This window comes from Synechococcus sp. A15-127 (genome assembly GCF_014280215.1).
Classification (GTDB): Bacteria; Cyanobacteriota; Cyanobacteriia; order PCC-6307; family Cyanobiaceae; genus Parasynechococcus.
In genome coordinates, this window is the sequence record NZ_CP047948.1 from 2,273,149 (window position 1) to 2,327,613 (window position 54,465).

Annotated in this window: 60 protein-coding genes (2 of these 60 cut by a window edge); 26 read left to right on the forward strand and 34 right to left on the reverse strand. The window is 64.2% G+C overall.

Annotation, left to right across the window (positions count from 1 at the left end):
• Positions 1 to 612, reverse strand: the 5' portion of a protein-coding gene (locus SynA15127_RS12130) for a LysR family transcriptional regulator (protein ID WP_043693236.1). 363 nt of this gene lie to the left of the window's left edge; only the first 612 of its 975 coding nucleotides appear in the window; its start codon is at positions 610 to 612; the stop codon falls past the left edge of the window.
• 81 nt (positions 613 to 693) lie between these two features.
• On the opposite strand from SynA15127_RS12130, the gene SynA15127_RS12135 reads away from it, so the two are divergent.
• From SynA15127_RS12135 to SynA15127_RS12160, 6 genes are all read left to right on the forward strand, one after another.
• A complete protein-coding gene (locus SynA15127_RS12135) occupies positions 694 to 1,422 on the forward strand; it encodes an NnrU family protein (protein WP_186484310.1) in 729 nt (242 codons plus the stop codon).
• Between the two features lie 35 nt (positions 1,423 to 1,457).
• Positions 1,458 to 3,470 (forward strand): NAD(P)H-quinone oxidoreductase subunit 5, encoded by a 2,013-nt coding sequence (locus SynA15127_RS12140; protein WP_186484311.1) that lies wholly within the window; start codon positions 1,458 to 1,460, stop codon positions 3,468 to 3,470.
• A 105-nt stretch (positions 3,471 to 3,575) separates the two neighbouring features.
• On the forward strand, positions 3,576 to 5,231 hold the full coding sequence (locus tag SynA15127_RS12145; protein WP_186484312.1) for an NAD(P)H-quinone oxidoreductase subunit 4: 1,656 nt from the start codon (positions 3,576 to 3,578) through the stop codon (positions 5,229 to 5,231).
• A 72-nt stretch (positions 5,232 to 5,303) separates the two neighbouring features.
• Positions 5,304 to 5,678, forward strand: coding sequence for a lipopolysaccharide assembly protein LapA domain-containing protein (locus SynA15127_RS12150; protein WP_186484313.1), 375 nt, complete (start codon positions 5,304 to 5,306; stop codon positions 5,676 to 5,678).
• Between the two features lie 70 nt (positions 5,679 to 5,748).
• Positions 5,749 to 6,651 (forward strand): segregation/condensation protein A, encoded by a 903-nt coding sequence (locus SynA15127_RS12155; RefSeq protein ID WP_186484314.1) that lies wholly within the window; start codon positions 5,749 to 5,751, stop codon positions 6,649 to 6,651.
• 43 nt (positions 6,652 to 6,694) lie between these two features.
• Positions 6,695 to 7,873: an NDP-sugar synthase gene (locus SynA15127_RS12160; RefSeq protein WP_043693253.1), complete on the forward strand. Its 1,179-nt coding sequence runs from the start codon at positions 6,695 to 6,697 to the stop codon at positions 7,871 to 7,873.
• Here SynA15127_RS12160 and SynA15127_RS12165 read toward each other — a convergent pair.
• Positions 7,854 to 8,753, reverse strand: coding sequence for a methylenetetrahydrofolate reductase (locus SynA15127_RS12165; protein WP_186484315.1), 900 nt, complete (start codon positions 8,751 to 8,753; stop codon positions 7,854 to 7,856). The two genes, SynA15127_RS12160 and SynA15127_RS12165, sit on opposite strands and share 20 nt — an antisense overlap.
• Before the next feature lie 81 nt (positions 8,754 to 8,834).
• On the opposite strand from SynA15127_RS12165, the gene SynA15127_RS12170 reads away from it, so the two are divergent.
• Positions 8,835 to 9,113, forward strand: coding sequence for a helix-turn-helix transcriptional regulator (locus SynA15127_RS12170; RefSeq protein ID WP_186485729.1), 279 nt, complete (start codon positions 8,835 to 8,837; stop codon positions 9,111 to 9,113).
• Here the strand turns inward: SynA15127_RS12170 and SynA15127_RS12175 are convergent.
• The 10 genes from SynA15127_RS12175 to SynA15127_RS12220 form a co-directional block, all read right to left on the reverse strand.
• Positions 9,070 to 9,255 carry a hypothetical protein gene (locus SynA15127_RS12175; protein WP_071839702.1) on the reverse strand — a complete coding sequence of 62 codons (186 nt, stop codon included), beginning with the start codon at positions 9,253 to 9,255 and terminating at the stop codon, positions 9,070 to 9,072. The two genes, SynA15127_RS12170 and SynA15127_RS12175, sit on opposite strands and share 44 nt — an antisense overlap.
• Before the next feature lie 57 nt (positions 9,256 to 9,312).
• Positions 9,313 to 9,819 carry a CYTH domain-containing protein gene (locus SynA15127_RS12180; protein WP_186484316.1) on the reverse strand — a complete coding sequence of 169 codons (507 nt, stop codon included), beginning with the start codon at positions 9,817 to 9,819 and terminating at the stop codon, positions 9,313 to 9,315.
• A 2-nt stretch (positions 9,820 to 9,821) separates the two neighbouring features.
• Positions 9,822 to 10,772 (reverse strand): NAD(+) kinase, encoded by a 951-nt coding sequence (locus tag SynA15127_RS12185; protein WP_186484317.1) that lies wholly within the window; start codon positions 10,770 to 10,772, stop codon positions 9,822 to 9,824.
• Between the two features lie 18 nt (positions 10,773 to 10,790).
• Positions 10,791 to 11,120, reverse strand: coding sequence for an NADH-quinone oxidoreductase subunit NuoK (gene nuoK, locus SynA15127_RS12190; RefSeq protein WP_043693263.1), 330 nt, complete (start codon positions 11,118 to 11,120; stop codon positions 10,791 to 10,793).
• Between the two features lie 13 nt (positions 11,121 to 11,133).
• Positions 11,134 to 11,739 carry an NADH-quinone oxidoreductase subunit J gene (locus SynA15127_RS12195; protein WP_043693268.1) on the reverse strand — a complete coding sequence of 202 codons (606 nt, stop codon included), beginning with the start codon at positions 11,737 to 11,739 and terminating at the stop codon, positions 11,134 to 11,136.
• Entirely contained in the window at positions 11,736 to 12,374 is a 639-nt protein-coding gene (gene ndhI / locus SynA15127_RS12200) for an NAD(P)H-quinone oxidoreductase subunit I (protein ID WP_186484318.1), read from the reverse strand. The genes SynA15127_RS12195 and ndhI overlap by 4 nt, the downstream gene beginning before the upstream one ends.
• Positions 12,375 to 12,454: 80 nt before the next feature.
• Complete coding sequence (nuoH, locus tag SynA15127_RS12205; RefSeq protein WP_186485730.1) at positions 12,455 to 13,573, reverse strand: NADH-quinone oxidoreductase subunit NuoH; 1,119 nt, start codon at positions 13,571 to 13,573, stop codon at positions 12,455 to 12,457.
• Positions 13,574 to 13,600: 27 nt separating this feature from the next.
• A complete protein-coding gene (locus SynA15127_RS12210) occupies positions 13,601 to 14,791 on the reverse strand; it encodes a citrate synthase (protein WP_186484319.1) in 1,191 nt (396 codons plus the stop codon).
• 24 nt (positions 14,792 to 14,815) lie between these two features.
• The gene (locus SynA15127_RS12215; protein ID WP_186484320.1) at positions 14,816 to 15,304 is read right to left on the reverse strand and encodes a histidine phosphatase family protein; all 489 of its coding nucleotides are present in this window, start codon (positions 15,302 to 15,304) and stop codon (positions 14,816 to 14,818) included.
• The gene (locus SynA15127_RS12220) at positions 15,282 to 16,871 is read right to left on the reverse strand and encodes a DUF3352 domain-containing protein (protein WP_255475503.1); all 1,590 of its coding nucleotides are present in this window, start codon (positions 16,869 to 16,871) and stop codon (positions 15,282 to 15,284) included. Before SynA15127_RS12220 ends, SynA15127_RS12215 begins: the two co-directional genes overlap by 23 nt.
• A 53-nt stretch (positions 16,872 to 16,924) precedes the next feature.
• Here SynA15127_RS12220 and SynA15127_RS12225 point away from each other — a divergent pair, with 53 nt between their 5' ends.
• Complete coding sequence (locus tag SynA15127_RS12225; protein ID WP_186484322.1) at positions 16,925 to 17,278, forward strand: rhodanese-like domain-containing protein; 354 nt, start codon at positions 16,925 to 16,927, stop codon at positions 17,276 to 17,278.
• Positions 17,278 to 18,252 (forward strand): heat-inducible transcriptional repressor HrcA, encoded by a 975-nt coding sequence (locus SynA15127_RS12230; RefSeq protein WP_186484323.1) that lies wholly within the window; start codon positions 17,278 to 17,280, stop codon positions 18,250 to 18,252. Before SynA15127_RS12225 ends, SynA15127_RS12230 begins: the two co-directional genes overlap by 1 nt.
• Before the next feature lie 12 nt (positions 18,253 to 18,264).
• On the opposite strand, the gene trpB is transcribed toward SynA15127_RS12230, so the two are convergent.
• Positions 18,265 to 19,521 carry a tryptophan synthase subunit beta gene (trpB, locus tag SynA15127_RS12235; protein WP_186484324.1) on the reverse strand — a complete coding sequence of 419 codons (1,257 nt, stop codon included), beginning with the start codon at positions 19,519 to 19,521 and terminating at the stop codon, positions 18,265 to 18,267.
• 22 nt (positions 19,522 to 19,543) lie between these two features.
• Entirely contained in the window at positions 19,544 to 20,503 is a 960-nt protein-coding gene (locus SynA15127_RS12240; RefSeq protein WP_186485731.1) for a class I SAM-dependent methyltransferase, read from the reverse strand.
• Between the two features lie 28 nt (positions 20,504 to 20,531).
• Here SynA15127_RS12240 and SynA15127_RS12245 point away from each other — a divergent pair, with 28 nt between their 5' ends.
• Positions 20,532 to 20,858, forward strand: a complete 327-nt coding sequence (locus SynA15127_RS12245) for a translation initiation factor (protein WP_186484325.1) — start codon at positions 20,532 to 20,534, stop codon at positions 20,856 to 20,858.
• A 31-nt stretch (positions 20,859 to 20,889) separates the two neighbouring features.
• Positions 20,890 to 21,528: an adenylyl-sulfate kinase gene (gene cysC / locus SynA15127_RS12250; protein ID WP_186484326.1), complete on the forward strand. Its 639-nt coding sequence runs from the start codon at positions 20,890 to 20,892 to the stop codon at positions 21,526 to 21,528.
• On the opposite strand, the gene SynA15127_RS12255 is transcribed toward cysC, so the two are convergent.
• Positions 21,470 to 22,531, reverse strand: coding sequence for an AI-2E family transporter (locus tag SynA15127_RS12255; RefSeq protein WP_186484327.1), 1,062 nt, complete (start codon positions 22,529 to 22,531; stop codon positions 21,470 to 21,472). The genes cysC and SynA15127_RS12255 overlap by 59 nt on opposite strands.
• Complete coding sequence (purE, locus tag SynA15127_RS12260) at positions 22,532 to 23,095, reverse strand: 5-(carboxyamino)imidazole ribonucleotide mutase (RefSeq protein ID WP_186484328.1); 564 nt, start codon at positions 23,093 to 23,095, stop codon at positions 22,532 to 22,534. It abuts the gene before it with no gap.
• A 31-nt stretch (positions 23,096 to 23,126) separates the two neighbouring features.
• Between purE and SynA15127_RS12265 the strand changes: the two genes are divergently transcribed.
• Positions 23,127 to 24,278 carry an N-acetylglucosamine-6-phosphate deacetylase gene (locus SynA15127_RS12265; RefSeq protein ID WP_186484329.1) on the forward strand — a complete coding sequence of 384 codons (1,152 nt, stop codon included), beginning with the start codon at positions 23,127 to 23,129 and terminating at the stop codon, positions 24,276 to 24,278.
• 27 nt (positions 24,279 to 24,305) lie between these two features.
• Entirely contained in the window at positions 24,306 to 25,019 is a 714-nt protein-coding gene (bchM, locus tag SynA15127_RS12270; RefSeq protein ID WP_186484330.1) for a magnesium protoporphyrin IX methyltransferase, read from the forward strand.
• Positions 25,020 to 25,057: 38 nt separating this feature from the next.
• On the opposite strand, the gene SynA15127_RS12275 is transcribed toward bchM, so the two are convergent.
• From SynA15127_RS12275 to SynA15127_RS12285, 3 genes are read right to left on the reverse strand one after another with little or no spacing between them, the layout of a single operon-like run.
• Positions 25,058 to 25,978 (reverse strand): RNA pseudouridine synthase, encoded by a 921-nt coding sequence (locus SynA15127_RS12275; RefSeq protein ID WP_186484331.1) that lies wholly within the window; start codon positions 25,976 to 25,978, stop codon positions 25,058 to 25,060.
• Positions 25,975 to 26,706 carry a response regulator transcription factor gene (locus tag SynA15127_RS12280; protein WP_043693326.1) on the reverse strand — a complete coding sequence of 244 codons (732 nt, stop codon included), beginning with the start codon at positions 26,704 to 26,706 and terminating at the stop codon, positions 25,975 to 25,977. Before SynA15127_RS12280 ends, SynA15127_RS12275 begins: the two co-directional genes overlap by 4 nt.
• A 38-nt stretch (positions 26,707 to 26,744) precedes the next feature.
• Positions 26,745 to 27,269, reverse strand: a complete 525-nt coding sequence (locus tag SynA15127_RS12285; protein WP_186484332.1) for a hypothetical protein — start codon at positions 27,267 to 27,269, stop codon at positions 26,745 to 26,747.
• Between the two features lie 27 nt (positions 27,270 to 27,296).
• On the opposite strand from SynA15127_RS12285, the gene SynA15127_RS12290 reads away from it, so the two are divergent.
• Positions 27,297 to 28,472, forward strand: a complete 1,176-nt coding sequence (locus SynA15127_RS12290; protein ID WP_186484333.1) for a cysteine desulfurase family protein — start codon at positions 27,297 to 27,299, stop codon at positions 28,470 to 28,472.
• Between the two features lie 35 nt (positions 28,473 to 28,507).
• Entirely contained in the window at positions 28,508 to 29,314 is an 807-nt protein-coding gene (locus SynA15127_RS12295) for a hypothetical protein (RefSeq protein ID WP_186484334.1), read from the forward strand.
• Here the strand turns inward: SynA15127_RS12295 and SynA15127_RS12300 are convergent.
• Together SynA15127_RS12300 and rsmH are read right to left on the reverse strand one after the other, a co-directional pair.
• A complete protein-coding gene (locus SynA15127_RS12300) occupies positions 29,301 to 29,810 on the reverse strand; it encodes a DUF456 domain-containing protein (protein ID WP_186484335.1) in 510 nt (169 codons plus the stop codon). The genes SynA15127_RS12295 and SynA15127_RS12300 overlap by 14 nt on opposite strands.
• Positions 29,800 to 30,693 carry a 16S rRNA (cytosine(1402)-N(4))-methyltransferase RsmH gene (gene rsmH, locus SynA15127_RS12305; RefSeq protein ID WP_186484336.1) on the reverse strand — a complete coding sequence of 298 codons (894 nt, stop codon included), beginning with the start codon at positions 30,691 to 30,693 and terminating at the stop codon, positions 29,800 to 29,802. Before rsmH ends, SynA15127_RS12300 begins: the two co-directional genes overlap by 11 nt.
• Positions 30,694 to 30,749: 56 nt before the next feature.
• Between rsmH and SynA15127_RS12310 the strand changes: the two genes are divergently transcribed.
• Together SynA15127_RS12310 and SynA15127_RS12315 are read left to right on the forward strand one after the other, a co-directional pair.
• On the forward strand, positions 30,750 to 31,934 hold the full coding sequence (locus SynA15127_RS12310; RefSeq protein ID WP_186484337.1) for an NAD(P)H-quinone oxidoreductase subunit H: 1,185 nt from the start codon (positions 30,750 to 30,752) through the stop codon (positions 31,932 to 31,934).
• 5 nt (positions 31,935 to 31,939) lie between these two features.
• On the forward strand, positions 31,940 to 32,395 hold the full coding sequence (locus SynA15127_RS12315; RefSeq protein WP_186485732.1) for a thioesterase family protein: 456 nt from the start codon (positions 31,940 to 31,942) through the stop codon (positions 32,393 to 32,395).
• Here the strand turns inward: SynA15127_RS12315 and SynA15127_RS12320 are convergent.
• From SynA15127_RS12320 to menA, 3 genes are read right to left on the reverse strand one after another with little or no spacing between them, the layout of a single operon-like run.
• On the reverse strand, positions 32,366 to 33,568 hold the full coding sequence (locus tag SynA15127_RS12320) for an AMP-binding protein (protein ID WP_255475504.1): 1,203 nt from the start codon (positions 33,566 to 33,568) through the stop codon (positions 32,366 to 32,368). The two genes, SynA15127_RS12315 and SynA15127_RS12320, sit on opposite strands and share 30 nt — an antisense overlap.
• Complete coding sequence (locus SynA15127_RS12325; protein WP_186484338.1) at positions 33,550 to 34,518, reverse strand: o-succinylbenzoate synthase; 969 nt, start codon at positions 34,516 to 34,518, stop codon at positions 33,550 to 33,552. Before SynA15127_RS12325 ends, SynA15127_RS12320 begins: the two co-directional genes overlap by 19 nt.
• 7 nt (positions 34,519 to 34,525) lie before the next feature.
• Positions 34,526 to 35,467, reverse strand: a complete 942-nt coding sequence (gene menA / locus SynA15127_RS12330) for a 2-carboxy-1,4-naphthoquinone phytyltransferase (RefSeq protein WP_043693349.1) — start codon at positions 35,465 to 35,467, stop codon at positions 34,526 to 34,528.
• Positions 35,468 to 35,538: 71 nt separating this feature from the next.
• On the opposite strand from menA, the gene SynA15127_RS12335 reads away from it, so the two are divergent.
• On the forward strand, positions 35,539 to 36,957 hold the full coding sequence (locus SynA15127_RS12335; protein ID WP_186484339.1) for an isochorismate synthase MenF: 1,419 nt from the start codon (positions 35,539 to 35,541) through the stop codon (positions 36,955 to 36,957).
• Here the strand turns inward: SynA15127_RS12335 and gshB are convergent.
• Entirely contained in the window at positions 36,924 to 37,847 is a 924-nt protein-coding gene (gene gshB, locus SynA15127_RS12340; RefSeq protein ID WP_186484340.1) for a glutathione synthase, read from the reverse strand. The genes SynA15127_RS12335 and gshB overlap by 34 nt on opposite strands.
• 3 nt (positions 37,848 to 37,850) lie before the next feature.
• Positions 37,851 to 38,108: a glutaredoxin 3 gene (gene grxC, locus SynA15127_RS12345; protein WP_186484341.1), complete on the reverse strand. Its 258-nt coding sequence runs from the start codon at positions 38,106 to 38,108 to the stop codon at positions 37,851 to 37,853.
• Positions 38,109 to 38,185: 77 nt separating this feature from the next.
• On the opposite strand from grxC, the gene prfB reads away from it, so the two are divergent.
• From prfB to SynA15127_RS12375, 6 genes are all read left to right on the forward strand, one after another.
• Positions 38,186 to 39,314, forward strand: a protein-coding gene (prfB, locus tag SynA15127_RS12350) for a peptide chain release factor 2 (protein ID WP_186484342.1) whose coding sequence is annotated in 2 segments (ribosomal slippage) — positions 38,186 to 38,260 and positions 38,262 to 39,314 — 1,128 coding nt in all. Because the reading frame shifts where the segments join, the coding sequence is not laid out codon by codon here.
• Positions 39,315 to 39,319: 5 nt separating this feature from the next.
• Positions 39,320 to 39,484: a DUF3285 domain-containing protein gene (locus SynA15127_RS12355; RefSeq protein WP_071839706.1), complete on the forward strand. Its 165-nt coding sequence runs from the start codon at positions 39,320 to 39,322 to the stop codon at positions 39,482 to 39,484.
• A gap of 16 nt (positions 39,485 to 39,500) precedes the next feature.
• Positions 39,501 to 40,037, forward strand: a complete 537-nt coding sequence (gene ybeY / locus SynA15127_RS12360) for an rRNA maturation RNase YbeY (RefSeq protein ID WP_370594050.1) — start codon at positions 39,501 to 39,503, stop codon at positions 40,035 to 40,037.
• 34 nt (positions 40,038 to 40,071) lie between these two features.
• Positions 40,072 to 40,485, forward strand: a complete 414-nt coding sequence (locus SynA15127_RS12365) for a diacylglycerol kinase family protein (protein WP_255475667.1) — start codon at positions 40,072 to 40,074, stop codon at positions 40,483 to 40,485.
• Between the two features lie 18 nt (positions 40,486 to 40,503).
• Positions 40,504 to 41,106 carry an aminodeoxychorismate/anthranilate synthase component II gene (locus tag SynA15127_RS12370; protein WP_186484344.1) on the forward strand — a complete coding sequence of 201 codons (603 nt, stop codon included), beginning with the start codon at positions 40,504 to 40,506 and terminating at the stop codon, positions 41,104 to 41,106.
• Between the two features lie 25 nt (positions 41,107 to 41,131).
• Positions 41,132 to 41,854: an MBL fold metallo-hydrolase gene (locus tag SynA15127_RS12375; protein ID WP_186484345.1), complete on the forward strand. Its 723-nt coding sequence runs from the start codon at positions 41,132 to 41,134 to the stop codon at positions 41,852 to 41,854.
• 10 nt (positions 41,855 to 41,864) lie between these two features.
• Here the strand turns inward: SynA15127_RS12375 and SynA15127_RS12380 are convergent, their stop codons facing one another.
• The 7 genes from SynA15127_RS12380 to mnmE all read right to left on the reverse strand — a co-directional run bounded on the left by SynA15127_RS12380 (position 41,865) and on the right by mnmE (position 49,904).
• A complete protein-coding gene (locus tag SynA15127_RS12380) occupies positions 41,865 to 43,205 on the reverse strand; it encodes a hypothetical protein (RefSeq protein WP_186484346.1) in 1,341 nt (446 codons plus the stop codon).
• Between the two features lie 29 nt (positions 43,206 to 43,234).
• Positions 43,235 to 43,642 carry a hypothetical protein gene (locus tag SynA15127_RS12385; RefSeq protein WP_186484347.1) on the reverse strand — a complete coding sequence of 136 codons (408 nt, stop codon included), beginning with the start codon at positions 43,640 to 43,642 and terminating at the stop codon, positions 43,235 to 43,237.
• Positions 43,643 to 43,772: 130 nt separating this feature from the next.
• Positions 43,773 to 44,765, reverse strand: a complete 993-nt coding sequence (locus SynA15127_RS12390; RefSeq protein WP_186484348.1) for an asparaginase — start codon at positions 44,763 to 44,765, stop codon at positions 43,773 to 43,775.
• Entirely contained in the window at positions 44,762 to 45,880 is a 1,119-nt protein-coding gene (locus SynA15127_RS12395) for a histidinol-phosphate transaminase (protein WP_186484349.1), read from the reverse strand. The genes SynA15127_RS12390 and SynA15127_RS12395 overlap by 4 nt, the downstream gene beginning before the upstream one ends.
• Positions 45,877 to 47,649, reverse strand: a complete 1,773-nt coding sequence (gene argS, locus SynA15127_RS12400) for an arginine--tRNA ligase (RefSeq protein ID WP_186484350.1) — start codon at positions 47,647 to 47,649, stop codon at positions 45,877 to 45,879. The genes SynA15127_RS12395 and argS overlap by 4 nt, the downstream gene beginning before the upstream one ends.
• 34 nt (positions 47,650 to 47,683) lie before the next feature.
• Positions 47,684 to 48,523, reverse strand: coding sequence for a carboxylating nicotinate-nucleotide diphosphorylase (gene nadC / locus SynA15127_RS12405; RefSeq protein WP_186484351.1), 840 nt, complete (start codon positions 48,521 to 48,523; stop codon positions 47,684 to 47,686).
• Positions 48,524 to 48,548: 25 nt separating this feature from the next.
• Entirely contained in the window at positions 48,549 to 49,904 is a 1,356-nt protein-coding gene (gene mnmE / locus SynA15127_RS12410; RefSeq protein ID WP_186485735.1) for a tRNA uridine-5-carboxymethylaminomethyl(34) synthesis GTPase MnmE, read from the reverse strand.
• Positions 49,905 to 49,972: 68 nt separating this feature from the next.
• Between mnmE and SynA15127_RS12415 the strand changes: the two genes are divergently transcribed.
• Positions 49,973 to 50,440 carry a DUF2062 domain-containing protein gene (locus SynA15127_RS12415; protein WP_186484352.1) on the forward strand — a complete coding sequence of 156 codons (468 nt, stop codon included), beginning with the start codon at positions 49,973 to 49,975 and terminating at the stop codon, positions 50,438 to 50,440.
• A gap of 26 nt (positions 50,441 to 50,466) precedes the next feature.
• Here SynA15127_RS12415 and SynA15127_RS12420 read toward each other — a convergent pair whose 3' ends face one another.
• On the reverse strand, positions 50,467 to 52,806 hold the full coding sequence (locus SynA15127_RS12420) for a bifunctional (p)ppGpp synthetase/guanosine-3',5'-bis(diphosphate) 3'-pyrophosphohydrolase (RefSeq protein ID WP_186484353.1): 2,340 nt from the start codon (positions 52,804 to 52,806) through the stop codon (positions 50,467 to 50,469).
• A gap of 20 nt (positions 52,807 to 52,826) precedes the next feature.
• On the opposite strand from SynA15127_RS12420, the gene SynA15127_RS12425 reads away from it, so the two are divergent.
• A protein-coding gene (locus SynA15127_RS12425; RefSeq protein ID WP_186484354.1) for an ABC transporter ATP-binding protein crosses the window boundary here: on the forward strand, positions 52,827 to 54,465 show its 5' portion. Its footprint extends 5 nt past the window's final position; only the first 1,639 of its 1,644 coding nucleotides appear in the window; the start codon lies at positions 52,827 to 52,829; its stop codon lies beyond the right edge, outside the window.

Here is a 54,465-nt window from a genome sequence, read left to right on the forward strand (position 1 = left end):
AGCATCCAGGCACACGAACCCGAGGCGGTACAGATCTTCCTTGGTGAGCTCCACGAGACGGGCCAGTGGGTGCTTCACCGGCAGCACCAGCGCCAGCTCGTCGCTGGCATAGGGCACAACCTGCAGCAGTTCGTTCAGTTCCGGCGGCAACTCTCCGCCGATGATCGCCAGGTCGATCTGACCGTTGGCCACGCTCCAGCCGGTGCGGCGGGTGCTGTGGACCTGCAGCTGCACCGCCACATCGGGATACTTCTGACGGAAAAGACCGATCATCCGCGGCATCAGATAGGTCCCCGTGGTCTGGCTGGCCCCGACGATCAGCGACCCCCCCCTGAGGTTGTGGAGGTCATCGAGGGCGCGGCAGGCCTCATGGCACTGGCTGAGGATGCGATCGCAGTAGCTCAGCAACAGGTGACCGGCCTCGGTGAGCTGGGCCTTGCGTCCGCCCCGATCGAACAGAGACACCTCCAGCTGCTTCTCGAGGTTCTGAATCTGCAGGCTGACAGCCGGTTGAGTGACGTAAAGACTGTCCGCGGCCTTCTTGAAGCTGCCCTCACTGACGATCGCCCGCAGGATGCGCAGCTGATCAAGCGTGAACGGCAGATCGGCCATGGTGGCCCGATAACGGCGCAGGAACTGTAAGGGCGGCCCTGCCACCCCACAGAATCAACGCTGACCGTTCGGCCTGATCCGATGACCGATCACCGCAGCAGTCTGATGATGCTCGTGCTGCTGCTGCTCTTCGCCCTGATCCACAGTGGCGGCGCGGCGCTCCGCAGCCGGGCGGAAGAGCGCATCGGAGCCCGGGCCTGGCGATTGATCTTCGCGGCCGTGAGCATTCCATCCGCCGTGGTGGTGATCGGCTGGTTCCTGGCACATCGCTATGACGGCATCCGCCTCTGGAATCTTCAGGGGGTCCCTGGAATGGTCCCGCTGGTGTGGATCGGCACGGCCGTCAGCTTCCTGTTTCTCTACCCCGCGACGTACAACCTGCTGGAGATTCCAGCGGTGCTGAAACCACAGGTTCGCCTCTACGCCACAGGGATCATCCGCATCTCCCGGCACCCCCAGGCGGTCGGACAGATCCTCTGGTGCGTGACCCATGCCCTGTGGATCGGCAGCAGTTTCATGCTTGTCACCTGCGTCGGGCTGATCGGACATCATCTGTTCGCCGTCTGGCACGGCGATCGCCGTCTGCGCGCCCGCTTCGGCGAAGCGTTCGAGGATCTAAAGGCCAGCACGTCGGTGGTGCCTTTTCTGGCTGTGCTGGAGGGACGCCAGCCTCTGGCCTGGAGCGAATTTCTCCGCCCCGCGCAGCTCGGCATCGTGATCGCGGTAGGCGTGTTCTGGTGGGCCCACCGCTTCATCTCCACGGCAGCGGCATCGGTGCGCAACTCAGCACTCGAGAGTCTGCTGAGCTGAGCTGCCTACACTCCGAACATTCCTGCCTGGAGCGGATGTCCACGGCCGCCGAACTCGCCTGGCTGATCCCTGTTTTGCCCCTGCTGGGGGCTGTGATCACCGGTCTCGGACTGATCAGTTTCAACCGCACCATCAACAGGCTGCGCAAGCCGGTGGCACTGTTGCTGATCAGCTGTGTCGGTGCGGCGGCAGTCCTCAGCTATGCCGTTCTCGCCGATCAGCTGGCCGGTGCCGCACCGGTGGAACATCTCTTTATCTGGGCCAGCGCCGGCAGCTTCAGCCTGCCGATGGGGTACGTGGTGGATTCGCTCGGCGCCGTGATGCTGGCCCTGGTGACCACCATCGCTCTGCTGGTGATGGTCTATTCCCATGGATACATGGCCCACGACAAGGGCTATGTCCGCTTCTTCACCTACCTGGCCCTGTTCAGCAGCTCGATGCTCGGGCTGATCATCAGCCCGAACCTGCTCGAGATTTATGTGTTCTGGGAGCTGGTGGGCATGTGTTCCTATCTGCTTGTCGGGTTCTGGTACGACCGCGACGGTGCAGCCCATGCCGCGCAGAAAGCCTTCGTGGTGAACCGGGTCGGTGACTTCGGTCTGTTGCTCGGGATCCTCGGCTTGTTCTGGGCCACCGGCAGTTTCGATTTCCAGGGCATCGCCGATGGTCTTCAGCAGGGACTGGTCAACGGCAGCGTCGCCCCATGGGCCGCGCTGCTGCTCTGCCTGCTGGTGTTCATGGGGCCGATGGCCAAATCGGCGCAGTTTCCACTGCACGTCTGGCTGCCGGATGCCATGGAGGGACCCACTCCCATCTCGGCCCTGATCCATGCAGCGACGATGGTGGCGGCGGGCGTCTTCCTTGTGGCCCGACTGGAACCCCTCTACATCCAGTTCCCGAGTGTCCAGCTGGTGGTGGCAGTGGTCGGGACGATCACCTGCTTCCTGGGGGCTTCGATCGCCCTCACCCAGATGGATCTCAAGAAAGGGCTGGCCTACAGCACCGTGTCCCAGCTGGGCTACATGATGCTGGCGATGGGATGCGGCGCCCCTGTGGCCGGCATGTTCCACCTGGTGACCCACGCCTTCTTCAAGGCGATGCTGTTCCTGGGTTCAGGCTCCGTGATCCACGCCATGGAGGACGTGGTCGGACACGAACCGATCTTGGCTCAGGACATGCGACTGATGGGCGGACTGCGCCGCAAGATGCCGATCACGGCGATCACCTTTCTGATCGGCTGCATCGCCATCAGCGGCATCCCGCCTCTGGCGGGCTTCTGGAGCAAGGACGAGATCCTCGGCCAGGCCTTCAACAGCTACCCAGTGCTGTGGCTCGTCGGATTCCTGACCGCTGGAATGACCGCCTTCTACATGTTCCGGCTGTACTTCCTCACCTTCGAGGGGGACTTCCGCGGGGAAGATCAGCAGTTGCAGGCTGAGCTGATGGCGGCCGCTGGTCAGTCCCTCGATACGGACCACGCTCACCATGCAGGCAGCCTGCATGAGTCCCCATGGTCGATGACCCTGCCTCTGGCCGTGCTCGCGGTGCCCTCCGTGCTGATCGGACTGTTGGGCACTCCCTGGAACAGCCGCTTCGCCGGACTGCTCAATCCCGAAGAAGCGGCAGAGATGGCCGAACAGTTCAGCTGGGAGGAGTTCCTGCCTCTGGCAGGAGCCTCCGTGGCGATCTCCGCGGCCGGCATCACGATCGCCGTGCTGGCTTACGCCCTGCACCGCATCGATCTCGGATCAGCTGTTGCAGCGCGTGTGCCTAGCCTCAATGCCTTCCTGGCCAACAAGTGGTATCTCGATGCGATCAACGAGAAGTTGTTCGTGCGGGGGAGCCGAAAACTGGCCCGTGAGGTGTTGGAAGTGGACGCCAAGGTGGTGGACGGCGTTGTGAACCTCACGGGCCTGCTCACCCTCGGCAGTGGTGAGGGACTGAAGTATCTCGAGAATGGCCGCGCTCAGTTCTACGCCCTGATCGTGTTCGCCGGAGTGATCGCCCTGGTGGTTCTTTTCGGTGTTCTCGGAGCTCCAACGGCCTGAGTCTGCGACCCGAATCGGAAGCCGCTGTGTGTGTCATCGCCTATCGAGGTGATGACAGCACCGATGTGATTTCTACAGTCCATCCAGTGGTGGTCCTGGACGCCCGTGATCGAGTTTGCTGTCGCCGGGGTGGCTGACCCCGTGAATGCGACTGTCCCTTGGCTCAGCCTGTCGATTCTCTTCCCGATCGTTGGAGCCCTGCTGGTCCCGTTCATCCCTGATGCCGGAGATGGCAAGCAGGTGCGCTGGTACGCACTGGGCATCACCCTGATCACCTTCCTGATCACGGTGGCTGCCTATCTCTACGGCTACGAGCCGAGCATCAGCGGTCTGCAGCTCTCCGAAAGGGTGAACTGGCTTCCGGATCTCGGACTCACCTGGGCGGTGGGCGCTGATGGCCTTTCCATGCCACTGATCCTGCTCACCAGCTTCATCACCTCGCTCGCCTGTCTGGCGGCCTGGCCGGTGACCTTCAAGCCGCGACTGTTCTATTTCCTGCTCCTGGCCATGGATGGCGGCCAGATCGCTGTCTTCGCCGTCCAGGACATGCTGCTGTTCTTCCTGGCCTGGGAGCTGGAGCTGATTCCCGTCTATCTGCTTCTGGCCATCTGGGGCGGCAAGAAACGTCAGTACGCCGCCACCAAGTTCATCCTCTACACCGCAGGCAGCTCGCTGTTCATCCTGCTCGCGGCTCTAGCCATGGGCTTTTTCGGCGGCGGCACTCCCAGCTTCGAATACACGGCCCTGGCAGCCAAGGAGTTCGGCACCGGTTTCCAGTTGCTCTGTTACGCCGGTCTGCTTATCGCCTTTGGCGTCAAGCTGCCGATCGTCCCCCTGCACACCTGGCTGCCGGATGCCCATGGCGAGGCCACAGCTCCGGTGCACATGCTGCTGGCCGGCATCCTGCTGAAGATGGGCGGCTACGCCCTGCTGCGCTTCAACTGCGAGCTGCTGCCGGCCGCTCACGCCCAGTTCGCACCACTGCTGATCGTGCTCGGGGTGGTCAACATCATTTATGCGGCGCTGACCTCCTTCGCCCAGCGGAACCTGAAGCGGAAGATCGCGTACAGCTCCATCAGTCACATGGGGTTCGTGCTGATCGGCATCGGCAGTTTCAGTGCCCTCGGCACCAGCGGCGCGATGCTGCAGATGATCAGCCATGGCCTGATCGGTGCCAGCCTGTTCTTCCTGGTCGGCGCCACCTACGACCGCACCCATACGCTTCAGCTGGATGAGATGGGCGGCATCGGCCAGAAGATGCGCATCATGTTCGCCCTCTGGACCGTCTGCGCCCTGGCCTCTCTGGCGCTACCCGGTATGAGCGGTTTCGTCAGCGAACTGATGGTCTTCGCGGGCTTCGCCACCGATGAGGCCTACACCCTGCCCTTCCGCGTCGTGATCTGCGGCCTGGCGGCCGTGGGCGTGATCCTGACGCCGATCTACCTGCTGTCGATGCTGCGGGAGATCTTCTTCGGCAAGGAGAAGCAGGAACTCACCTCGCACACCAACCTGGTGGATGCAGAGCCTCGCGAGGTGTACATCATCGGCTGCCTGCTGGTGCCGATCATCGGCATCGGCCTCTATCCACGGCTGATGACCGACAGCTACCGCACCTCGATCGAAGCGCTCGTGAGCCGGGATCTCGGTGCCATGGAACGGATCAGCCAGCCATCAGCTCCGCTGATCCGCAATCAGTCTCTGGCGGTCCCGGCCATGGCGGGTGGGGATCAGCTGCAGGCCCCTGCCCTGCCTGCTGCGTGAACAAGTGTCGAGGACTGCACCACTGACGCCGGAAGTCCGTAAGTTCTGACCGTTCACCGCCAGACGCTCGCCATGCGCCAGATCAATTTCGGCCTGATCTTCGCCTTTGGCCTGCTGATGGTGTTCTTCACCCTGGAGAACACCGCGCCGACCACCGTCCACATCCTTCCAGGTGTGAACCACACCCTGCCTCTGGCGGGGCTTCTGCTGCTCGTGGCCGGAATCGGAGCGATCTCCGCCTGGTTCTTCGCTGCCTGGACCGGAATGCTCAACAACGTGGAGCAGTTCAGCAAGACCAGCGAATTCGAAGCCCAGCAGGTGCGCATCCAGGAACTGGAAACCGATCTGAACCGCTACCGCTCAACGGTGGAAACACAGCTGGGCCTGCTGCCTGCCACCACCGTGAGCAGCAGCAGCCAGGACGATGAGCCCGGCGTTGCCGATTGAGGCGAATCCCCGCTGCCCACTGGCCTAAGCAGCAGCTGATCGATACGGTTCAGCCAGCGATCGTGATCTGTTGTCCCAGGTTGGACCGACCACTGGAGCCGATGCCGGTGCCCGTCTGGCGATCCGACTGCTTCAGGACGCTGCTGAGCGGGGGGACCTCGATCCCTGGGATGTTGATGTGATCGCCGTCGTGGACGGCTTTCTGGATCAACTGCGTCAACGCATCGAAGTGCCAGGACAGGTCGCCGCCGTGATCGCAGGGCGGGGCGGAAGTTACGAACGGGATCTGGCCGACAGCAGCGAAGCATTCCTGGCCGCTTCCGTGCTGGTGGGACTGAAAGCGGAGATGCTGGAAATCAGCATGCTGCCTCCACCACCCGAGGTGGAGGACCATTTCGAGGCGGAATTCGAGGACCAGGGCTGGCTGGATCCATCCTTCAATCTGCCGCGTCGGCCGGAGCGCCATCTGCAGCGCCGCCCCGTGGCACCGCCTCCGCTGCGCCGGCCCGTCACCCTCGGAGAGCTGATCGAACAGCTGGAGACGATCGCCGAGCAGCTGGAGTCGGATGACCTGCTGCAACGCCGCCGTCAACGTCAGAAGCGCTACAGCAACCGTGAAGCCATCGCCCAGGTGGCAAGCCTGGCCCACCGCGAAAAGCTGCCCGAGACCACGGCTGCTCTCGGCATGGCCTTGCAGAACTGGGAGAGTTGCCTGGCCTGGGTCGACTTCGATCGACTGGTGGAGCACTGGGGCGACGTGGCCGCTGCGGACCTCGACACGGATCGGGTCGGCGTGTTCTGGGCGCTGCTGTTTCTGTCCTCTCAGGGCAAGGTGGAACTGGAGCAGACGGGATGGCTGCACGGTCCGCTGCGGCTGCGGAGGATCCCGGAACCGGGCTCCATGACCCAGCTGCCCCTCAGTCGACTCGAGGTGCCAGCCACATCGCCGACCCGGAGTGTCGTGGCCGCCTGACACACGGTTTAATCTTCAGCATCCTGTGATGTCCGCGACGCCGATGAAGGCGATGATCCTGGCGGCTGGCAAGGGGACCAGGGTTCAACCGATCACCCATGTGATCCCGAAGCCGATGATCCCGATCCTGCAGAAGCCGGTGATGGAGTTTCTGCTTGAACTGCTCAAGGAGCACGGTTTCAAAGAGGTGATGGTCAATGTGTCGCACCTGGCCGAGGAGATCGAGAATTATTTCCGGGACGGTCAACGCTTCGGAGTGGAGATCGCTTACAGCTTCGAAGGCTGCATCGAGGACGGCGAACTGATCGGCAACGCCATGGGCTCCGCCGGAGGACTCAAGAAGATCCAGGACTTCCAGAACTTCTTTGATGACACCTTTGTGGTGCTCTGCGGGGATGCATTGATCGACCTGGACCTCACCGAAGCGGTCCGGCGGCATCGTGAAAAAGGAGCGCTGGCCAGCCTGGTGACCAAGCGTGTGCCGAAGGACCAGGTGAGCAGCTACGGCGTGGTCGTGACGGACGAGAAGGACCGCATCTCACACTTCCAGGAGAAGCCGAAGGTCGAGGAGGCCCTCAGCGACACCATCAACACCGGGATCTACATTTTCGAGCCCCAGATCTTCGAACACATCCCCTCCGGTGTGTCCTTCGACATCGGCTCGGATCTGTTCCCGAAACTGGCCGAAATCGGAGCCCCGTTCTACGCGATCCCGATGGACTTCGAATGGGTGGACATCGGCAAGGTCCCCGACTACTGGCAGGCGATCCGCAGCGTGCTGCTTGGTGAAGTGCGTCAGGTGGGCATCCCCGGGAAGGAAGTCAGCCCAGGGGTTTACACCGGTCTCAACGTGGCGGCCAACTGGGACAAGATTCATGTTCAGGGCCCCGTCTATGTGGGGGGCATGACCAAGATCGAGGACGGTGCGACGATCATCGGGCCGTCGATGATCGGGCCCAGCTGCCACATCTGCGAAGGCGCTGTGGTCGATAACTCGATCATCTTTGATTACTCCCGCATCGGAGCCGGGGTGCAGCTGTTGGAAAAGCTGGTGTTCGGCCGTTATTGCGTCGGCAAGGACGGCAACCACTTCGATCTGCAGGAAGCAGCCCTGGACTGGTTGATCACCGATGCCCGCCGACAGGACCTGGTGGAGCCCTCCCCGCAGCAGAAAGCGATGGCGGAACTGCTCGGAACCGACCTCACTCCGGCAGCGAGCTGATGCTGATGCCGGCCTGATCAAGGATCAGCGGGATCCGCTGCTCGGCTTTGATCGCCATCAGGTGGACCCCCTGAACGATGCCCAGATAACGCTTCACCTGTTCGGCGGCGATCGCCACCCCCTCCATCGCCGGATCAGCAGCCGCCTCGAGGCGAGCGATCAGATCGTCCGGGATGCAGGCACCTGGCACGACGCGATTGATGAAGCGGGCGTTCTTGGCTGACTTCAGCAGGAAAACCCCGGCCAGGACAGGCAACTGCAATGGGCCAGCCAGCTCCCGCTGGAACCGCTCCAGCGCAGCTGCGTCCATCACCATCTGGGTCTGAACGAAGCGGGCACCGGCATCGTGCTTGCGCTGAAGCCTCCGCTGCAGACCGCTCCAGCTGCGCGACTGGGGGTCGGCCGCACAGCCCGCGAACAGCTGGGTGGCTCCATCCGCCAGGGTTCCCTGGACCGGATCCTCTCCGCTGTTGAAGGCGGACACCTGACGCAGCAGCTTCACCGACTCGAACTCATTGACCGGACGTGCATCGGCCTGGTCGCCGGCCCGCACCGGATCACCGGTGAGACAGAGAAGGTTGTGGATGCCAAGGGCATGGGCTCCGAGCAGATCCCCCTGCAAAGCGATGCGGTTGCGATCCCGGCAAGCCAGCTGGAGCACAGGTTCCAGGCCTGTCTCCAGCAACAGCCTGCACACGGCAAGGCTGCTCATCCGCATCACCGCCCTGCTTCCATCGGTGACATTCACAGCATGCACCCGTCCTTTCAGGCAATCCGCCATGGCCAGCGTGTGAGAGGCATCGCCACCGCGGGGTGGCATCACCTCAGCGGTGATCGCCAGATTCCCTGCTTGGAGCGTGCGCTGCAGCGCCGTCGTCAAACCTTGATCCGCTTTCGCGCCCCACTATGCAGGATTAGGTTCTTTGACGGACCTAACATGGCGGAAACGGGGGACCGGACCATGTCATCCGCCGAAGCTACGGATCCCCTCAAGATCGCTCTGTCCGGTCGGGAGATCGAAATCATTGAACTGGTGGCGGAAGGGCTGACAAACCAGGAAATCGCCGATCGACTGACGATCAGCAAACGAACGGTCGACAACCACGTCAGCAATGTCTTCACGAAGACCGGATCGAAGAACCGCGTGGCGCTGCTGAACTGGGCGATGGACAACGGCAAGATCTGCCGCGATGGATTCAATTGCTGTGCCCTTCCAGATGCCGAGTCCCTCGGATCCTGACGGAAGGAATCATCGGCTCCGGTAAGGACTGCAGCGAGCAGGGGATCAGGGGGATCTCGAACAGGGCCGCGTAATCCAGGCAGGCATCGATGCTGCTGCCGACGAAGCGGAGCATTCCTTGCCTGTCGTAGAGGCCCACCATGGACACGGCCCGCAGTCCCCTGAATCTAAAGGAAATCCAAAGAAACTTCCAGGACCTTCAGCGGAATCCCCAGAGCTGCCTCTCCTCAGCCCCCCAACTCTGCAGCGGGTCGCTGGCGAGGACGGCATTGGACCAACGGGCCTGTCCCGTCACCTCCCTGCCGCACCAAGCCGGGATCTCCAGAGCATCATCCGCCCGCATCAGCTCCACTTCGGCCAGCACCAGGGGCGCATTGGCTTCTGCAAAACAATCGACCACCCACTCCCCACCTGGAAGATCGAGGGCATAACGGATTTTTTCGAGACGATGAGGCGCGAGCCGCCACAGATCCTCGGCATCAGAGACGGGGATGCCGTACTCAAATTCATGACGCGCGATTCCACTCGGATCCGCTGAAGCCTTGAGCGTCAGCCAGGCCTGATCCTCACCCCTCAGACGCATGCGCACCGTGATGCCCTCGGCACTGGAGGCCAGATATCCCTGCCGCAGAGGCTGAGGGGGCCCGGCTTGGGATGTCCAGCCGTCATTCGTGACCAGAAAGCGGCGCTCGATCTCCAGACCCATGATCAGTTCTGTGATGGCTGCGAGGCCGTGAGACTGCTGGCCCAGTGCAGCTTGCAGGCGAGGGTGCGGTAGTAGGAGGGACTCTGATCCAGCTGCACCATCTGCGCATGGTGCCGGGCCTGATGCACCACACAGCATTCACCCGGTTCGATCACGGTGCAGCCGACCCCGTCCTTCCAGAGTTTGACGCGGTGATCGGCGTGGCCCAGCGGCCAGATCACCAGCCTGGCTCTCGGAGGCACCACCAGCGTGCGGCTGGAGAGGCTCATCGGACAGATCGGTGCCACGACGATGGCGTCGATGCCTGGGTGCAGGATCGGTCCACCGGCCGCGAGCGCATAGCCGGTGGATCCTGTGGGAGTGGAGAGGATCAGCCCGTCGCCTCGCATCTGATCGACCACCTCACCATCGACCTCCAGCTCCAGGGTGCATGTGGGAGAGATCTCATCCCGGTAGGCCCGCAGGTAGAAATCGTTGAGAGCCCAGTGATGCTCTTCGTCATCCTCCAGATCCGGCTGAAGCAGAGGAGCCGGGGAATCAGCTCGCTCCTCCGCGCAGCGACGGTCCACCATCGCCTGGAGCATCATCCGGCGCTCGATGGCGAATTGATCGTTCAGCAGCCGCTGCCAAATCTCATCCCCGCGCAGAACCCGGCGGTCGTGGGTCAGGAAACCCAGATGGCCGCCCACATTGATGCACAGAATCGGGATCTCATGCACCGCAAGATGACGGGCAGCCCCGAGCACCGTGCCATCTCCTCCGAGCACCACGGCTAGGTCCGGCATCGGCTCCTCCATAGCCAGCAGGCCCGGGAAGGGATTCACCCGAGCTCCCGACATGGCGGTCACCACCTCGACACCCATCTCCTTGAGCTCTCGGGCGCACTGACGGGCTTCCCTCTGAGCAGGCTGACTCTCTGCCCGATAGATCACCCAGACCCGCTCGAGACGCATCGAACCGGTGGTCCGCCGTTACCAGCGGAGCAGATTGAACTGTTCCATATCAACCGTAACCCTGTTGCGGTAAAGCGACAGCAGAATCGCCAGACCGACGGCCGCCTCTGCCGCTGCCACGGTGATCACGAACACGGCGAACACCTGACCCCGGATGAGGTCACCGTCGACGTAGGAGGAAAAGGCCATCAGGTTGATGTTGACCGCATTGAGCATCAGCTCGATGCTCATCAGCACCCGAACAGCATTGCGGCTGTTGATCAGGCCCCAGACGCCGATGCAGAACAGCATCGCGGCCAGCAGCAGATAGGCCTGAAGAGACGGCAATCCGTTGAGCAGCTCGGACATCATTCGGTTCGGATCAGGGAGAGGAACGCCGCTCAAGCAGCAGAGGTGTACGGGCCTTCTCGATCAGGCCTTGATCGGCCACCTCACCGGTGGCGACATCGGTGGCGAGCACATCACGCCGAGCCAGAACGATGGCGCCGATCATGGCCATCAGCAGCAGCACCGAAGCCAGTTCGAAGGGCAGCAGGTAATCGGTGAACAGGTGTTCGCCGATGCGTGCTGTCGCCTCCTCACCGATCGCCGGCGGACCGGGCAGAGACCATGGAGTGGTGACCACAACCCGAACCAGCAGAGCCAGGAGAGCCGCACAGACACCGCCGGAAACAAGGCGACGGAGATTCAGTCGATCGATCGCCTTGAGATCCTCGCGCTTGTTGACGAGCATGATCGCGAACAGGATCAGCACATTGATGGCACCGACGTAGACCAGCACCTGAGCGGCGGCCACGAAGCTGGCATTGAGCAGCAGATACAGGCCTGCCACCGCCATGAACACACCCCCCAGCAGGAATGCTGAGTAAACGATGTTGCTGAGCAGCACGACGCCGACGGCACCGATCACAACGACGGCGGACAACGCCAGGAAACAGATCAGCTCAGTGGTTCCGGCGATGGTCATGCGTCCCCCTGCTTGGCAGCCACAGAGGATTCTCCCGCATCCTTGCCGGTGGGCGGCGCCATTGATTCGAGCACTTCGGCAGGCAGACGACCGGCTCTGGGGCGATCCGCCGCCACACCGTGAGGGGACATTTCACCGGCGGGCAGGTACGCCAGTTCGCGCAGCGGCTGGACCGATGGATCGGTGGTGACGCTGGTTGGCAGACGGCCGAGCGCGACGTTGTCGTAGTTGAGGCTGTGGCGATCGAATGCCGCCAGCTCGTACTCCTCGGTCATCGAGAGGCAATTGGTTGGGCAGTACTCAACGCAGTTGCCGCAGAAGATGCAGACCCCGAAATCGATGGAATAGTTCCGCAGCTCCTTCTTCTTAGTGGCTTTGTTCATCACCCAGTCGACCACCGGCAGGTTGATCGGACAGACCCGGACGCACACCTCACAGGCGATGCACTTGTCGAACTCGTAGTGGATCCGTCCGCGATAACGCTCGGACGGGATCAACTTCTCGTAGGGGTACTGCACCGTCACTGGACGGCGCTTCATGTGATCGAAGGTGACCGCGAATCCCTGGGCCAGATTGCGGGCCGCATCCACCGCATCCCGGGTGTAGTCGCCGACCTGTCTGAGGAATCCGAACATGGATCGAGGGCTGGTGAAGAGGAAGGATGTGAAAAGCCTGCGCCCATGATGACGGCACAGGACCTTTAAGGAGGTTCAGGTCAGCCGCCGAAAGCGACGGGAAAGGCCAACTTGAGGGCTGCCGTCACCAGAAGGTTCACGAGAGCGAGAGGCAGGAGGAACTTCCAGCCCAAATCCAGCAGCTGATCGATGCGGACCCGTGGGGTGGTCCAACGCAGGAGGATGGCCACGAAGACGAGCAGATAGGCCTTCAGCACGGTCATCACGATGCCGACGGAACCGGTGATCACCTGAACCACCGGGGCATCCACGGATTGCCCGAGCCAACCAGCCAACCATTCCACGGGGATCGGGAAACCCCAGCCACCCAGGTACAGCACTGAAACCAGAACTGCCGAAAGCACGAGGTTGATGTAACCGGCCAGATAGAAGAGGGCAAATTTCATGCCGGCGTACTCGGTCTGATAGCCCGCCACCAGTTCTTCCTCTGCTTCAGGAAGGTCGAAGGGAAGTCGCTCACATTCGGCCAGGGCACAAATCCAGAAGATCAGGAAGCCCACCGGCTGACGCCAGATGTTCCAGCTGAGAATGCCAGCCCCCGTCTGCTGACTGACGATGTCAACGGTGCTGAGCGAGTTGCTCATCATCACGATGGCCAGCACGGCCAGGGCAAGCGGGATCTCGTAACTGATCGATTGAGCGGCGGCGCGCAATCCACCCAACAGCGAGTACTTGTTATTGGAGGCATAGCCACTCATCAACAGGCCGATGGGTTGGATGCTGCTGAAGGAGATCCAGAGAAAAATGCCAACGCCGACGTTGCTGATCAGCAGGTTCTGGCCGAAGGGGATGATCAGCCAGGAGATGATCACCGGGATCACCACCAGCACTGGCCCAAGCGTGAACAGGAGACTGTCGGCCCGCGCCGGAATGATGTCCTCCTTCACCAGCAGCTTGAGGCCGTCAGCCAGCGGCTGAAGAACACCGAGGGCACCGGCGTACTCGGGTCCGATGCGCTGCTGGACGGCGGCGGAGATCTTGCGCTCCAGCCAGACGGACACCAGCACACCGACCACAGCTGCGATCAGCACCAGCAGCATCGGCAGAGGAAGCCAGAGCAGACGGGCCACGTCCGCTGAGAGTCCCAGGCCTTCGAGGGCCTGACTGAAACTCGATTCCAGGTCCAGTCCCGGGCTCACCATGGTGTCGTCGGAAGTGCCTGCAACTTAGGCGGCCGCAGCCGGTTCACGCTCGCTGATGGGCGTCCAGGAGCGTGGTTCGGAGCCTGAATAGATCTGCGAGGGCCGGAAAATACGGTTGGCACCGAGTTGCTCACGCCAGTGGGCGAGCCAGCCGGCCACCCGCGCGATGGCGAACACCGGTGTGAACAGATCTCGGGGAATTCCAAGCTTGCGGTACACAAGCCCGGAATAGAAATCGACGTTGGGATAGATGCCCTTGGCCCCCAGTCGGGACTCGGCCGCCACCTCCAGCCCCCGTGCCACGTCGTAGAGGCCGTCATGGCCGAAACGGGCGAACATCTCCTCAGCAAGAACCTGGAGGATCACGGCGCGGGGATCCTTCACCCGGTACTCACGATGGCCGAACCCCATGATCTTCCGCTTCGCGGCCATCGCCTCATCGAGGTAGTTGCCGGCGTTCTCCGCTGAGCCGATCTGCTCGAGCATGGCGAGCACATCCTCGTTGGCACCTCCATGCAATGGGCCGGCCAAGGTGCCCACGGCAGACGCCACCACGGCGTACGGGTCCGTGAGGGTGCTGGCGGTGACGCGGGCGCTGAAGGTGCTGGCGTTGAGGCTGTGCTCGGCGTGCAGGATCAGGCAGCGATCGAAGATCCTGGCGGCCAGGGAGTCCGGCTCCCGCTCCGTGAGCATGTAGAGGAAATTGGCGGAGTAGGCCAGATCGTCCCGGGGCTGGATCGGATCCTGGCCCTTCCGGATGAGCTGAAAAGCCGCCACCATCGTCGGGATCTTGGCGATCAGCCTGACCACGGCGTCATAGATGTACTGCGGGTCATCGATCGCCCGCCGGGAATAGAACAGTCCCAACGAGGCGGCGCTCGACTGCAGCGCGTCCATCGGATGGCCGGAGGCCGGGAAGCACTTCATCATGTCTCTCACCCGGAAGCTCACCCGCCGGTGCATCTGTACCTCGTGCTCGAAGGCCTCGAGCTGATCGTGCGTGGGCAGCTCACCCCAGATCAACAGGAACGCGGTCTCGAGAAAACTGCTGTTGGCCGCCAGGTCATCCACCGGGATCCCCCGGTAGGTGAGCAGGCCCTTCTGACCATCGATGTCGCAGATGGCGGACTGGGTGGCCGGAACACCGTCCAGGCCGGGTCGAAGTTCGATTCCGGTGCGCGCATGGCGCAGTTCGCCGGACTGCTGCTGTGCCAACGCCTCGATGCCGCTACTGGCAACCTAAGCCGGAGCGTCTGAGCCCAGCAGCAGTCCAGGCCGCAGCAGGGCCTGCAGCTGCCAGCTCCCGCCGGAACCTTGCAGTTGGATGACTCCGGCCTTGCGCAGCGCCAGGGAGCCCGGCACCAGACCCAGCAGGGAGCAGGCCAGATCGCTGAGATCAGGCTCATGGCCCACCAAACCAACCCGCCCGCTCAAGGCCTGCACCAGAGAGGCGGCCGCACCACCGGGCTGAAGCCAGGGGTGCGGCTCCAGCTGAGGGCTGAGGCCGGCCTCGCAGGCGATCTGCGCGGTCTCCAGTGCCCGCCGGTAAGGACTGGTGATCAAGCGCTCCACACAAACACCGCGGGACACGAGTGCGGCGATGACGGCCTGGGTCCGCTGGCGCCCCCGGGCGGTGAGAGCCCGATCCGGATGATCCAGCCCACCGGGACGCTCCTCGGCGATGCCATGCCGCAGCAGCAGCAGTTCAACCGAGTTCGAGGCGGGCATGCATCGGCAGCACGGAGCGGTTCCCATCGTTGTGATCACTCTCCAGCGCCAGGGCGAGACCTTTGACCCTCGCCTGAAGCGGATCACCCGAGAGTGCCTGCACCAGCCTCCACGGGTACCAGCGGCCCAGCAGGCTGCGGGCCGGTTGATCCGCCAGCAGCAAGGTCTGACTCGCCGCTTCGGCCCCATGAAGGGCACGCCACTGGTTCTGACGATCCGAGATGCCTCGCGATTCCCTGCGACGCTCAAGCGCAGCCAGGGAATCTCCCCACCAGTCGAGATCCGCCTCACCGGCACTGGCGACGGCGAGCTGGGCGTCCAGCCCCTCTCCGCGTCCTCGCTGACGCACCAGCCGCGTCCAGACCTGCAGCGTTTCGCCGTCTCCGGAGAGCTCGGAGCGGGCCAGCCCCTCCTCCTGCAATCGGTCGTTCAGCGATGACCGGGTCGGATGGCCAGGACGGGTGGCCAGCAGCCAGCTCTCCGCCTGCTGCAACCACAGCAGCGGTCCGTCATCAAGGCGAGCGATCTGACCCGCCGCAGGCTGATCGGAGAGGACATGCCGAAGCAGGGGACCCACCCACTGCACCAAGGGGTGGTCATCGTCGGCACGGATCAGACGACCAGGATCCTGCAGCTGCGCCAGCCAAACGGGGCGTCCGACCGCTGCGGGAATCAGCCCATCGGCCGGTGCCCAGGAGGCAATGTCCAGAGGGCCGCGGAAACGCAGCAGACCATCCACTGCCAGATCACGACCGTCCGGATGCAGCCGGGCCACGAGCCCCTCAAGATCAGGCCGGTCGGCAAGGGCCGCCGGCAGCTGGAACCAGTGCTCCAGAGCTGAGGGAGACACGGTCATCAGGGCGACCCCCTGACCCAGCTCCTCCAGCTGACGCTGTAACTGCGCATCCCCCAGCTGGTGCTGATCCTGGAGTTGAGACACATCCAGGGCCTGTTCCAGCACGCCGCGACCTGACGCGAGCAGCAGCAGATCGTCATCGATCAGCGTCGTGGCCAGAGGAACCGGAGCCCTGCCCTGCAAAGCCCCACGGCCACTGATCAGACCCATGCCGCGGTAGCTGGTCACCTGCAGGTCGGTCCCGGCCAGGCTGCGGGTTTGCCAGAAACGCTGCAGAAAGAGTCGGGCGCCATCGCTGCTGCGGCTGGAGAGAGCCAGGATCCAGCCGGGATCGGATCCGGATCCGTCGGCATCCAGCAGGGTGAGGCTGACATCCGAGCCGAGCCAGGAGGCCAGCTCGGAGTCGTAATCCAGGCCTGCCAGAGCGAAGACGCCCTCACGCCAGCGACGTGCGGCGTCTCGCGCCTGTCGTCGTTCCGATGCGGGAGCCACCGCCTGGACATAGGCCGGCAGACGGGACGGATCCGCCAACCAATGAAGGGAAAGAGCCGCCTGACGGGGCACAAAGCGGGCAGCACGAGGCAGCTCCGGCGACGCCTCCGCCAAGCGGAGCGGGCTGCGGCGGTCCATGGCCCACAGCACGCCGAGCGTGATCAGCAACAGGGAGAGCAGCACTGCGATCAGCGCACTCAGAAAGGGGCGGGCCTTCATGGGCCTGCAACATCGTGTGACTTCATCTTTGTCCATCGCCGCAGAATGGCGCCATGGCAGACCTTCATCCCCGACCGATCACCGCTGCGGAGCTGCAGCGATGGATCGAAAGTGGCGACAACCCTCCGCAGCTGGTGGACGTGCGGGAAGACGCCGAACTGGCCATCGCGCCTTTCCCTGCTGAGGTGGTTCATCTGCCGCTGAGCCGTTCCGGGGACTGGCTCGACACGGTTCCTTCGCGACTTCCGGCCGACCGCCCCGTGGTGGTGCTGTGCCATGCCGGTGTGCGCAGCCAGCATTTCGGCCTGTGGCTGTTGGAACAGAAGAGGCACGGAGAGGTGTGGAACCTTGAGGGTGGTATCGACGCCTGGAGCATGCAGGTGGATTCGCAGGTGCCCCGTTACTGATGAAGCCCCTGTCCGCACGACAACGACAGGTGCTGCAGGCGACGGTCCACCACTATGTGGACACGATCGAACCCGTAGGCAGCCGCACCCTGGTGCAACGCTTCGGCATTCCCGCAAGCTCCGCCACGGTGCGGTCCGCGATGGGCGTTCTTGAGCAGCGCGGACTGCTGACGCAGCCGCACACCTCCGCCGGACGGGTTCCCAGCCCGCTGGGCTACCGCCACTACGTCGACTGCCTGCTGCCGGAACCCGGGTCAGCGGTGCAGCTGCTGGAACGGGAGCTGGCGGGCCTCAGCCTGCGCTGGGCGGCCCTCGACGATCTGCTGCTGCAACTGGCGCGACGACTGACGGACTTCACAGGGCTGATGAGTCTGATCACCCGTCCGGCCCCTCCCCGCAACCAGCTGGAAGCTGTGCGCCTGGTGAAGAGCGGAGACAGGCTTCTAGTGCTGCTGGTCGAGGACAGCGGCCGGGCCAGCCACCTCAACCTGAGGCTTCCCCATGGAGCTGCCGAGGAACTAGCGGCGATGGAGCGCTGGACCGATCGACAGCTGGAACAGGGAGCTCTGAACTGGGATGCCTTGCCGCCACAGCTGCAACGAAGCGGAGGCGTGCTGCGCAGCGCCCTGGATCAACCCACACCGACCGGAGGCGAACCGACGGTGGTCCATGGATTTTCGCGACTTGCAGCAGAGCCCGAATTCCACAGCGCCAGTGATCTGAGACCGCTCCTGGAACTGATCGATGAGCGTCCCGAAGCGCTGGTCAATCAGGGAAGTCAGGCCCGGGTCTGGATCGGTGAGGAGCATCCCCATACCGCGCTCCAGACCTGCTCGGTCGTTCAGGCTCCCTACCGATGTGGATCCGAAGGCATCGGACAGGTGGCCCTGGTGGGACCGATGCGAATGGCCTATGCCACAGCGAAAGCCGCTGTCCAGCGGGTGGCACGCCACCTTGAGCTGTTGCTCAGCTGAACGGCCGCGGCCTCAGAGCTGGTCCCCCAGCTTCTCCGCCACGGTGTTGACGTCCTTGTCGCCGCGACCGGAGCAGTTGATCACGATCTCGCTGCCCTCAGAAAGCGTGGGACAGAGGGTCTCCAGCCAGGCGAAGGCATGGGCGGTCTCAAGGGCCGGAATGATGCCCTCCAGTTCGCTGACCAGACGCAGGGCATCGAGCGCCTGCTGATCGGTGACGGCGCCGTACTCAGCCCGACCGATCTCCCGCAGATAGCTGTGCTCGGGGCCGACACCGGGGTAATCCAGTCCAGCACTGATGGAGTGGGCTTCCTGAACCTGTCCGTCTCCGTCCTGGAGCAGCAGACTCATGGCGCCATGCAGCACACCCGCACGCCCCTCGGTGATGGTGGCGGCGTGACGACCGGTGTCGACGCCATCACCAGCGGCCTCCACGCCGATCAACCGAACTGAGGTGTCCTGCACAAAGGGGTGGAACAGTCCCATCGCATTGGAGCCACCACCGACGCAGGCCAGAAGCACGTCCGGAAGGCGACCGAAGGCCTCCTGACACTGCTGCTTGGCCTCCTGACCGATCACCGCATGAAAATCACGCACCAGCATCGGGTAGGGGTGCGGACCGGCGACGGATCCGAGGATGTAGTGGGTGGTTTCAACGTTCGTGACCCAGTCGCGGATCGCTTCGCTGGTGGCGTCCTTGAGCGTTGCGGTGCCAGCGGTCACCGGTTGCACCGTGGCCCCCAGAAGACGCATCCGGAAGACGTTCAGAGCCTGACGGCGCATGTCCTCAGCGCCCATGTAAATGATGCAGTCCAGGCCGAAGCGGGCGCAGACGGTGGCTGTGGCCACACCGTGCTGACCGGCGCCTGTTTCGGCGATGATCCGCTTCTTGCCCATGCGCAGGGCCAGCAGGGCCTGACCCAGGGCGTTGTTGATCTTGTGAGCACCTGTGTGGTTGAGGTCCTCACGTTTCAGCCAGATGCGAGGGCCACCGTCACTGCGTCGGTAGTGGGCGGTGAGACGCTCGGCCTCGTACAGCGGTGTGGCCCGACCGACGTAGTTCTTCAGCAGCTGGTTCAGCTCGGCGGTGAAGTCTGGATCTTTCCAGGCCTGGGCGGCCGCCTGCTCCAGCTCCGCCAGAGCAGGCATGAGTGTTTCGGGAACGTACTGGCCACCGAAACGACCGAATCGACCGTGGGCTCCGGGACGCACCGATGGCTGCAGGCTGGATGGATCCGTAGTGCTGGTGGGGGGCAGGGTGCTGGTCACGGATCCACGGTGGAGCGTTGAATCAGCGTAAGCAGGCGATCACACGATGCCGCGGATCGCAGGCACGGATGCTCTGATCCCGAAACCCGGCCTGCTGCAACGCCGCCGGCATATCGAGGGCGAAATATTGCTCGATGTAAGGCTCCGTGCTTTTCAACAGCGTGGCCACCGGCGCCGGTAACAGCTGAAGAACAGAGGAGGCAGGATCCTGATCCACCATCACCAGCACCCCGCCTGGACGCAGCAGCCGTCCTGCTTCGGCGAGGACGGCGTGGGTCGCCTGCTGCGGCAGCTCATGGCAGACGAACTGCAGGCTGATCAGATCGACGGACCCCGATTCGAATCCGGTGCTCTCGGCAGCGCCATGGCACCACTCGGCCACCAGTCCCTGGCTGTCGCGCACCCTGGCCACCGCGAGCATGTCGGGTGAGAGATCCAGACCGATCACAGTCGGGCCATCGAACCCGGCGGCATCAGCACGCTGATTCAGCCAGATGGCGAGAGCCTGGGTGCTGACCCCCACAGAACAGCCCAGATCCACGACTCGGCGGATCGGGCCCTGCAGCAAGGGCTGAACAGCAGCATGGATGGCATCCCGCAGACGCGTCTGGGCCTGAGCTGGCGTCAGATCGTCGTCGGGCCAGACCCGCAGGGCCATGGCATCGGTGGCCTGCTCCGCCTCCGCTGCGGCCTGCCAGCAGAGATTGCCCTGCTCATAAGCGTGGAACCGGGCGCGGTAGTAGGCCGGTGGCGTGAGACCAGTGGTGGTGCTCGACTCCAGCAGCGGTGCAGCGGCCTGACGCAGCTCCTCGCGACGGGCTCGCCAGGGAATGCCGCTGCGCTCGGCGGTGCGGATGATCAGCTGCCGGGCCTGAAAGAACAGCGGCCGGCGCAGCAACCCGATCCCGATCAGCAGCTCGATCAAACGGCCCAGCCCTCGGCTGGAGTCAGCCCAGCGGGGAGTGGCGGCGGCATTGGTCATCGACAATGAGAGCGATTGCGAAAGGCGGATGCCGAAGGGCGGCTGGCAGGAATTCAGCAGCGCCGACAGTCTGCAGCGGCCCAGTGGCCCGTCGGCGGAGCCCCGGCCGAAAGCCGATCAGATGGTTCGGGTGCAGCCGACCCGCGGCGGCAAGGGGGGCAAGACGGTAACGATGATCCGCGGTCTGGAGCTTGACGCGAGCGGCCTCAAGGCACTGCTGAAGAAGCTCAAGACCCGCATCGGCAGCGGCGGCACAGCAAGAGACGGCGTGATCGAGCTGCAGGGCGATCAGGTGGACCTGGCACTGGACTGGCTGAAGGCCGAGGGCTACCGGCCGAAACGGGCTGGCGGTTAAGGGAGAATGGCCGCCACTTGAGCCCGTGGTGATGACCGCTGCTACCCCCAAGGCCTCCAACATCGTCTGGCACGAGGCGTCGGTGGACCGTTCAGCCCGGGCTGAGCAGCGGGGTCACCGCAGCGCCATCCTCTGGTTCACAGGGCTCTCCGGATCGGGCAAGAGCACCCTGGCCAACGCGGTGAATGCCGCTCTGTTCGAACAGGGGCTGGCCACGTACGTCCTCGACGGAGACAACGTGCGCCACGGGTTGTGCAAAGACCTCGGCTTCTCCGATGCCGACCGTGAGGAGAACATCCGCCGCATCGGCGAGGTCGCCAAGCTGTTTCTCGACTCCGGTGTGATCGTTCTGACCGCCTTCGTCTCCCCCTTCCGCGCTGACCGTGACAAGGCCCGCGCCTTGGTCGAGGACGGAGATTTCTTCGAGATCCACTGCGCCGCCGACCTCGACGTGTGTGAATCCCGCGATCCCAAGGGCCTGTATGCCAAAGCACGCGCTGGGGTGATCAAGGAGTTCACCGGAATCTCCAGCCCCTACGAGGCCCCGGAACATCCGGAACTGACCATCGACACCGGTGCTCAGGAGCTCTCCCAGTCCGTCGCCCTGGTGATCAACGCCCTGCAGTCGCAGGGGGTGATTCCTGTTGCATCGCATCAGCCAGGGATTTGATGCAACTGGCGACGGGAACCGCCAACAGCAATCCCAGCAGCTCTCCCAGCCCGTTGATGGCCCCGATGCGCGCTCCGAGGGGAAGCGAAATCAGCAGCCAGGCGGGCTGGAGCCCCACGATGCTTCCCATCAAGCGCGGCTGGATCACCTGATCAACCACCTGGCCCACCAGGATCGCCGCAACCAGCAGCTCCAGACCGGTGCGCGGATCCTGGATTCCGAGGATGGCGCTGACCAACACGATCGTGATTGCACTGGCATAGGGGATCAGCGTCGTGAAACCGATCAGCACGGCGAACAGCACGCCGTAGGGGATGTTCAGCACGGAAAACACCACCAGCTGACCGGCGCTGAGGATCAGGGCAAGGAGCACCTGCCCGGCGAAGTACCCCCGGAAGGTGCGCTCCAGGGTCGTGATCACCAGATCACGCCAGCGCTCCGGCAACCAGCGGGCGAGCCCCTGGGTGATCGAATCCCCCCCCAGCAGCAGAAACACAGCCAGCACCAGAACGATCACGGTGTTGATGGTCGTGCCGACCGTGGCACCGAGGATCGCCAGCAGACGCTGGCTGAGCTGGGTGACCACCCGACTCAGCTGGGTGACAAGGTCGCTGCTGAGATCCGCGAAATCAGCGGGCAGCCCGCGGTCCACCGCCCAGGCCTGGCCCCTGTTGATCAGTTGTTCGGCCGCCGCCAGCAGAGACGGCGCAGCACTGATCAGCTGACTCAGCTGCTCGATCAGCAGCGGCACCAGCTCCACGGCGGCAAGCACGAGCAGTCCGACACTGACCAGCACCACCGCCGCGATCGACAGGCTGCGACTGAAGCCCCGTGCCATCAACCAGCGGCAGGGAAGATCCAGCAGAAAAGCAATCAGAGCCGCTGTGAGAAACAGACCTGGAAACGGGGCGAACTGCACCAGCACCCGTTTGAGCACAAAGGCATTGAGGCCCAACAGCGGCAGAGCAAGACCGACTCGCAACCAACCGGGCCAGGACATCATTCAGGGCGAGGGCTGGTTCATGGACGTCAGGTACGCCGCACTGCCCTGCTGCTGAAGGCGGGCATCCTTGGCAACCACTGCATCGTGCAGACCGCGGCGGTGATCCGCCAGCCGGATGGCGAGCTGCTCATCTTCAACCGCAAGGATCTGAGCGGCGAGCAGACCGCCATTGAGACCTCCGCCGATGGCGACCGTGGCGACGGGAATGCCGCCGGGCATCTGCACGATCGAATGGAGGGAGTCCACGCCGGAGAGTGCTTTGCTCTGCACCGGAACTCCGATCACCGGCAGGGTCGTGAGCGATGCCACCATCCCCGGCAGATGGGCCGCACCACCGGCGCCGGCAACGATGACGCGGATGCCACGCCCACGGGCACCTTCCGCGAAATCGATCATGGCCTGAGGGGTGCGGTGGGCCGACAGCACCCGAACCTCAACCTCAACGCCAAGCAGCCGCAGGATCGCGGCTGCGGGCTCCATGGTGGGCAGGTCGGAATCGCTGCCCATCACCACGGCCACGCGGGGGAGATCGTCTGTCACAGGGCATTCCGGCGAGACTGCCATCGTCCCGCACGACCCTGCCAGGCCCGACCCGATGCGACGGATCATCGATGTGCGTCTGCCGGCCCCGCTCGATCGGGAGCTGGATCAGCTCCACCAGGTGGAGATCACTCCGGAGGGAATCATCCGGCAGATCCTGCCGATGGCGACCGGAGACCTCACAGCCGGTGAGTCGTGGAACGGCGACTGGCTGAGTCCCCGCGGCATCGATCTGCAGATCAACGGTGGGCTGGGCCTGGCCTTCCCAGAACTGAAGCCCAGCGATCTGTCGCGTCTGATCGATCTGCTGGACAAGCTCTGGGCCGATGGCGTGGAAGCGATCGCTCCGACGCTGGTCACCTGCGGCATTGCGCCGCTCCGGCAGGCCCTCAGCGTTCTGCAGGAGGCTCGCCGCCAAGAACAGGCCGGCCGTTGCCGCCTGCTGGGAGCCCATCTGGAAGGACCCTTTCTGGCGAATGAGCGCCGCGGCGCCCACCCGCCGGAACACCTGGCGATTCCCAGCCTGGAGGCGCTCGATGAACGCATCGGCGGTTTCGAGACGGAGATCTCCCTGATGACGCTGGCTCCGGAACTCCCGGGTGCAAGCGCCGTGATCGCCAGGCTCAGGGAGCTCGGAATCATGGTGGCTCTCGGCCACAGCGCCGCGAAGGCGGACCAGGCCGCTGTGGGGTTTGATCAGGGGGTGGGCATGCTCACCCATGCCTTCAATGCGATGCCGGGTCTGCATCACCGGGCCCCGGGGCCCCTGGGTGAAGCCTGTCGTCGGGGCGGCATCGCCCTTGGACTGATCGCCGACGGGGTGCACGTGGATCCCACCATGGCGGTGCTGCTGCAACGGCTGGCACCGGATCAGATCGTGCTGGTGAGCGATGCCCTGGCTCCTTATGGCCTTGCCGATGGAGAACACCGTTGGGATGAGCGGGTGCTGCTGGTGACGAACGGCACCTGCCGACTGGAGGACGGCACCCTGGCGGGGGTGACCCTGCCCCAGCTGGAGGGCGTCAGACGGCTGGCCGGCTGGTGCGGGCAGCCAGGCGCTGCGATCTGGAGCGCCACCGTGGCCCCGCGACGGCTGAGCGATGGCGTCAGCGGCGTGGAGCAGGCCCTGCTAGGGCAACCGTTGAGGAACCAACTGCGCTGGAGTCGCCACGCGGCTGAGGAGCTCCACTGGGACTGCGCTGCTTAAGATCCCGCCGAACACGACCCTGCTTCGATGGCCCCCGATCAACTGCTGGAGCAGAAACAGGCCGAAAAAAAGGAGGTGAAGGGCTACTTCGAAACCACGGGCTTCGATCGCTGGAACCGCATCTACAGCGAAAGCGATGACGTGAACAAGGTGCAGCGCAACATCCGCATCGGTCACCAGAAAACCGTGGATGAAGTGCTGGCCTGGATCCAGGACAGCGGTGAGCTCAACGATGTGAGCTTCTGTGATGCCGGCTGTGGTGTCGGCAGCCTCAGCCTGCCGCTGGCCGGAATGGGGGCCGGCTCGATCAGCGCCAGCGACATCTCCGAAGCCATGGCTCAGGAGGCGGAGCGTCGCGCCCGCGAGGCGGGTCTCGACATGGGCAAACTGAATTTCTTCGCCAGCGACCTGGAAAGCCTCAGCGGCTCGTTCCACACGGTGTGCTGCCTGGATGTATTCATCCATTACCCCCAGCAACCGGCCGAGGAGATGGTGAAGCACCTGTGCAGCCTCACCGAACAGCGCCTGATCGTGAGCTTCGCGCCCTACACACCACTGCTGGCACTGCTGAAGGGCATCGGTCAGCTGTTCCCGGGCCCCAGCAAAACCACGCGGGCTTACACCCTCAAGGAAGACGGCATCGTCAGGGCAGCGGAAGCCTGCGGTTTCAAACTGGTGCGCCGCAGCCTCAACAAGGCGCCCTTTTACTTCTCCCGCCTGATCGAGTTCCGCAAGGGCTGAGACATCAACTCATCCCCCACTTGAGGGATGGCGACCGTTCAGCAGATCCCCCAATCAGGGGAAGGCGAACATCGCAATGTGATCCCCTCCGCTTCCAATCTCCAGGCATGCAGCCGGTAGCCCCCATCGCCAGGGGTTGCCGTCACCGAAATCCCCCGATTGAGCAGATACAGCGGATCCCCCAGCAAAGGGCAGCCCAGCTGCGCCAGATGGATGCGGATCTGATGCGGCCGCCCTGTGGTGATCGTCACCTGCAAGCGATCGCCCTCAGCCGTGCGCTCCAACAGCTCCAGCTGGGAGTGAGCTGAGAGCCGTTTGCGGATCGGCTCCTGCTCCAACGGTTCCGGGCCCCAGATCCAGCCCAACAGCGGATGAGTCCGTTCCACCACATCACTGCTGACCGTCAGGCACTGGCCCAGCTCCAACCCTGGAACCTGCTGACTCCAGGCCTGATACACCTTGCGGCAACCGCCCTCCGGCCGGAACTGCTTCGACCACAGCGCACGGGTCTGCGGCGTACGGGCACACACCTGCAAGCCGGAGGTGAACCGTCCCAGGCGGTGCACCGGCCGGGCACCAGTCGGCTCCAGCAATGACATGAGCGTGTGGCGAAGAAAGCCACCACAGGGCATCACCGGCAAGCCCGACGGCTTGTTGATCACCAGCAGATCGCCGTCGTCATGGACCGTCAGCCATTGATCGGGAATCGCCTCCTCCAGCCAGGGCGGCCGCTGCCAGCAGAGGTGTTCCCCGCCCTGCAGCTGTCGATCCTCCAAGAGAAGCGAGTCGTTCCAACGCAGCTCACCAGCAGCGATCCGTTGCTGCCAAACCGCCACATCGGAATGCTGGTAGCGCTCAGCCAGCCAATGGCTCACCACGGTTCCCGCATCAGCACGCGGCACTCGGTCGCGATACGTCCAGCCCTGATTGAGCGCCGCCTCGCGCCAGCCAGCCCTCAAGTCACCAGACGATGCTCCAACGCATAACGGACGAGTTCCGTCCGGCTGGAGGTACCGGTCTTGTTGAACAGCCGACTCACATATTTCTCGACGTTGCGGATCGAGGTCTCCAGCTGGCGGGCGATCTCCTTGTTCATCAGCCCCTCGGCCACCAGTTGCAGCACGCTCGCCTCCCGCGGCGTGAAGCTGTGCACCACCGGCTCTTTCGCGGGCAGAGCTTCCGCCTGGGCCAGCAGTGAACGGATTTCAGTGATCTGCTTGGCCATCTGACCCATGTCCGTGTCAGCGAACCGGGCCGCCTCCTGCAGCAACCGCTGCTGGCGTTGCGCCACGTTGCGCACCCGCGCCACCAGTTCATCCGGGTCGAACGGCTTGGGGATGTAGTCATCCACGCCGGCCATGTACCCCTGGGTGCGGTCCGCCGTCATCCCCTTGGCAGTGAGGAAGATCACAGGGGTTCCTCCCAAACGCTCATCGGCCCGCAGCTTCTTCAGCAGGCCGTAGCCATCGAGTCTCGGCATCATCACGTCGCTGATCACCAGATCCGGCAGCATCTGCTGCGCCTTCACGAAGCCCTCCTCGCCATCCACCGCAGTGGTCACATCGAATCCCTCGTCCTCGAGGTAAGCCTGAACCGCTGTTCGCAGACCGGGCTCATCGTCAACCAGCAGCAGCCTCGGCGCCGGAACCTCCTGCTCGTCTGTGCTGGGTGGGGGGGCGTCGCTCATGGCTGGCTCGCACTCAGTGCAATGTATGGAGCACGAGCTCAGGGAGCCAGTGCGGGTAACTGCTCCTGACGTTCGGGAATCAGGGTCGAATACCCCAGAGAGAGGGCCTTGTCCCTCAGCGTGACCGGATCGGTGCCCGCCAGCTCCGGAACACAGGCCGCCCACCAGACCAGATGATCCTCACGGTTGGTGTCGTTCACCGGACCCCCGGGATTGATCGTCCGCACATACACCGCCGTCGCGGTGCGTTTGACGCGAACCGGGCTGGAGGTGCTGCAATCGACCGACTCGAAGTAGATGTTCAGATCGGAAGGGGATTCCTCCCAGATCTGATAACGCCGCATGGTGTCCGTGGACGAGGGCGTCCTCACCTCATAGATACCGATGATGCGCGGGCCTCCGGCATCGGGCTCCTCGATCAGCACCTTCAGATCCTGAGGCCTGGATTTCTTCATCTGCTCCAGCACCTCCTGACGATCGATCCCGCGGATCGGCGCAGTGCACAGGAGCACAGGCAATGCAACGGCTACGGACAACATCAGCCTGGACAGCACAGAACGCATGCGCGTTGCGGCGGAAATCTGCGCACCATGGTGACAAGAACCCGCGCCTCTGATCTGACCTCGTCACCACTTGCCTTTGATCACCAGGCAACCACGCCCTGTGCCGCCGAAGTGGTGGAGGCGATGGAGCCGTACTGGTGCGAGCAGTGGGGCAATCCCTCAAGCCGGCAGCATCGGCTCGGGCTCAGTGCCGCCGCCGCTGTCTCCCTGGCGCGACGGCAGCTGGCGGAATGCCTGGCGGTGGAACCCGAACGGGTGGTGTTCACCAGCGGGGCCACCGAAGCCAACAACCTCGCCCTGCTTGGCCACGCCAGAGCCCGGAGGCGTTCCGGAGACCGGCCGGGCCATCTCATCAGCGTGGTCACGGAACACCACGCTGTTCTCGACCCTCTCGATCAGCTTCAGCGCGAGGGATTCCAGCTGACGTTGCTGCAGCCTGGAGCCGATGGCCTGATCAGCCCGGACGATCTCAAGGATGCGATCACCGCTGACACGGTGATGGTGAGCGTGATGGCGGCCAACAATGAAATCGGAGTGCTGCAACCACTGGCGGAACTCTCCGCGATTTGCCGGCAACGGGGCATCACGGTTCACAGTGATGCGGCCCAGGCCTTCGGACACATTCCCCTCGATCCGGATGCACTGGGACTGGACCTGGTCAGCCTCAGCGCCCACAAGCTGTACGGCCCCAAAGGGATCGGAGCCCTGGTGATCCGCCCGGGGATCGATCTGACCCCTCTCCAGTGGGGTGGCGGCCAGGAACAGGGCCTGCGCCCCGGCACCCTCCCGGCACCCCTGATCGTCGGGTTCGCTGCCGCGGCACGGCTGACGGTCGCGGAACGGGCATCCCGTTCCGCGCGACTGCAGGAGCTGCGGGATCACCTGCTCCGCGGTCTGCAGGAAGAGCTTCCTCAGATCCTGCTCAACGGAGCTCAGGCACCACGCCTGGCTCACAACCTCAACATCAGCGTCCCCGGGGTCAATGGCAATCGCCTGCATCGGGCTCTGCGTCCGGAACTCACCTGCAGCAGCGGATCCGCCTGCAGCAACGGCTCACCCTCCCATGTGCTGCAGTCTCTCGGCCGCAGCCGACAGCTGGCGGAAGCCTCCCTGCGGCTCAGCCTCGGACGAAGCACCACCGAGGAGGACGTGGAGCAGGCGATCCGTGTGATCACGCAGGCAGTGCGTGCGCTCACCCCTTGAACTCAGTACCTTCCGACTGATCCTTGAAACCGATGATGACCAGCACGCCGGGGCACTCTCTCGATGCGGGCTTGGCGATCCGGGATGGCTGGAGGGCTTTCCTGCTTTCACCGTGGAGCTTCGTCGGCTTCGCGGTCGTCGCGACGATCCTCTCTTCGCTGGTGGATCTGCTTCCCGGAATCGCCGGATTTCTGGCCACAACGCTGATCGATCTCTGGATCAGCATCGGGCTGGTGCGTGGTGCCTGGATCGGACTCGACGGAAGAAGACCGGCCTTCGCGGATCTCGCCGCCCTGAACGGTCCGGCGATCTGGCGGTTGTTCAGCAGTCAGCTGGTGCTGGCTCTGCTGCTGTTGCCGATCGCTCTGATCGTGATCGGGGTTGCCCTGACCGCCGCCGAGGCCATCCAGCCCGCCGCCCGGCTGCTGAATCTCAGTTTCGCGAGCGATCTGAGCGATCCGCAGCAGCTCAACGTGCTGATCCCGGGTTATCAGACGATGGTCATGAAGCTCATGCAGAGCCCAGTGGCCCTCATTGCGCTGCTGAGCGGCTGGGTTGTGGCGGTGTTCGTGCATGTGAACCAGTCTTTCCTGGGCTTCATCGCACTCCTCGATGGTCGTGGCCCGATCACGACGATCCGCCGCGGCTTTGAACGTGTGAAGGGTCAGTGGTGGCAGGTGCTGGGCCTGCTGGTGCTGCAGACAATCATCCTTCTGATCGGCGTTCTGCTGATGGTTCTGGGTCTGCTAGCGGCGGTTCCCCTCGTCTTCTGCATCACCGGTGCCGCCTACCGCCAGCTGTTCGGCTCCGACGACCGGGCCGATTTCCTCAAAGGGCGGTGAGCAGCACGAACCCCACCGCTCCGATCAACGCCAGCAGCAGCTGAGCCACCTGGCTCACGAGCAGTCCGGCCACAACCGCCAGGCCGACCCGCATGGAGCGGACAGCGCGGGCATTCCAGCCGAGCTCCGGAGAGCGCTCTCGCAGCGACCATGCCTCCACGACGGTTGCCATCAACCAGGGACCGATCAGCACCCCGAATCCACCGGCCAACAGTCCGAAGCCGAGGCCGACAACCGCTGCCAGAGCAGACCAGCGACCAGCCTCCAGTTTCGCTGTGGCCAGGCTCACCGCCAGCAGATCGGCGATCAGCCCCAAGGCGAAGGTCACCGTGGCCAGCAGCAGCGGAGGCCAGCCGGCACTCCAGCCGACATGCCAGCACCAGAGCCCGGCACCGACCGGCAGCCAGAGCAGTCCTGGCAGCACCGGCAGCAGCGTTCCCGGCAAAGCCACCAGCTGGAGGGCCAGCGCCAGCCACCAGATCGGATCAACCGGCATCGACCCTCCGAGCCAGTCGCCACTTGGCACTGCGGCTGCGGGGATTGCTGTCCTGTTCCTCCTCGGAGGCCACGACGGGCTTGCGGGTGAGCCTCTCCAGCCGGTCATCACGCAGGAATGCCGTCTTCACGCGGCGATCCTCGAGAGAGTGGAAGCTGATGATTCCCAGCCGCCCAGCGGGCTCCAGCCAGTCCGGGGCCTGCTGAAGCAGTCGGTCCAGCACACCCAGCTCGTCGTTCACAGCGATCCGCAGGGCCTGGAAGGTGCGGGTCGCGGGATGAATGCGTCCCCGCCGCGCCTTCGGCGGATAACAGCCGGCCACGGCGTAGGCCAGGGCGGCCGTCCCGCTGTAGGCCCCCTGCTCGGCCAGATCCGCCTTGATCCTGCGGGCGATGCGCCGCGACAGTCGCTCCTCCCCATAGGCATAGATGAGGTCGGCCAGCGCACTCTCCTCAAGCCTCCCGATCAGCTGCGCCGCCGTCTCCCTCCCCTGATCCGGGTTCATCCTCATGTCCAGAGGCCCGTCAAGTCGGAAGCTGAATCCTCGCGCCGCCACATCCAGCTGGGGACTGCTCACCCCCAGATCCGCAAGCACCATCAGAGCCGGTTCGTCAGGGGTGAAGTCCGCGAAGTTGGCGGCGACGATCTGAACTCTCTCTCCGAAGGGAGCCAGTCGCTCGGCCGCTGCTGCGCGAGCCGTGGGGTCCTGATCGAGGCCGATCAGCCGCCACTCCGGATGCCGCTCCAGGAGCAGAGCGCTGTGACCGCCTCCACCGAGGGTGGCATCAATGAGCAGACCGGCCGATTCCGCCAGAGGCTGCGCAGCTGCCACAACGGCATCCGCCAGCACCGGCACGTGGCTGAACTGAGGCGCGATCGGCAAGCAACGACCCGAGTTGGACTCCTTAAGATTGATTCATCTATCGATCCGTGGCTCCCATGACGCAGCTGGAAACGCGCACGGAGCCGATGGTGGTGAACTTCGGGCCTCACCACCCCTCCATGCATGGGGTGTTGAGGCTGGTGGTCACCCTCGATGGTGAGGATGTGGTGGATTGTGAGCCGGTGATCGGCTACCTCCACCGGGGCATGGAGAAGATCGCCGAGAACCGCACAAACGTGATGTTCGTGCCTTACGTGAGCCGCATGGACTACGCGGCCGGCATGTTCTACGAGGCAGTGGTGGTCAACGCTCCGGAAAAGCTGGCGGACATCCCGGTGCCGAAGCGTGCCAGTTACATCCGCGTGCTGATGCTGGAGCTGAACCGCATCGCCAACCACCTGCTCTGGCTTGGACCCTTCCTGGCGGACGTGGGAGCCCAGACGCCCTTCTTCTACATCTTCCGGGAGCGGGAGATGATCTACGACCTCTGGGAAGCGGCCACCGGTCAGCGCCTGATCAACAACAACTACTTCCGTATCGGCGGTGTCGCAGCCGATCTCCCCTGGGGATGGCTGGAGAAGTGTCGCGATTTCTGCGACTGGTTCGCACCGAAGATCGACGAATACGAAAAACTCATCACCAACAACCCGATCTTCCGGCGCCGCATCGAAGGGCTCGGCAGGATCGAGGAACAGGACGCCATCAACTGGAGCCTGTCCGGCCCGATGCTGAGGGCTTCCGGTGTGCCCTGGGACCTCCGCAAGGTGGACCACTACGAGTGCTATGACGATTTCGACTGGCAGGTGGCGTGGGAGAAGGAAGGTGATTGCTACGCGCGCTATCGCGTGAGAATCGAGGAGATGCGCCAGTCCCTCAAGATCCTGCGTCAGGCCTGCGACATGATCCCCGGTGGCCCCACCGAAAATCTCGAGGCGCGACGGCTCAACGAAGGCAAGGGGAGCGAGGCCGCAGGCTTCGATTACCAGTACGTCGCCAAGAAAGTGGCGCCCACCTTCAAGATCCCTGACGGTGAGCTCTACACCCGTCTGGAATCAGGAAAAGGGGAGATCGGCATCTTCATCCAGGGCAACAACGATGTCACTCCCTGGCGTTTCAAGATCCGAGCCGCTGACAGCAACAATCTGCAGATCCTTCCCCACATCCTCAAGGGACACAAGGTGGCCGACATCATGGCCATCCTTGGTTCTATCGACGTGATCATGGGATCTGTGGATCGCTGAGTCCTCTGGACATCACGCCCTGGCTGACCCTGGAACGGACGGTTCGCTTCGGCGACACCGATGCTGCTGGTGTGATGCATTTTCACCAGCTGCTGCGTTGGTGTCATGAAAGCTGGGAGGAAAGCCTGCAGGCCTTCGGTCTTGAAGCGGGTGATGTATTCCCCGGCTGCCGCGGCCAGGACAGCTTCCCCGACGTGGCCCTGCCGGTGGTGCACTGCAGCACCGATTTCCTCGGACCGGTCCACGCAGGCGATGGTCTGGTGGTGACGCTCGAGCCCAAGCGACTGGATCCCGGCAGTTTCGAAGTGAGCAGCAACTTTCTGCATGCCGGCTCCAGCGTGGGCCGCGGCCTGCTCCGCCATGTCGCGATCAAGGCGACGACCCGCCGGCGCTGCAACCTGCCGGAGGGCGTCGACCGCTGGCTGGAGGCCTCAGGCCTCGGCCGCATCAACCCGCTCTAGCCAACGCCGCCAGTGATCGCGCTGCCATTTGCCTGCGTCACTCGCTGCAAGATTCGGACAGAGCACCCAGCGACGAGGCCGTTCCGCGGCCATCCAATCAACCGTGACCGCCTGAAGACAGGCCAGCAGGTCCACCTCGGAGCAGCCCACCTGCGGCCGGATCAGCGCCACCAGCCTCGCCCCCCACTCAGCGTCGTCGACGCCCAGCAGCAGTACTGCCGCAAGCGGCAGACGCTGCCTGCGGGCCGCCTCCATCAGACGTTGCTCGAGCTGCTCGGGGAACACCGTCTCGCCGCCGGACTGAACGGCGGAATCGAGCCGTCCGATCAGCTGCAGACCCCCCTCTCCGATGACGGCCCTGTCGCCGGAACTCCACCAGCCGTCGGCATCGGCCAGCGGGGCGATCCGATCCGGTTGATCAGGGCACCAGCAGCCCCAGGCAAGACGGTCCGTTCTGACCTGCAGGCCGCCGGCTTCCGTCAGACGCAGATCCACATCCGGGAGCGGATCACCGCAGCCCGCTGCACCGGCAAGGAAGCGATCCGGGGGAAGCACCGCCACCATCGCGGCCGTCTCCGTGGCGCCGTAACAGGGGGCCAGCCGGATGCCCCGCTCCCTGGCCCGCGCGGCCAGAGATGCCGGCAGCGCAGCGCCGCCCACCCAGATCACAACAAAGCCCTGCAGCCAGGCCTCTCCAGCTGGGTGCGCCATCAGCCTGGCGAGCTGGGTCGGCACCAGCGACAGCAGCCGCACACGCCCCTGCCAGTCCGGCAGGTCGCTGCAATGGCTCATCAACGCTTCGGGGCGCTTCATCAGATCGGGAGCCAGCGGAGCGTGCGGACTTCCCCAGCAGCGGCTGCGCCACCAGGGCATCAACCCGCTGACGTGATGCATCGGCAAGGGATTGAGCGTCAGACAGGCCGCCGGATCAATGCCGATGCTCCGCAGCCAATCCGCCGTGGCGGCAGCGGAGCGATCCAGGTGCGCCGCCGGCTGCAGGCAGAGGCGTCGTCCACCGGTGCTGCCACCGCTGCCGATCACCACTCCAGGCCCCTTCGGCAGCAATCGCTCCGGGACTGGCGGGTCTGACGCAGACCGTCCCAGTTGCAGCCATGCGGACTCCCCGGGACCGCTGAGCAGAGCAGACGCCTCCATCAGGCCGCCGCCTCCCACACCACCTGCGGGTCATCACAGAACAGCGGTCCGGCAGGACACCAGCCTGGAGCCAGCCCCGGGGCCGCCGGGGTCGGACCCTGCATCTGGAGTGCTGCCAGGTGATGCAACCAACGGCGGCCGATCCCTGTTTCAAAAGCGGTGCTCACCATCCGCTGCGGCATGCCCTCCTGCAGATCCCGCAGCAGCAGACGCGGATCGCCATCCACGGCTGGGCGGCGCACCTGCCAGCCTGGCCAGGTCTCCCGCAGCCTGGGATCGCGCATCAGGGACTCGTCCAGCGCCACCGGCCCCTGCTCGGCAAGCGATTCCAGTCCATCTCGATCGTCCGGGGGCAGGGGCTGCTCCAGCCAGGCGAAGCGTGCATCTCCCACCAACGAGCGCATCCAGGCCAGCGCTGTCGTTCGGTCCCAACCGCCGTTGGCGTCCAACCGCAGACGCGCCGTCGACGGAAGGCGTTCCATCAACTGCTCAAGCCAGCGGCGCTCCAGCCCGTCAGCCTCTGCCGCGACCTTCCATTTCAGCGTCAGCGCCCGACGGCGTCCGCGCTGCTCCAGCAGACGATCCAGATGCGGCAGCATCAGGCCTCCGGCCGGCAGCAGCTCAGCCCCTTGCGGTGCCATCAGCCAGCCGCGCCTGGCACGATCTCCGACCAGCCCATCCAGTTCCGCCAGCGCACCACCGAGGCCGAAACCGATGGCGCCGCTGAGTCGTGGCAACAGCGGCTCGAGCGTGTCCCGCGTCAGAGGGCTGGGCAGCGCCTCAAGCTCACGCCGGCAGCGGGGCAGCAGTGCCTGATCGAGCGGGGAGACCTCCCCCCAGCCGATTCGGCCACCACGGCTCTCGAGCCGCAGCAGCCAGCCGGAACGATCACGCAGCACCCCTGCAGCCGTGCGCAGCGGCTGAATCAGCGCAAACCGGAACGGTCGGATCTGCAGCTGAAGGTCCATGGCTTCATCAATAGAGCCTGACCGCCGAGAGGGCCAGTCCCACACTCAGACCAAGACCGTTGAGGGCCTGAAAGCGCAACGCCAGGAATTTGCTGCCGACGATCCGCTCAGGCTGGTCATGGTGCTGATGCAACAGACGGATCAACGCCGTGGCTGCCGGCAGACCGATGCCGGCCAGCAGCACGGTCGGAGGCCACTGCCCCCGCAGGACGGGGATCCATTCCAAGGCCAGGGTGAGGGCCACGAACCATGGGACCAGAGCCGCTGCCCTGGCGCTGCCGAGACGCACCACCGGCGATCGCTTGCCGTGGGCTGCATCCTCCTCCACCTGGTGGAAATGGGAGCAGAAGAGAACGAGCGTGGTCGCCAGCGCCGGCCCCGCGCTGAGGGTCAGGGCGATGCGCCAGGGAATCGCGGCGGTTCCCTCGGGAGCCAGGACCAGCAGGGCAGCCGACGTGGCGAGGGGGCCGAAGGCCAGCCAGCAGAGGGGCTCCCCCAGGCCCCGATACCCCAGACGGAGCGGTGGACCCTGATAGGCGTATCCGATGCCGCAGCACAGCAGCACCAGCGGCAGAACGGCGGGACTGCTGCGCAGAGCCAGCCAGCCCATCAACAGCAGGCCGAGCAGCAGTGCCGTGCTGGAGAGCAGGGCCACCCAGTCGCGACGACCGGTGAGATTGATCACCGAGTGGGGCTTCCCCCGCTCATCGATGCCGGTGTCGGCATCAAAGAGATCGTTGCTGAGGTTCTCCCAGAGCAGCAGCAGGATCGCCGCCAGCAGGAAACCAAGCAGCTGATCCCAGCGCAGGCCAAGACCGGCCCCGAGCCGCCAGCCGGCGGCCAGCAGCACCGGCATGACAGCGACCGAGTACATCGGCCACTTGATCGCTGCCATCCACAGACGACGGCGCTTGTCGTAACGGGATGCGACATCCTGAGGCTCTGGCATGGACTGGACCGCCTCGGTCCGGATGAAGACCCATACATTTGAGCAGTCCCCCTGCACAGCCTTCGCCGCGGATGCCGGCTGACTCACGCTTCTATGACCTGCTGAGTGCTGCCGAGTCCGGATGGAAGGACCGGATCGGCGACGATGGGCTGCTCAGCCTGGCGCTGCCTCTCGACGGCATTGACCCCATGTGGGCGCTGACGGGGGTGGCCGGCGAGCAGACTTTCCGGATGCTCTGGGACAGTGCGCCTGGGCTGAGTCTGGCGGCAGCTGGGCGTTGCCAGCAGCTGGAGTTGGCGGGAAGCCGCCGCTTCGAACTGGCCCAGCGCTTCTCCGATCTGACGCTGGGGCGGCTGGTGGATGGTCGGCCCGACTGCCCGCCCCAGGCCAGACCGCGGGTGCTGCTCAGCTTCAGCTTCTTCGATCAGACCACCGGACATCAGCAGGATCCGATGACGGTGCCCTCGGTCCAGGCGGTGCTGCCCTGCTGGCAACTGAGCCGCCAGGGACGCCGCGGCTGGCTGCGCATCAACGGCGTCGTCACCGATGCCGCCGATGCCCGTCATCTGGCCGAACGGCTCTGGCTGAAGGCAACGGATCTGGAGGAGTCCCGGCCAGCCGATCCCGTGGACAAGGCCGAACCTCTCTGGAGCCGGCATGCCGCACTGCCCTGGCAGGACCAGTACAGCGGTGCACTCCACCGTGCCCTTGAGCTGGTCAACGGCGGCGAACTGCACAAGCTGGTGCTGGCGGTGCGCCAGTCGATCGATCTGACGCAGCCCTTCGATCCGCTGCCTCTGCTGAGCCGCCTGAGGCGGCAGCAGGCGGGCAGCTGCCGGTTTCTGTGGCAGCGGGAAGCCGGGAATGTGTTCTTTGGAGCCTCACCGGAGCGGTTGCTGAGTCTTCGGGGAGGCTGCCTGCGCAGCGATGCGCTGGCCGGAACCGCCGGTCATGGCGATGACGGTCAACAGCTGCTGCAGTCGGACAAGGACCGCAGAGAACATGAACTGGTGGTGGAGACGATCACCGATCAACTTCGCCAGGCGGGCCTGACGCCATGGCGACGGCGTCAGCCTCAGCTGGCACGCCATGGCCGCCTCACCCATCTGCACACACCGATCACGGCGGAGACCGGCGGCCTCTCCGCTCTGGCGCTGGCGGACCAGCTCCACCCGACACCTGCTGTGGCGGGTCTGCCGCGTCGGGAGGCCATGGCCTGGCTACGGACCCTGGAACCGTTCGAACGGGGGGGCTACGCCGCTCCGTTCGGCTGGATCGACAGCGCCGGAGATGCCGAACTGCGTGTGGCCATCCGCTGCGGCCATGCCCGCGGCCAGCGTCTGGATCTCACGGCCGGTGCAGGTTTGGTGCGTGGATCGATCGCTGAGCGGGAACTCCAGGAAGTGGGTCTGAAGCTGGCCGTCCTGGCCGACCAGCTCGACTGGAGCTCCGAAGCTCAGAGCAGTCCACGCAGCCGCTCGATCACCTGATCCGCAAGCGGCTGCTGCATCAGCCGTTCCACCTCGCGGATGCCCGTCGGGCTGGTGACATTGATCTCGCTCAACATGCCGTCAATGACATCGATGCCCACGAAGAAGAGACCTTCCGAGCGCAGGGATGGCGTCAACGCCTCGCAGATGCGACGTTCCCGCTCGCTGAGGACCGTCGCCTCGGCCTGACCGCCCACCGCCAGATTGCTGCGGAACTCACCGGCGCTGGGACGCCGGTTCACCGCTCCAAGCGGCTCTCCGTCCACCAGCAGGATGCGCTTATCGCCCTGCATCACAGCCGGAAGAAACCGCTGTGCCATCACCGGCAGCCGCTCCTGATCGGTGACCAGATCGAGGAGGGCCTTGAGCCCGGGAGCATCGGCCGAAACCCGGATCACACCAAGCCCGGCCCGACCACCGAGAGGTTTGAGGACGACCTCACCCTGCTCCTCCGCGAATCGGGTCAACTCGCTGACACGGCCGGCCACCAGCGTCGGTGCCATCCAGCGACTGAAGCGCAGAGCTCCGAGCTTCTCGTTCCAGGCGCGGAGGGCACTAGGGCGGTTGAGCACGCGCACACCGGCGCGCTCGGCCACCTCCAGAAGATGGGTCGCGTACAAGTAGGCCTCATCCACCGGCGGGTCCTTGCGCATCCAGATCACGTCGAATCCAGACAACGACTGACGCTCCGCAGATCCGACACCGATCCAGGGGTCCGGTGTCACCGGCAGGGCCACAGCCAGGGGCTCATCCCCCCGGGCGATCAGATCCGATGGTGTGCAGGCCCAGATGTCATCGCCCGCCCGCTGGGCCGCCTGCATCAACGCCGCCGTCGAATCCTTCTCCGGACGGACCTGCTGCAGGGGGTCCAGAACGAACAGCTGACGCATGGCTCAGGCGGCGAGCAGAGGATCAAGCTCGCCGGCCCGCTCCAGCGCATGAAGTTCATCGCACCCTCCGATGTGACGGTCATCGATGAAGATCTCGGGCACGCTGCGGTGGCCTCCACTGCGCTCGGCCATCGCATCGCGGGCGGCATTGTCACCGTCGATGGCGTACTCCGTGTACGACACCTGCTTGCTGTCCAGCAGATGCTTTGCCCGAATGCAGAACGGGCAGGTGCGCCACGTGTAGATCTCGACCTTGGCCATGGCTCGAATGACACCGATCTACGGACTCTATGAAGCGAAGGCGCTGGTAGCGTCGATCCCTGATCAAGGACCCGTCCTTGCTGGACCTCACCGACTTCAAGCGCGATCTCTCCGAGCTCACTGACCGCCTGGGCCATGCCCAGGACTGTCTTTGACGTCCCCGCACTGAACGCCAGGCAGAGAGATCTCGAGCAGCTGGCTGCCCAGCCCGACTTCTGGGATGACCAGCAGAACGCCCAGAAGCAGATGCGCAACCTCGACGAGGTAAAAGCGCAGCTGCAGCAACTTCAGAGCTGGCGCGCGTCGATCGAGGACGCTCAGGCCACTCTTGAGCTGTACGACCTTGAGCCCGACGACGACATGCTCGCGGAGGCCCAGCAGGGCCTGGACGGTCTTCGCCTTGGCCTGGACCGCTGGGAGCTGGAGCGCCTGCTCAGTGGTGACTACGACAAGGAGGGCGCTGTTCTCACCATCAATGCCGGCGCCGGTGGCACCGATGCCCAGGACTGGGCTCAGATGCTGCTGCGCATGTACACCCGCTGGGCCGAGGACCACGGCATGAAGGTGACCGTGGACGAACTCTCCGAGGGTGAGGAAGCCGGCATCAAGAGCTGCACGATCGAAGTGGAAGGGCGCTACGCCTACGGCTACCTGCGAAACGAGAAGGGCACCCATCGCCTGGTGCGCATCTCACCGTTCAACGCCAACGACAAGCGCCAGACCAGCTTCGCCGGCATCGAGGTGATGCCCAAGATCGATGAAGAGGTCGACATCGACATCCCCGAAAAGGATCTGGAGGTCACCACCAGTCGTTCCGGCGGGGCTGGCGGACAGAACGTGAACAAGGTGGAAACGGCGGTTCGGATCCTTCACATCCCCACCGGCCTGGCGGTGCGCTGCACCCAGGAACGCTCCCAGCTCCAGAACAAGGAGAAGGCGATGGCGCTGCTCAAGGCCAAGCTGCTGGTGATCGCCCAGGAGCAGCGAGCCGCTGAGATCGCCGACATCCGTGGCGACATCGTGGAAGCGGCCTGGGGCAACCAGATCCGCAACTACGTGTTCCATCCGTATCAGATGGTCAAAGACCTGCGCACCAGTGAGGAGACCAACGATGTGCAGGGTGTGATGGATGGCGCACTCGACCCCTTCATCGATGCCTCCCTGCGGCAGGGTGTTGACCGTCCCGGCGACGATGCCGACAGTTGAATCCGATGGCCACGGAAACCTCGTCACCCCCCAGCTTCACCAAACAGGCAATGCGCAACATGGTGCGCAAGGGTCGTCAGAGCCTGGTGCATTTCGGCCTCACTGCCTTTGGATTCCTCGGGTTCATCGTTCTGGTGGCCTGGCTGGGGCGTCCGACCCTGCCGCACTGACCGGAAGCCAGCCGTGATCTCCCTCGACCTGGCCCTGGATCTCGGACCAGGCCTTCAGACGGGCCTGATTCCCTGGCCTGAACAACTGATCAGCTGGATCGAAGCGGTCCGGACCGATGCCCAGCTGACCTGCCCGGCACCGCTGCGTACCGCCGAGGAGATGAGCCTCGGCCTGCGCTTCACCGATGACAGCACCATCGCCGCACTGAATGAGCACTGGCGGGATCGGGCGGAAAGCACCGATGTGCTCTCCTTCGCAGCGCTGGATCCCAGCGACGGCTGGCCCAACACCCCATGCCTCGAGCTCGGCGACATCGTCGTTTCCGTTGAGACGGCTCAGCGCCAGGCGGAGGAGCAGGGCCACAGCCTGGAGCGCGAACTGCGCTGGCTGGTCAGCCATGGACTGCTGCACCTGCTGGGCTGGGATCATCCGAATGATCAATCCCTGGCGGCGATGCTGGCGCTACAGGAGCATCTCCTGGACATTGGAGGTAGTGTTCAGCCGCGAGGTGAAGGCCTGGTGGTCACCGATCCCCTGCGAGATGCCCACTGACACCCCCATCCCGGTGCCTGAGGAGGTCGCTGCCATGCCTGGTACAGGACAGCGCGGTGTCCGGCGGGGATCCTGGCGCATCGCCGGAGATCTGCCGGCCAGTTTCCGGTACGCGGCTCAGGGCCTGGGTTACTCCTTCGTCAGTCAGCGCAACTTCCGGATCCACGTGATCATCGGCTTGGTGGTCTTCGGTCTCGGAACCTGGCTGCAGCTGGATCTGATCCGGATGGCGGTGCTGGTGCTGACGGTGGCCGCCGTGCTGGTGCTCGAACTGCTGAACACGGCAATCGAGGCCGTGGTCGACCTGGCCATCGGCCGCCGCTACCACCCGCTGGCCCGCATCGCCAAGGACTGTGCCGCCGCTTCCGTGCTGGTGGCTGCGATCAGTTCACTGCTGATCGCCCTGTTCCTGCTGCTTCCCCCCCTGCTGCTCCGTCTGGGGCTCTGATCCCCACCCCCTGAGACGATGCTGCTGGTCATCGACAACTACGACAGTTTCACCTTCAACCTCGTCCAGTACCTGGGGGAGCTCGCTCCGCAGCACCCGATCGCAGCTGACCTGAGGGTGCACCGCAATGACGAACTCGATCTGACGGCGATCCGAGAGCTGCGACCCGACGCGATCCTGCTCTCCCCAGGCCCGGGGGATCCGGACCAGTCCGGCATCTGCCTCGAGATTCTCAGGGAGCTGTCGCCAACGACTCCGACCCTTGGGGTCTGCCTTGGTCACCAGGCCATCGCCCAGGTGCACGGCGGGCGCGTGGTCCGTGCCGTCGAACAGATGCACGGCAAGACGTCCGCCGTTCTGCACCGGGGTGAAGGCGTCTTCGCAGGGCTGCCTCAGCCCCTCACCGCCACCCGCTATCACTCATTGATCGCTGAGCGGGACAGTCTTCCCGAATGCCTTGAAGTGACGGCCTGGCTCGAAGACGGAACGATCATGGGGCTGCGGCATCGAGACCACCCTCACCTGCAGGGCGTGCAGTTCCATCCCGAAAGTGTGCTCACGGAGGCCGGCCATCAGCTGCTGGCCAATTTCCTGCGGGAGGCCGAAGGGCATCGCTGTTAACGTCCTTGGCCACATGTCGTTCCCGATGCCCGTGCTGCGCACCACCCTGATGGCTGCATCCGGACTGGCTCTGGGCCTTCAGGCTTCAGCTCTTGCCGGTACAGGCGTCACCATCAGCAGTTATGGGCAGCGGGCGCTGCTGATCCGAGGAGGAGGGCAGTCCGTGCTGCTGAATCCTTATCGGGCGGTTGGCTGCGCTGCAGGCCTCGGGGAACCACGGGTCAACGCCGGGGTGATTCTGGCCAGTTCCGAACTGGCGGATGAAGGGGCCCGTGGGGTTGCCAGCGGCCGGTTTCTGGTGGCGCCGGGCTCCTATCGCATCGGCGGACTGGTGCTGGAGGGATTCGCCAACCCCCACGACCGCATCGAAGGTCGCCGCTTCGGCGACTCCACTATCTGGCGCTGGCAGCAGGGAGGACTCAACTTTGCCCATCTCGGTGCCACGGCAGGACCACTCAGCGGGGCCGACCGGGTGTTACTCGGACGACCGGATGTGCTGATCATCGGCGTCGGCGGCGGCAGCAAGATCTTCAACGCCGAAGAAGCCAAGGCGGTGGTGAATCAGTTGAACCCCAAGCGCGTGATTCCAGTGCAGTACGTCAACGGCGACGCACCTGAAGGGTGTGATCAAGGGGGTGTGCAGCCGTTCCTCGATGCCATGGGCGGAACCGCAGTGCGCCGTGTCGGCCAGTCGCAGACCCTGCCGGGCAGCCTCGACGACACCACCGTGATCACGGTGATGCAGTAGCTGGAGCCACTCAAACCGACCAAACCGGTCCTTGAGAGATGTATCCCAACTCGGCAAATCCAACTGCATCTGCCTCTAACTCTGAATACCCATAGGCACCAGTGTTGGGATTGAAATATCCAATGAATTGAACATCCCCTTCCATCGGCGGCAGTGCCCGAAAGGCTTTATCAGAATCTGAATACCCGCCGGCCTTCATGATGTCCTTCGCCCGTTGTTTTCCACGCACGATCCGGCTCGTTCCAGTGGCATCGTGGGTCATGGAATAGTACTTTCGACCGCCATCCTTTTTGGACACATTAAAAAAAGAGCTGGGCATCGACACATAACCAGCATCTTCCTCAGAAAGCAATGCGATCGTTTCGCCCAGACTCTTGGAATAGTGGGTGTCAAAAGTGGCGATCGAATCAGCTCGCGTGACCACTTTCTGACCAGTAATCACATCGGCTCGACTGGAAAGCCTTAGGTTCTTAGTCTTGTTCTTCGACTGATCATCGCCAAGAAAGCTCAACCGGGCTCCACCGTATTCATAGGCAGATCCAATGATCTGTCCGTAAGGATCTCCGGCGCCAGTTGCGGTGATCCAGAGTTGATACCCCGTTGCATTAGCGATGCCGCCATGGGCCCGAAATCCAACAGGAAGCTGCTGAACATCTTCCGAGAGATGGGGGATATCTAATGCACCAGCAATGGTGTCGGTGTACTCGACAACATTTCCACCCATGTCGTAAGCAAGCCAGGGGGATGGACTATCGGAGCCGCCAACATCTGTAACATTTGCATTCCCATAGGTCTGACCCGCTGGCGCATACCAAGGCTGCCAGAAAACACCAAAATCATAATTAGAATAGCCTTGATTACCCTTTACAATTGATTCAAGATCCTCAGCCTGAACTTCACCTGTATTGCTGACATTCACTCGAGCAAAAGAGCTGTCAGCAGCCTCCCCCTTTGCTAGATCTTGACTTTTACCTTCCTGGGTAAACAGGGGAATCGGAGCCTCATTACTGACGGTTGGAAAATAGAAGTAGTTCGTTCCGTTTCCCGTCTCCTCGCCCGCATAATAAGCAGCCTTGATCCACTCATCCTGGGAAGGGAAAAACAGACCATCGACATTCTGACGCGCCAGAAATGCATAATTCGAATCACTTAAATCATAAGAACCAGTATCAATCGTCTCAGAAAACTTATAATAACGATCTGTCACGTCAACATCAAATCCGAGAGGGCTCTTTCGCTTGGACCGCTTGTGCCCAACCGCTTCCCCATTAACAAGAGAATTTATAAAATACGCGAATTGAAATCCGTTGATCATCATCACCGGCTTATCCGCCCACACCGGATCAGCCACGGCATAATGCTGGCCATCATCAGCGTGATCTACATATAAAATTTGGCCCTGAAAGGGTCCACCAAGGGATTATTTTTTTCATTCCAAAGCTTGACCTTAGTCCACGGCTGCTTTGGATTCTCACCCTCGGAATCGACAGCATTGAGAAACGCACAATACTGAGCTGCAGTAATTTCAAACTGACCAATATCATACTCGTAGGGAACACCTCCAACGACCTGGTAGTTGAGGAGAAGCTCCGACGTTGTATCTATAGCAATGGGTGCCACTGCTGGTGGATTCACGGGATGAGCTGGAATGGTCTCCTCAGACGGAGGAATGAAACCGCGAATCGCAACTCCTTCATTGCCCGCTTGCTCAACGCTCGCAAAACTAAGCTTGATGTCGTAGTTATTTTTTCCCTGACGCCTCAAGCGTCGCTTTGCCTGGTTGCTCATGACATCATTTCAATTTCTTTAAACTAAAAGCAGCCAAAAAGAACATCGCGGAAGTGCGGAATTGATTCACATCGATGATTAGAAAATCAGCCAAAAGCTTCGGTGAGGCAACTGATGATGACGAAGACAATCAGTTCACTTGTCCGAGCTTGAGCAACCGTGCCGATAGCCCTGCGCGATCGAAACCCGCGACAACACACAACAACACCAGCACCCGTGCTTTCTGGGGATTGAGGCGGCCTGCCGCCAGCAGTCCCAGCCGTTCATCCTCAGGGCACCCATGCACGGGCCCTGATCCACAGCGGTTGGCACGCAGCATCAGCGGCCGCTTCCCTTGCCAAGCCTGAAGCGCCGAACGCTCAGCGGCGGACAACTGGCCGGCACCAGTGCCGGTGAACACCAGGCCTTCAACACCAGCCTCGAGCAACGCCATCAGCACACGAGCATCGGGCTCCACACACCCGTAAAGAATGGCCACCTGCGGCCATTGCTCCGGTAAAGCGAGCCCTGTAAAGGGCACTTGCCGCGATCCGCTCGCCGTTGACAGATGCACGCCAACGTCATCCACCCAGCCCAGCGGTCCGCCGCAGGGACTGGCAAAGGCTCCCACCCCCTGGGTGGCCACCTTGGTGACCCGCTGAGCGCCATGGATCTGGCCATCCATCACCACCAGCACGCCATGGCCATGGGCTTCGGGGCTCAACGCCACCTGCACGCCTTGAAACAGGTTGAGCGGCCCATCGGCACTGAGGGCCGTGGCCGGACGCATCGCTCCCACCAGCACAACGGGCCGAGGATCATCGATCAGCAGTTGAAGCAGCCAGGCCGTTTCCTCCAACGTGTTGGTGCCATGGGTGATCACCACCCCGGCCAGCTCTGGATCTGCCGCAAAGGCATCACGAATGCGCCCCACCAGCGCGCGCCAATGCTCAAACAACAGGTCGGCGCTGTCGACATTGGTGATCTGCACCACTGCGATGTCCGCCAGCCCCTGCAACTGCGGTAGCGCCGCCAGCAGCTCGTCTCCGGCCATGACACCGGCGGTGTAGGCATTGAGCTGGGTCGCCTCAGCAGCACGCCCGGCAATGGTTCCACCGGTGGCCAGCAGCAGCAGACGCGTCACGGGTCGATGGCGAGAAAAGTCTCCAGGAAGCGCTGCATCTGACTGCTGGTGCCGAGGCTGACGCGCAGGGAGCCATCGATCAGCGGTTTGCCAGCCATCGAACGCACCAGGATTCCGGCTGCGCGCAGATCCGCCTCCACCTCGACCGGAGGACGCTTCGGCCAGATCAGCAGGTAGTTTCCGCCGTCGCAGTGATGACGGATTCCTGCAGCCTTCAGACCCTCCAGGGTCAAGGCGCGGGCGCGCAGCACCTCTGCGACGTAGGCATCGACGTAGGACTGATCCGCCAGCGCCGCAAATGCCGCAGCCACAGCCACGCTGTTGACGTCGTACGGACCCGTGACGCGGCTCACCCGGTCGACGACATCGGCATGACCAATGGCAAAGCCGATGCGCAGACCCGCCAGCCCGGCGGTTTTGGCCAGTGAGCGCAACACCAGCAAATTCGGCGTGGCCGAGAAATCAGCGCACGGCAGCACACTGTCGCCGGTGAACGCCTCATACAACTCGTCCACCACCACCAGCGTGGTGGGGGCCCCGGTCGCCAGTTCAAGAATCCGCTGCGGCTCCAGACGTGTTCCCGTGGGGTTGTTGGGGTTGCAGATCAGCAGCAGCCGCGGTGATCGCGCCTCGAGAGCCTCACGAATCATCTCCAGAGGGAAGGAGAACCCCGCACCGTCGTAGGGAATCGCCTCGATCTCCATCCCCTGCATGCGCGCACAGGGGCTGTAGTAGCCGAAGGTGGGAGCCGTGGTCAGCAGACGGTCTCCGGCATCGCCATAGGCCTGGAACACCGCATGAATCGAGGCATCAACGCCGTTGAACACACCAACTTGATGCGGCTGCAGTCCGGCTCGGCAACCGGTCTCCAGCAGGTTGCGGACCACCGCCTCCTGCAGCCCGTCGTACTCGGGATAAACAGCGATCTCCTCGCTGCTGAAACTCCGCAGCACCTGGGCCACCAGCGGGCTGGGACCGATGGTGTTCTCGTTGAAATCCAGTCGAAGGAGATCACGACGTCCTTCCAGAGGTGCGCTGTAGCCCTTCAGGTTTTCAACGGCAGGACGGGCCGCAGGGGCACCGGCCGGCGTGAAGCGGCGCTCGGCTTGACTCACATGCGATCCAGGGTGGCGATGCCCAGCAGTCCGAGCCCCAGTCTGAGGGTGTCAGCGGTCAGGCGGCAGAGGGCCAGGCGAGACGGCAGTGCCTGAGGTGGCGCCTTCAGCACAGACACCTGGTCGTAGAAGCGGTTGAACACCTGGCTGAGCTCGAACAGATAGCTGCACAGACGATTGGGCAGCAACTCCTCCTCCACCTCCGCGATCACCGCATCGAACTTCAGCAGCTCACGCACCAGGGCCCATTCCTGGGGCTCGGTGAACGCCAGCTGAGCCGTGGAGGCATCCAGGTCGCCCCCCTTGCGGGCAATGCCGGCGATGCGCACCACGGCATACAGCAGATACGGCGCCGTGTTGCCCTGCAGCGCCAGCATCCGGTCGAAGGAGAACTGGTAATTGGTGATCCGGTTCTGGCTGAGGTCGGCGTACTTCACCGCCGCCAAACCAACAGTTCCCGCCACATGCTGAATGAACTCCTCCGACTCGCTGCGCTCCTCCTGCTTCAGACGCGAGCGCAGATCGTCCTCAGCCCTCTCCACCGCTTCATCGAGAAGATCCCGCAGACGCACCGTGTCGCCGGATCGGGTCTTGAGCTTCTTGCCGTCCTCCCCCTGAACCAAGCCGAAGGGAACGTGCTCAAGGCGAGCTCCATCGGGGATCCAACCGGCCCGCTCGGCCACCTGGAACACCCCCGCGAAATGGTTCGCCTGGCCGGCATCGGTTACGTAGATGACGCGGCGGGCGCCATCCCCCTCAGGGCCATCACCGAATCGATAGCGGATCGCCGCCAGATCGGTGGTGGCGTAATTGAAGCCGCCATCGCTCTTGCGCACGATCACCGGCAGGGGTTGGCCGTCCTTGCCCTGCACTCCTTCGAGGAACACGCACTGGGCACCGTCATCGGTGACCAGCAAACCCGTGGTCTGGAGGCCATCCAGCACCGCCGGCAGGAACGGGTTGTAAAACGACTCACCTCGCTCGCTCAGGCGGATGTCGAGGCGGTCGTAGATCTTTTGGAATTCACGGCGCGACTGATCGCAGAGCAGTCCCCAGGCCTTCAGCGAGACGGGGTCGCCCCCCTGCAGCTTCACCACCTCGTCCCGGGATGTGGTCTGGAAGGCCGCGTCCTCATCGAACCGCTTCTTGGCCTCGCGGTAAAAGGCCACCAGGTCGCCGAGATCCACGGCGTCCGCTGTCTCCAGCGCTTCGGGAGCCACCTGCTTGAGGTGGGTGATCAGCATCCCGAACTGGGTGCCCCAGTCGCCCACGTGATTGAGGCGCAGCACCGGATGGCCGCGGAACTCCAGCACCCGCGCCAGCGAGTCGCCGATGATCGTGGAGCGCAGGTGCCCCACATGCATCTCCTTGGCGATGTTGGGGCTGGAGAAGTCCACCACCACCGGTGAGGTGTTCTCCGCCGCCGGCACCCCGAGGCGTGCATCCCCGAGCCGGGCAGCCACCTCAGCCGCCAGCCGCTCCGGGCGAAGGGTGAGGTTGATGAAACCAGGTCCGGCGATCTGAGGATCCAGGCAGAGATCGGAGAAGTCGGGGTCGGCCTGGAGCTGCTCCAGGATCGCTGAGGCGATCTGCCGCGGCGCCTGTTTCAGCGGCTTGGCCAGCGGCAGGGCACCGTTGGCCTGGAAATCACCGAATTCCGGCTTGCTGGCAGGCGCCAGCTGCGGATCCAATGGCCCATCGGCTGCGGGGAACGCCCGTGCCATCGCCGCCCGCAGCTGGGCGTCCAGGGTGTGGGACAGGCTGAGCATCCGCGCCGGAACATCCGGCTCCGATCATCCCTCTTCAGGTGAAGCGCATGCTCAGATCGAGCCAGCGGCTGCGGGTGACCGCTGCACTGGTGGAAATCAGATCGATGCCACTGGCCGCATAGGCCTTCAGGTCTTCGGGTTGAACACCAGAGGCCTCCAGCACCACGCCATTCGTCCTGAGCTCTCGCAGACGAGGCACCAGAACGGTGAGCTGCTCTGGGGTGAACTCATCCAGCAGCACGCCATCGGCTCCGGCCTGCACCGCTTCGCAGGCCTGGTGGTCGGTTTCCGCCTCCACGATCACCCGTGTCGGCCAGGGGGCCTGACGCCGCACCGCCGCGATCGCCGCCGTGATGCCCCCCGCCCAGGCGATGTGGTTCTCCTTGAGCATCGCCGCGTCATCCAGCCCCATGCGGTGGTTGATGCCGCCGCCGCAGCGGACGGCGTATTTCTCCAGCAACCGCAGCCCTGGCGTCGTCTTGCGGGTATCGGCCAGCCGCACACCCGTGCCCTGGAGCTGGGCCACCAGCTCAGCGGTAGCCGTGGCGATCCCGGACAGGCGCATGGCCAGGTTCAAGGCCGTGCGCTCGCCAGCCACCAGGGCTTCGGCGGCTCCCTCAAGCTCCAGCAGGCGGGCAGCCGATGAGACGGCAGCCCCCTCCTCCACCAGCAATCGGACACGCACCCCGGGGTGCAGACGCTGGAACAGCCGCTCCACCAGAGGGCCTCCACAGAAACGACCGGGCTGCTTGGCGATCCAGTGCGCCGCTCCCGTCCGGCCACGGAGAGCGGTCGCCGTGAGATCACCGCGACCGATGTCCTCCTCCAGCCACTGATCGAGGGCACGGATGAGTGCCGGAGCCTGCCAGTCCACACCGCGATCATGAGCTCCGGCGAGCCTATTTGCCGATGCAGAACCGCGAGAACACGCGGTCCAGCACCGCCTCCGTGAGCTCCTCACCGGTGATCTGCCCCAGGGCCCGGATGGCGTCCCGAAGATCGATCGTCCAGAAATCCCAGGGCAGCTGCTGCTCCGCCACCTCGCGGCTGCGGGCCAGAGACGCGGCAGCCGCAGCGGCCAGATCCCGCTGACGCTCATTGAGAGCCAGCAACATGCCACCGGTGTCGGCAGCACCGCAGGCCCCCAGCAAGGCCTGGATCAGCTGCTCCTCCCCATCGCCGTGCAGCGCCGAGACGCTCACCTCCGCAGGCTCCTGACAGGGCCCTTGCTGCAGGTCGGCCTTGTTGGCCACGATCAGGCGCGGCACTCCAGCGGGAATCCTGGCCAGCAGAGCGGCATCAGCGGGGGTCCAGCCGATCGAACCGTCGATGATCAGCAGCACCAGGTCCGCCGTGGCGAGAGCCTGTTCACTGCGGGCGATCCCCATCTGTTCGACCACATCCTGCGTGGCACGGATGCCGGCGGTGTCGAGCAGGGTGATCGGCACACCGTCCAGAACGATCTCGCTCTCCAGCAGGTCGCGTGTGGTGCCGGGCAGTTCCGTCACGATGGCGCGCTCCCGCCGGCTGAGCCGGTTCAGCAGAGAGCTCTTGCCGACATTGGGGCGACCCACCAGGGCCACCCGCAGGCCGCTCCGCACGGAGTCGCTCCGCACCCCGTCCGCCACCAGGGCGAGGAGCTCCTGGCGCACCGCCTGCAGCTCCAGCAGCAGGGCCTCACCATCCAGCGGCGGCAGATCCTCCTCGAAATCCACCCGTGCCTCCAGCTCCGTGAGCTGGTCCAGCAACCGCTCCCGGAGTGCCGTGATCCGCTGCTGAATGCCTCCATCCAGCCCGGCCATGGCCAGATCCGCAGCCCGACGGCTGCGGGCCGCCACCAGTTCACTGATCGCTTCAGCCTGGGTGAGATCGAGGCGGCCATTCAGAACCGCCCGCTGGCTGAATTCACCCGGCAACGCCCGACGCACTCCGGGCTGGGCCAACACGCGCTCCAGCACCTGCTGCACGGCGATGACGCCGCCGTGGCAGTGAATCTCCACCACGTCTTCGCCGGTGAAGCTGCGGGGGCCACGCATGAGCAGCAACAGCACCTCATCGAGGCGCCTGGATCGGCCTGCATCCAGCACGTGTCCATACAGGATCCGATGGCTCTTCCAGTCCTGCCGGCCGGGACAGACCACCACGGCCCGTCCGATCGCCTCAGCATCAGGCCCGGAGAGGCGGATCACCGCGATTCCCCCCTGCCCCGGGGCCACCGCTGTGGCCACCGCAGCGATGGTATCTGTCGGGTTCAGAGAGATCGGCTGCAACGGGGAATCCCATTCCTAGGATCCGCCCCATCCGCAGCGACACCCCCGATTCCATGCTCCAGGGCACCGTCGAGCGACTGCAGCGGGGCCTCCAGTGGATCTGGGCACAGAAGGGCAGTCCTGCCTGCCGTGCCCGGGGGCTGGCCGCGGGGGTGTTCTGCGGTTGCTTCCCCTTCTTCGGGCTGCAGATGATCCTCAGCGTTGGGGCGGCCGCCATGGTCCGCGGCAATCCACTGCTGGCTGCGGCCGGAACGTTGGTGAGCAACCCCCTCACCTACGTTCCGCTCTACTGGTTCAACTATCTGGTGGGCCGCCGGGTGCTCGGACCCGGCTCGGCGGATACCGAAGTGGGCGACATCACCCGCAGCACCCTCTGGGCTCAGGGCTGGGATTTCACCAACCGCATCCTGCTGGGATCAGTTGTGGTGGGAGCCGTTCTGGCCCTGCTTCTGGGACTGCTGGCCTACGGATTGTTCCGACGCCGTGAGGCGATGGCCGAGGTCGGACGCTCCCTGAACTGACAGGTCTGACTGGACTGACGCAGCAGCTACCCGACTCCGGTGCGAGCGATGTCGATCACATCCGCCATCGAGCGGATCTGATTCATCGTGTGGGTGAGCTGATCGGAACCGCTGAGTTCCACCCGCAGATCGATACGGGCCGGACGACCCTTGGCGGTCTTGACCCTGGCGTCGCTGACATTGATCGCCCCGTCGGAGAGACGCATCAGGATGTCCTTGAGAATGCCGACACGGTCGATCACCTCGATCCGCAGCTGCGCCGGGAAGCGATGCTGCCCCGTGCTGGCCTCGGAGTTCCAACGGACGGGCAGACGTCGTTCCGTGGGGATCGTCTCCACGTTGGCGCAACTCTGCCGGTGAACCGTGATGCCGTGGTTGCCGAGAGCGACCGTGCCGACGATGGCTTCTCCCGGCAGCGGGCTGCAGCAACCACCCAGGCGGTAATCCAGCCCCTCGATCCCGAGAATGGCCCCATCACCGACCCCGCGGCGCTCCCTGTCCGCGCTGGCAGCCCGCTGAGGCACGAGAGCCCGCGCCAATTCCTCATCAGCGGCGGGAGGCACCTCACGTTCGGCCAGCAGCCGGATCTCCTCGCGCAGACGGTTGAGCACCTGATGCAGGGTGACGGCTCCGAATCCCAGTGAGGCCAGCAGGTCAGCGGTGGAGGGCACATTGCAGCGCTGAGCCACGCGGGCCATCGCTTCACCACTCAGCAGCACCTCGAAGCCGTCACGACCCAGCTCCCGTTCCAGCAGCTGCTTGCCGCGCTCGATCGTCTCGTCACGGTGGCTGCGCTTGTACCACTGTCTGATGCGATTGCGCGCTGTGGGTGTGGCGACGAAATTCAGCCAGTCCAGGCTTGGGTGAGCGGTCTTGCTGGTAAGGATCTGGACGAAATCACCGTTATTCAGCGATGTCGCCAGCGGACACAACCGATCGTTGATGCGCGCCCCGTGGCAGTGGTCCCCCACTTCGGAGTGAATGCGGTAAGCGAAGTCCACGGCCGTGGACCCCTTGCGCAGGCCCACCACATCACCCTTGGGTGTGAACACGAAGACCTCCTCATCAAAAAGGTCCTCCTTGATCGATGCGAGGTAGTCGTTGTGGTCGTCACTGCCGCCCTCCTGCTGCCAGTCCACCAGCTGCCGCAGCCAGTTGAAGCGCTCGGCATCACTGCTGCTGCTCGCCGGTGACCCCCCCTCTTTGTACTTCCAGTGAGCGGCGATGCCGAATTCCGCCACGCGATGCATCTCGATGGTGCGGATCTGCACCTCGATCGGCCGGTGGCGACCGATCACGGCCGTGTGCAGGGACTGGTAGCCGTTCGGCTTGGGGAGACCGATGTAGTCCTTGAAACGACCGGGAATCGGTCGGAAGCTGTCGTGCACCACCGCCAGAGCGCGGTAGCAGGCCTCGACACTGGGCGTGATGATCCGAAGAGCCGCCACGTCATAGATCTCGTGGAAAGCCTTCTGGTGGCGCTGCATCTTGCTCCAGATGCCGTAGAGGTGCTTCGGACGTCCGCTGACCTCACATCCTGAAAGGCCCGCCTGACCGAGGCGGTCATTCAGCAGCGACACCGTGACCGCCAGACGCTCCTCGCGCTCGCTGCGCTTGCTGGCCACCTCATGCTGAATCTCCCGGAAGGCCTCGGGCTCCAGCAGCTTGAAGGCGAGGTCCTCCAGTTCCCATTTGAAGCGGCCGATGCCGAGCCTGTTCGCCAGAGGCGCATAGATCTCCCGGGTTTCGCGGGCGATGCGCTGCTGCTTCTCGGACTTGAGCGCACCGAGGGTGCGCATGTTGTGGAGACGATCGGCCAGCTTCACGAGCACCACTCGAATGTCGCTGGCCATCGCCAGGAACATCTTCCGCAGGTTCTCCGCCTGGGCTTCGGTTCGATTGTTGAAGTGAATGCCGCCGAGCTTGGTCACCCCCTCCACGAGCTCACGCACCTCAGCGCCGAAGTGCTGCTGGATCTGATCCGGCGTGACGTCGGTGTCCTCCACCACGTCGTGCAGGAAGCCGGCGGCGATGACACTGGCGCTGGCTCCGATGTCCCTGAGCAGATCCGCCACCGCCACCGGGTGAACGATGTAGGGATCGCCACTGGCGCGGAACTGGCCCTCGTGAAGCTGGAATCCGAAATCAAAGGCCGAGACCAGCAGGGCCTCTGGATCCGTGGGGCAGCTCTGGCCGATTCCGGGGGGAACGTTGCTGATGCACTGACGCAGCCACTCCGGCAGCGGGATGGCGTAGTCGTCCGGATTGCGGATCGCATGTCGCCGCAATTCAGGAAGGCCGCAGGAGACCGGAACGGGACCGGCATCGGTCCGGGGCACATCCGGTGTTGAAGCGGCGTCGAGCATCCGACCCGGCGGGTCAATCCATGGTATTCAGTGCTGGGGTCTTCGTCTCTGCTCCCCCTGCCCTGTCCATGTCCCGGCCGGTTCTGGAGCTCGAGCAGCTGCGACTGCGCTACCCAGGCAACGATCACTGGACGTTGAACGGACTCGATCTGACCCTCGAGGCCGGCGAGACTCTGGCCCTGGTTGGATCCTCAGGCTGCGGCAAGAGCACGGTGGCGCGTGCGGTGCTGCAGCTACTGCCACCGGGGAGTCGCTGCGAAGGGCGGCTTCAGCTCACAGGCAGCGACCCGAGAGAACTGGATCGGGCGGCTCTCCGTCATCTGCGTGGTCAGGCCGCCGGACTGGTGTTTCAGGACCCGATGACCCGCCTCAATCCCCTGATGCCGATCGGAAGCCATCTGATCGACACCCTGCAGGCGCACCGACCGGAGAGTTCCGCCCGCTGGCGCCGACAGCGCGCCGCAGAACTGCTGGAGCGGGTGGGAATCGGCACTGGGCGGATCCGGGCCTATCCCCACGAACTCAGCGGCGGCATGCGGCAACGTCTGGCCATTGCCCTGGCGATCGCCCTGGAACCGCCACTGCTGATCGCAGACGAACCCACCACAAGCCTCGATGTGGCCGTTGCCGGTCAGGTGATGGCGGAACTGAGCGGTCTCTGCAAGGAGCTCGGCAGTGCCCTGCTTCTGATCAGTCACGATCTGGCGATGGCGGCCCGCTGGTGTGAGCGGATGGCGATGCTCGATGGGGGCCGCAAGGTGGACGATGGCCCGAGCCGGCAGCTGCTCCGCGAGCCGCGATCGGATGTCGGTCAGCGCCTCGTCGCCTCGGCTCGGGCCAGAGAGGGGGGACGCTCCCCGAAGCGACCGGATCGGGAAACGGTTCTGCAGGTCGAGGAGATGCGCTGCTGGCATGCCATCGGAGGCATGCCCTGGGCACCGGTCTGGCTGAAGGCAGTGGAAGGGGTGAGCTTCAACCTGCGGGCCGGCGAGACGCTGGGAGTGGTCGGTGCCTCCGGCTGCGGCAAGAGCACCCTTTGCCGCGCCCTGATGGGCCTGAACAGCATCCGCGGCGGGCGAGTCGATCTGCTCGGACAAGACCTGCTGAAACTGCGCGGCGAGAAGCTGCGCAGCGCCCGGCGGGCACTTCAGATGGTCTTCCAGGATCCACTGGCCTGTCTGAATCCAGCCCTGCCGGTGGTCGATGCGATTGCAGACCCCCTGCTGATCCATGGGATTGCAACGAAGGCCTCAGCGCGGGAACGGGCCCGCGGCCTGCTGGAGCGGGTCGGACTCAGCCCGGTGGAGCAGTTCCAGCACCGCCTGCCCCGACAGCTATCGGGCGGCCAGCAGCAGCGGGTGGCGATTGCCCGCGCCCTTGCCCTTGAGCCCAAGGTGGTCATCTGCGATGAGAGCGTCAGCATGCTGGATGCGGAAGTGCAGGCCGAGGTGCTCAGCCTGCTGCGGGACCTGCAGCACCAGCTGGGCCTGGCGATGATCTTCGTGACCCACGACCTCGCCGTCGCCAGCGGCTTCTGTCATCGCGTGATCGTTCTCGACAAGGGGCGGATCGTTGAGGAGGGCCCCGGCGATCGACTGTTCGAAGCTCCTCAGGCCCCGATCAGTCGCCTGCTCGTCGAGGCCTGCCCCCGGCTTCCGC

Excerpts from the sequence above, each read along its gene's own strand:
- SynA15127_RS12180 (WP_186484316.1), bottom strand. The coding sequence starts at position 9,819 with ATGGGTCTGGAGATCGAGCGCCGCTTTCTGGTCACGAATGACGGCTGG.
- SynA15127_RS12195 (WP_043693268.1), bottom strand. The coding sequence starts at position 11,739 with ATGACCATCGCCGGAACCACTGAGCTGATCTGTTTCCTGGCGTTGTCC.
- ndhI (WP_186484318.1), bottom strand. The coding sequence starts at position 12,374 with ATGTTCGGATTCCTCAGACAGGTCGGCGACTACACCCGGGATGCGGTG.
- SynA15127_RS12215 (WP_186484320.1), bottom strand. The coding sequence starts at position 15,304 with ATGCCCGCCTCGAACTCGGTTGAACTGCTGCTGCTGCGGCATGGCATC.
- nuoK (WP_043693263.1), bottom strand. The coding sequence starts at position 11,120 with ATGTCCGAGCTGCTCAACGGATTGCCGTCTCTTCAGGCCTATCTGCTG.
- menA (WP_043693349.1), bottom strand. The coding sequence starts at position 35,467 with ATGCCAGAGCCTCAGGATGTCGCATCCCGTTACGACAAGCGCCGTCGT.
- SynA15127_RS12185 (WP_186484317.1), bottom strand. The coding sequence starts at position 10,772 with ATGCGTCTCGAGCGGGTCTGGGTGATCTATCGGGCAGAGAGTCAGCCT.
- gshB (WP_186484340.1), bottom strand. The coding sequence starts at position 37,847 with ATGCGTCAGCTGTTCGTTCTGGACCCCCTGCAGCAGGTCCGTCCGGAG.
- SynA15127_RS12170 (WP_186485729.1), top strand. The coding sequence starts at position 8,835 with ATGTCATCCGCCGAAGCTACGGATCCCCTCAAGATCGCTCTGTCCGGT.
- SynA15127_RS12225 (WP_186484322.1), top strand. The coding sequence starts at position 16,925 with ATGGCAGACCTTCATCCCCGACCGATCACCGCTGCGGAGCTGCAGCGA.
- SynA15127_RS12325 (WP_186484338.1), bottom strand. The coding sequence starts at position 34,518 with ATGGACCTTCAGCTGCAGATCCGACCGTTCCGGTTTGCGCTGATTCAG.
- SynA15127_RS12375 (WP_186484345.1), top strand. The coding sequence starts at position 41,132 with ATGCCCGTGCTGCGCACCACCCTGATGGCTGCATCCGGACTGGCTCTG.
- SynA15127_RS12355 (WP_071839706.1), top strand. The coding sequence starts at position 39,320 with ATGGCCACGGAAACCTCGTCACCCCCCAGCTTCACCAAACAGGCAATG.
- SynA15127_RS12420 (WP_186484353.1), bottom strand. The coding sequence starts at position 52,806 with ATGCTCGACGCCGCTTCAACACCGGATGTGCCCCGGACCGATGCCGGT.
- SynA15127_RS12295 (WP_186484334.1), top strand. The coding sequence starts at position 28,508 with ATGACCAGCACGCCGGGGCACTCTCTCGATGCGGGCTTGGCGATCCGG.
- SynA15127_RS12365 (WP_255475667.1), top strand. The coding sequence starts at position 40,072 with ATGCCTGGTACAGGACAGCGCGGTGTCCGGCGGGGATCCTGGCGCATC.
- argS (WP_186484350.1), bottom strand. The coding sequence starts at position 47,649 with ATGCTCAGCCTGTCCCACACCCTGGACGCCCAGCTGCGGGCGGCGATG.
- SynA15127_RS12415 (WP_186484352.1), top strand. The coding sequence starts at position 49,973 with ATGCTCCAGGGCACCGTCGAGCGACTGCAGCGGGGCCTCCAGTGGATC.
- grxC (WP_186484341.1), bottom strand. The coding sequence starts at position 38,108 with ATGGCCAAGGTCGAGATCTACACGTGGCGCACCTGCCCGTTCTGCATT.
- SynA15127_RS12150 (WP_186484313.1), top strand. The coding sequence starts at position 5,304 with ATGCGCCAGATCAATTTCGGCCTGATCTTCGCCTTTGGCCTGCTGATG.
- SynA15127_RS12370 (WP_186484344.1), top strand. The coding sequence starts at position 40,504 with ATGCTGCTGGTCATCGACAACTACGACAGTTTCACCTTCAACCTCGTC.
- SynA15127_RS12255 (WP_186484327.1), bottom strand. The coding sequence starts at position 22,531 with ATGATGTCCTGGCCCGGTTGGTTGCGAGTCGGTCTTGCTCTGCCGCTG.
- SynA15127_RS12265 (WP_186484329.1), top strand. The coding sequence starts at position 23,127 with ATGCGACGGATCATCGATGTGCGTCTGCCGGCCCCGCTCGATCGGGAG.
- SynA15127_RS12300 (WP_186484335.1), bottom strand. The coding sequence starts at position 29,810 with ATGCCGGTTGATCCGATCTGGTGGCTGGCGCTGGCCCTCCAGCTGGTG.
- SynA15127_RS12160 (WP_043693253.1), top strand. The coding sequence starts at position 6,695 with ATGAAGGCGATGATCCTGGCGGCTGGCAAGGGGACCAGGGTTCAACCG.
- SynA15127_RS12335 (WP_186484339.1), top strand. The coding sequence starts at position 35,539 with ATGCCGGCTGACTCACGCTTCTATGACCTGCTGAGTGCTGCCGAGTCC.
- SynA15127_RS12175 (WP_071839702.1), bottom strand. The coding sequence starts at position 9,255 with ATGGTGGGCCTCTACGACAGGCAAGGAATGCTCCGCTTCGTCGGCAGC.
- purE (WP_186484328.1), bottom strand. The coding sequence starts at position 23,095 with ATGGCAGTCTCGCCGGAATGCCCTGTGACAGACGATCTCCCCCGCGTG.
- SynA15127_RS12245 (WP_186484325.1), top strand. The coding sequence starts at position 20,532 with ATGCCGAAGGGCGGCTGGCAGGAATTCAGCAGCGCCGACAGTCTGCAG.
- SynA15127_RS12280 (WP_043693326.1), bottom strand. The coding sequence starts at position 26,706 with ATGAGCGACGCCCCCCCACCCAGCACAGACGAGCAGGAGGTTCCGGCG.
- SynA15127_RS12220 (WP_255475503.1), bottom strand. The coding sequence starts at position 16,871 with ATGAAGGCCCGCCCCTTTCTGAGTGCGCTGATCGCAGTGCTGCTCTCC.
- SynA15127_RS12310 (WP_186484337.1), top strand. The coding sequence starts at position 30,750 with ATGACGCAGCTGGAAACGCGCACGGAGCCGATGGTGGTGAACTTCGGG.
- SynA15127_RS12230 (WP_186484323.1), top strand. The coding sequence starts at position 17,278 with ATGAAGCCCCTGTCCGCACGACAACGACAGGTGCTGCAGGCGACGGTC.
- bchM (WP_186484330.1), top strand. The coding sequence starts at position 24,306 with ATGGCCCCCGATCAACTGCTGGAGCAGAAACAGGCCGAAAAAAAGGAG.
- SynA15127_RS12290 (WP_186484333.1), top strand. The coding sequence starts at position 27,297 with ATGGTGACAAGAACCCGCGCCTCTGATCTGACCTCGTCACCACTTGCC.
- SynA15127_RS12140 (WP_186484311.1), top strand. The coding sequence starts at position 1,458 with ATGTCCACGGCCGCCGAACTCGCCTGGCTGATCCCTGTTTTGCCCCTG.
- SynA15127_RS12285 (WP_186484332.1), bottom strand. The coding sequence starts at position 27,269 with ATGCGTTCTGTGCTGTCCAGGCTGATGTTGTCCGTAGCCGTTGCATTG.
- SynA15127_RS12240 (WP_186485731.1), bottom strand. The coding sequence starts at position 20,503 with ATGACCAATGCCGCCGCCACTCCCCGCTGGGCTGACTCCAGCCGAGGG.
- cysC (WP_186484326.1), top strand. The coding sequence starts at position 20,890 with ATGACCGCTGCTACCCCCAAGGCCTCCAACATCGTCTGGCACGAGGCG.
- SynA15127_RS12385 (WP_186484347.1), bottom strand. The coding sequence starts at position 43,642 with ATGAGCAACCAGGCAAAGCGACGCTTGAGGCGTCAGGGAAAAAATAAC.
- SynA15127_RS12135 (WP_186484310.1), top strand. The coding sequence starts at position 694 with ATGACCGATCACCGCAGCAGTCTGATGATGCTCGTGCTGCTGCTGCTC.